This is a genomic window from Aminobacter sp. HY435 (assembly GCF_027568395.1).
In the GTDB taxonomy this organism is placed as follows: domain Bacteria; phylum Pseudomonadota; class Alphaproteobacteria; order Rhizobiales; family Rhizobiaceae; genus Aminobacter.
The window spans coordinates 165716-223386 of the sequence record NZ_JANKZL010000003.1 but is presented as its reverse complement, the minus strand read 5'-3'; the positions used below and the strand labels follow the sequence as shown (position 1 = coordinate 223386).

Here is a 57671-nt window from a genome sequence, read left to right as displayed (position 1 = left end):
ATACAGCCAACAAGCGGCCAGAACCGCTAGCAAGTTGATGGCGATGCCGTAGTGCTTTAACCCGTAGAGGTTCCTTCTGAAGCCGTAGCTGATGTTTTCATTGAGAAGGACGCGGAAGCGCTCGGTGTCGTAGGTGTTGTTCCGCAGGAAGTTGTAGCATTCCCCATAAAACTGCGAGGCGCCGACCGGGTCAGCGACTTCTGACTCGCGCGTCGGCGCGGCCTTGCCGATCTGTGTCGCGAGAAAGTTGCGGAACCGGTCCTTGGTGCCGGAATCCAAGCTCGTGTCGAGATAGCTCAATTCGGTGTTCGCCGGGAAGCCACCGGATCCCTTGAAAAGTTTTCGCTGCACACGCCGGCCGGCGCGACGGGCGAGGTCTGCCATCGCATAGAACAAGACTCCTATGCCCAAGGCCGTCATGACCTCTGGCAACCCCGGGTCTTTCCATGACCCCGCAAGAAGGAAAAGAACAAATGCGGGCAGAACGGCGATCAAGGCTGGGAATAGTCGGGCCTTTATTGAATATGTGTCCAAAAAATCCATGGTTCACCTCGAGTGATCGTGGACAATGCTGCAATATCCGCTAGGTGTCGCGATAAGTAGAACGGCAGGCGGAGATCGCTCGGCAGCGAGTTCCTTTGCTGTGCGCCAGTCTGTTGCCGACGGCCCCTGTTCGGCGAGATGGCTGTGCCACGTCCCGACGTCCAGCAGCCGCTTGCCGCTCCTGAGGTGACGTTCCATTATCGCGTCCTTGAGGCCCTGCTCGCCAAGGACGAACAGCGACCTGGTGCGCTGGCTGTCTGGCGGTGCCGGTAACAGGTCGACGACTGTGATCGTCTTGGTGCGGGCGCTGCACGCGCCAACCATCAAACCGCCGGTCTCAACGTCGGGATAGGCGGCAATTTCTTCCCTGATACGTCTGTCGACATCGGCGGAGATCTTGAGGGTCCAGTCGGCGCCGTCGACGGGAACCGCCATCATCGTAGGCACGATGATCGACCGCCACGTCGTCGTCGGCGCGTTGGCGGCCTGAGTGCCGACAGCGATCACGCCGCCGGCGGCGCCTTGTGTGATGAAATTGGTGAGCAGCTCGGTGGCGGCCGCCGACATCGCCGAGAGGCGTGCGTCGGTCATGGGCATCGTCAGCGACCCGCAGCCATCGCCTATCTGGATCTCGGTCAGCCCAAACTTTTCGTCAAACAGCAACACGCTTTCAACCTCGGTGGCCTTGGCGCTGAGTTCGACTTCCAGGTCGGCCAGCGTGGGATTTCTGTCCGGTCCCTCGTGCAGCACGAAAGCGCCTTTTCCCCTCCCAAACAGCGCGATCTCGGTTACCCGGGCGGGAAAATCGGCGGGTGCGACGACGGATAGGGCATCCCGCACAAGGAGCGACGCTGTCGTGTTCACAACTGAGTTCGTGCCCACGGGAGCGATTTTTGCGCAATTTGCCGCCTGCGCTAGCCCCCGTGCGGCATCGTCAAGGTAGACTTGCGGCTTTTGCCCGAGCTTCGACAGCTCGGACGCCAGTTCCGTTGCCTTGGCAAGCGGCAGGACATCCCTGACCAGCGCATGCCGCGCCATATTGTGCGGCTGCAAAATGCCCTTGTCGGCGAGTCCAGTAATCGTTGCACCGGAGCGCGCGAGATGCAGACCCACCTTCGAGCCTACACTGCCGCATCCAATCAAGGCGATCTTGCCGAGGTCCGCCGATGCCGACACTGTCCGCAGTAGCGTGGCCGACACCTTGTCTACCTGGCGCACGGCGACCGCGCGGCGGCCGCTTGGCCCGTCGTAGAGGGTCTTCCTTTTTTTCCGTGGTGACACGTCAAAGATGTAGGGCAGCAATTCGATGCTCGAATCCCGGCCAATCAGTTTGAACGGCCGCCGCGCACAAAAGATGACCCCGATCGGCAGGGATCCTTGGCTAGTCCATGTGGCGGATTCCCAGCGCTCTTCCAGTCGGCGCAAGAATGCGTCAAAAGCCGGGCCGAAACCGAAATCCTTAGCCCTAGCGGCGAGGTCCTCCAGCGTCTCGATGGTCTCCGGGAAGATCGTCTTGGCAATGACGTTTTCGGCGGCCCAGAACACCGCGGTTATCGTCGTCCCGTAGGGATGCCCGGCAGCCGATACGTTGATGTCGAAGGGGAAGATGCTAAGCCTGCCGACGGAGGCCGCCAATTCCTCATTGACGGTTAGATAAACCTCGTCGCCGCTGAGGCGACCCTGACCTGAACGATATCGGAAAAAATCCGATTTCAGCCAAACCGTGCCGGCGTCCCGCCCGACGCGGCCGCGGACGGCCGCAGGGTCGACCACCACCACGTCGTCAAGGTCGTGCCGCATGACCGGTTCCCAGCCGTGCTCGGGATCCATCAGCCCGTTGACGGCGGCTTTGGCCAGCCAGATCGCCATCTGCGAAAGTAGCTGAAGGATTCCAACCTCGACCAGCCCGAAGCTGCTGAAATACTCGTCGATCGAGCCGTCGACGAGGCAGGGCCGCGGCAGCGACTTTCCGCCACCAGCCGACAGGTGCGGCAGGTCACGGGGAAAATCCTCCCGGAGAAAGAACGAGGGACTCTTCCAAGGGTAGTCCGCACCGATGCGGATTTCGACACGTTCCTGCAACTGCACGCCGTTCGGGCTCAAACCCTTGGACGCATACGGCAGGGGCATCTCGACGCTCAGCACGACATAAACGCGGGCGTGATCCTCGCGCATGCCGATAATGCCCGCCTCCACGCACTGCCGATGATCGGAGGCGACACGCACAAACTGTTGTGCGTGCCGCTCGAATTGCTGGATGCTCATTTGTGGCCGTGGGCCCTTGCCGCCGTCGCGATGCCGCTGATACCGACCACCGCCGCCGTCTTCTTGGCGGTCATAGCGAGCTTTTTGGCCGTTCCAGCGTGGTAAATCTTGAATTCCAGCGCGCGGTCTTCGTCGGCCGAGTATTCGGTGGTGCAGATGAACCGGTCGCTTTCACCCACGACCATGGCGATATATTCCCTTTTTGCCCGCTCGTGCGGGGGGGTGGAATCGTCCTTCTTGATCGGCTTGCAACTGGCGACGATCACGGCGCCGTCGCGGATCTGCGAAAGCGCGCTGCGGGCCTCCTCGCAGACCTTGACCTTCTCGCCGAGCTCCGACCAGCGGTCGTAGCTGAGGGTGCGCCACGAACAGTGGTGCGGCGTCTCCATGACGTCATAGCTGAGCCAGTCGGTGTTGCCATCTTCGTCAAGGATGTTCCAGAGCCGCTCCCAAATTGCTACGCCGGCGTCGCCGCCAGTTAGGAACCGGCACATGTCCTTGTAGCCATCGCCGGCGATGGAAAAGCGGATGATGACCGAAGAGTTGTTCTTCTCAAACAGGTCGATCAGTTCCTCGTCATCGTCCTCGACCACCATCGGTGCCAGAAGTCGCCCCTCGAACTGGCCCTCTTCGCCCTGATTTGCGCGGGTGATGAGTTCGTATTGCTCGACGACGATGTCCATAATATCGTCAGTCTTGCCGTCCTTATCCTTGCCCATCAGTAGGATGCGATCGCCGTCGCCGACGCTGTCGCCGATCTCGCGGAAGAGCTTGACCCGGCGACGGGCCTCCTTCTTCCAAGCCTTCGCTTCCTCGCCGAGCTTGTGGTTGGCGCTGGCGCGCCGGAACACGATCGGGGACGACCACATCTCCCGGATGAGGATCAGATCGTCCTCATTGTCTTCGGGAAAGTCCTCCGGCGGGCCGAGATAAAAGTGCTTGCTGAGACCCGTGATGTGGTCACCATCCGGATGGGACAGCAGGAACGTGTCAACATAGAGCCTATCTTGGTCGTCACGCGGCAGCCGTTCCTTGAGGTCGGCAGCGACATCGTAGGTATCGTCGTCGGGGTTATCCGCGGCGCCGCGGATGTTGATGTCGATTAGGATATGCTGGCCGTTGTCGAGCTTGATCAGCGCCATATCCCCGTTGTCGACCGGGAAGAAAGTGAGCGAAGCAGTCATGAGAGCACTCCTGGCGTACAGTCGACCACTTGAATGGCGGCCGACGCGAAATTGCGGTTGACGACTCAGTTTCTGCGCTCTAGGTACACGAATAGTTATTAGATGGGAATAGTTTCAATGCCTAAAATTGTGGACACTCTGCGCTGGGGTGTCGAACAGCGGCTGGAATTCATAGAATTCCGGCTGTTCTGGGAGGGTGGTGTCAACCGCTCGGACATCATCGATACGTTCGGAGTGTCCGTCCCGCAGGCGTCGAAGGATCTGACTCTTTATCAGGAGCGTGCGCCAGGAAATGTGGTCTATGATAAGAGCGCAAAGCGCTACATCCCGGCTGCCGGCTTCAAACCAAAGTTCCTCAATCCCGATCCAGATGCATTTCTGTCCCGACTGCAGTCCGCCGTTGAAGATGCTGACTGGCAACGCGACTCATGGATATCAACGGCGCCGGATGCAGATGTCGCCCTGACACCAAAGCGCGATGTGGACAGTGTCGTGCTGAGGGCGGTTTTGAACGCCATCCGAAATCAGCGTTCAATCGAGGTCCTGTATCAATCGATGAACCCCAAGCGACCCGATCCCAAATGGCGGCGCATAACTCCACACGCCTTCGGCTATGACGGATTTCGGTGGCATGTCCGTGCCTTCTGTCATCTAGAGGAGGTGTTCAAGGACTTCCTCCTGCCGCGGATCCTGAAATCACGTTGCGAGGATGAACCCGGTGCGCCAGGTGAGGCCGACCACTTCTGGCACGAATACTATCCATTGGAGATCGCGCCCCATCCAGCGCTTACGAGCTCGCAGCAGGAAGTCGTGGCCAAGGATTACGGCATGAGAGGACGCAAATGTGTTCTTCGCGTCCGCATGGCGATGCTCTTTTACGTTATGAAAAGACTCGGGCTCTTGTATGACGCTGTCAACGAAGACCCAAGAAGGCAGCACATCGTCCTGTTGAACGAGGCCGATGCAAAGCGGGTTTTAGAGATCGCAGATTCTGGCCGTGTCGTTTCGGATGCGGTCACAGGACGAGGGGTGACGGGATGAGGCTTGAAGAGGCTCGCAGTGGCGCGCTTGTGCGCGGTATCGCGCCAAGTCGCGCCGTGCAGATCGTATCCGTGGACTGGATTGGCGATCAGGCCATCAATGTGGTGTTTCGCGATCCGGAGGGAACTGTCGCGGAGACCACACTCTACCGCGACGACGAGCACCGGCTGTCACTCGAGCAGCGAGGGAGAGCCTGGTCATTCGACGCTGACGGCGGCCTTTTGCGTCTGGCAACTGAGGCAAACCGCATAAAATTGGCCTACTGTTTCGATCCCTATCTCGCCATCCACACCAGCCTCGTCGATCCGCTCCCACACCAGATTTCGGCTGTCTATGGCGAGATGCTGCCGCGGCAGCCGCTGCGATTCCTGCTCGCCGACGATCCCGGTGCTGGCAAGACCATCATGGCCGGGCTGCTGATCAAGGAATTGATCGCCCGCAGCGACCTGGAGCGCTGCCTGGTCGTGGCTCCGGGCAGCCTTGTTGAGCAGTGGCAGGATGAACTCGGCGAGAAGTTCAATCTCGAGTTCGACATCCTGACCAGGGACATGATCGAGAATTCCCGCTCCGGGAATCCTTTCGAGGACCGCAGCCGGCTAATCGTCCGCCTCGACGTGCTCGCCCGGAACGAAGAGCTGCAGGACAAACTGGCGAAGTCGATGGAGTGGGATCTCATCATCTGTGATGAAGCCCATCGCATGTCGGCGACCTATTTCGGCGGGGAAGTCAAATACACGAAGCGGTACCAGATCGGGCAGAGGCTCGGAGAACTCTGCCGCCACCTTCTTCTGATGTCGGCGACGCCGCACAACGGCAAGGAGGAAGATTTCCAGCTGTTCATGGCACTGCTCGATGGCGATCGCTTCGAAGGCCGTTTCCGGGACGGTGTCCACTATGCCGACACAGGCGATATGATGCGACGGCTGACGAAAGAGGAACTCCTTCGGTTTGACGGTCGTCCGCTGTTTCCGGAACGGCGCGCTCGGACCGTCAAATATGAGCTGTCGGAAAGCGAGGCCGCTCTCTACTCCGCCGTGACGGAATACGTCCGGACGGAAATGAACCGGGTGCAGCGTTTTGCCGAGGGTGATGGTCGCAAGCGCAACAATGTCGGTTTCGCCCTGCAGATTCTCCAGCGTCGGCTCGCCTCATCGCCCGCGGCGATCTACCAGTCCCTGAAGCGCCGACGCGAGCGCCTGGAGAACGAACTCGCCGAAGCTCGTCTAAGTTCGAAAGGGCGTGCTGCAGGATTCGGTTCTATCGATGGCAATGGGGAAACCCTGCGCAGCCTGGAGGAATTGAGCCAGGAGGAGATCGACGAGTTTGAGGATCTGATATCGACTGGCGCGACCACTGCGGAAACCGTCGAGCAATTGGCCATAGAGGTCGATACGCTCCGGAGGCTGGAACAGATGGCTCTGTCCGTTGTCCAGTCCGGTGTCGATACCAAGTGGACCCAGCTCAATCGAATTCTTGACGACGACCTGATGACAGACGCCGCGGGCAACCGCCGCAAACTGATCATCTTCACCGAGCCCAAGGACACGCTCCACTATCTGGCCGACAAGGTTCGTGGGCGTCTGGGCAATCCTGACGCGGTCGAGGTCATCCATGGCGGTGTGACGCGCGAGGAGCGGCGGAAGGTCATCGAGCGCTTCATGCAGGACCGGGACCTGCTGGTCCTCGTTGCCAACGATGCCGCCGGCGAGGGCGTGAACCTCCAGCGCGGCCACCTCATGGTCAACTACGACCTGCCGTGGAACCCGAACAAGATCGAGCAGCGCTTCGGGCGCATCCATCGTATCGGCCAGACGGAGGTCTGCCACCTCTGGAACCTTGTCGCAGCGGACACCCGCGAGGGTGAGGTCTACGCGCGTCTTCTGGAGAAACTCGAGGCGGCGCGCGAGGCGCTTGGCGGCAGGGTTTACGACGTGCTGGGCGAGCTGTTCGAAGGCGTGGCGCTGAAGGACCTCCTGTTCGAGGCAATCCAGTATGGCGAGAAAGAAGAGGTGAAGGCCAAGCTTCTCCGCCAGGTGGACGGAGCGGTCGACCAGGCCCACCTACTCGACCTCCTGCAGCGTCGGGCGCTGACCAACGACACGATGCCGGAGGCTGCCGTCGAGGAGCTTCGGCTGGAGATGGAGCGCGCGGCCGCCCAGCGGCTGCAGCCGCACCATATCCAGAGCTTCTTCATCGAAGCCTTCCAGCGGCTCGGCGGGCAAATCAGGAAGCGCGAGGAAGGGCGTTTTGAGATCACCCATGTTCCGCTCAAGGTTCGGGAGCGCGATCGCCAGATCGGCATAGGTGCGCCCATCCAGAAGAAGTACGAGCGCATCTGTTTCGAGAAGAGCCGGATCAACCAGCAGCCAGTGGCGAGCTTCGTGTGCCCCGGTCATCCATTGCTGGAGGCGGTGATTTCGCTCATCCGTGAAGAATACGACCACGTCCTGAAACAGGGTGCGGTCCTCGTGGATGATACCGATGACGGTCAGGACCTCGCGGCGGTGTTCCTGCTTGAGCACAGTGTCCAGGATGGTCGCCAGACCAGCCTCGGCAAGCCGCATATCGTCTCGCAGAAGCTCCAGTTCACGGCCGTCCGCAAGAATGGTGAGGCGCATGACGCTGGCATCGCACCGCATTTGAACCTGCGCCCGGCCACACCGGAAGAACTCGAGCTGGTGAAGGTCGAGCTCCAACAGGACTGGCTGAACTCCGATCTCGAGAGGACCGCGCTGCGCTTCGCGACCGTGGACATGGCTCAGCGCCACGTCGCCGAGGTAAAGGCGCGCCGCTTGCCAGAGATCGCTAAGGTCGAGCAGGAGGTAAAGGCGCGGCTGACGAAGGAGATCAACTACTGGGACAACCGCGCGGCGGAACTGCGCGAGGAGGAACGCGCGGGCAAGAAGACGCGGCTCAATTGGCAGAACGCCCAGCGCCGCGCCGAGGACCTTGCCGAACGCCGCAAGCGGCGGGAAATGCTGATCGAGCAGGAGAGGTTCATCTCCTCGCAGCCGCCAAGGATCCGCGGCGGCATAGTGGTGGTCCCGCGCGGTTTCTTGGCGTCGCTACAGCCACAGATAGGGGCGGGCAGCGGTTTCTCGGAAGATCCGGCCGCCCGCCGCGAGATCGAGATCGCGGCGATGAATGCCGTCATGGCCGCCGAACGTGCGCTCGGCAACGCGCCGGAAGACGTGTCGGCGCAGAAGCTCGGCTACGACATTGCCTCACGCGGCGGCGAGCACATGCGCTTCCTCGAAGTGAAGGGCAGGATCGACGGCGCCGACAGCGTGATGGTGACGCGGCAGGAGGTGATCACCTCCCTGCATGAGCCGGAGAAATTCATCCTGGCCGTCGTGCAGGTCGAAGCAGGGTTCGCGCGCGAGCCGATCTACGTCCGCAGACCATTCAGCCAGGAGCCTGAATTCGGCGTCACCGCCATTCAGGTCGACCTGAGGAAATTGCTTGAGAAGGGGCGAAGACCATCGTGAATATCACAAAAGGGCTGATCATCGATGATCCGTGGATCGGCTACATCCTGGACGGCAGCAAGACGTGGGAGATGCGGTCGACGGGGGCGTCGCATCGCGGCTGGTTCGCATTGATCCGGAAGGGCACAGGCGCTGTCTGGGGCGTGGCCCGACTCGTGGATTCGGGCGCGCCACTGTCTCCACATGATATGATCGCCGCGTTCGAAAAACACCGTATTCCTGCCGAGATGATCTGCAGCGGACAGGTCGCGAAGTGGAACACGCCGTGGAAGCTGGCGGATGTCCGCAAGCTCTCCTCGCCTGTTGCCTATCGCCACAAGTCCGGGGCCGTGACGTGGGTTGAACTCGACGAGAGGGCATCGTCGGAAATCGTCCGCCAGCTCGGTTCGATCTCGTTAGAGGACAAGTCCGAGACGACAACGCCCGCGCCCGCGACGGGATTTCTTCAGAAGGTAAGGGATGTGTTTGCATCGAAGCCGACTGTTCCTTCGCCAGGCGCGCCGTCCGCGGCGCCCGCCGTCCAGGCAAAACCCGTCGCATCAAACGGCCATGGCCGCCTGATCGGCGAGGTGCCTGTCACGCGGGGCAACATAGACAACAATCACATCTATCTCCGTTCGATCTTCGACAAGTTCCCGGCCGATGCGAAGGGAGGCTCCAACAAGGCTTCGGCGGCGAAGAAGGAGATCATCGTCGACTGGGGCGATCCGGACACGGTACGGACCGACCTCGACGGCGAGAAGAAGTTCTTTCGGGCGCGGGGCTGGATCGGTCGCTTCTACAAGCTCAACCGGGCCAAAGCTGGTGACAAGGTGCGGATCGAGGAGATTGCGCCCTATCGATATCGAGTCAGCCTCGTAAGGTAGGCGTGGAAGGGGCGGCAGGTGATCGTAGCACCATTCTTCGAAGGCGACGATTCGATGGACGTGGCATGGCGACAGCACGATGTGTACGGCGACGCGCTACGCGTCATCGTCCGCACGTGCCACGGTTACGGCATGTTCGCCCGCCGGCTTCTCAATGACGAGCTTCACGAGGCGTGGGGCCAGATTCGCCGAGTCGATGATCATCGTACGCTTCAATGGACGCATGATCTACTTGCCGCGGTGTGGCGACACGACAACTTTCCGCAGCAAGCGAGTTTCGCCTTCGCAGCAAAAGCCGAAACTGGCGACCTCGAAGCCAAATGGCTTGCCTGGTTGAAGGCTGAAGTCGAAAGCTGGATCGATTATCCATGGCTGATCCGGTTGGTCATGACCATCCTGTCCAATCAGAACGTGTCGGCCGGCTACGTCGCGGAAAGCGAAATCGGCTTGGCGCTTCTGCGTCGGTTTGCGCGCGTTCCGTGGCGAAAAGACATAGGCGAAGCATTCAAGGCCGGCCTCGAGCGCGAAAGCGCGAAGGCATTGTCGAGGGATTCCGACCCTATCGAGATCGACGAAATCGAAGAGTTCCCGGAAGGTGGCCTTTGCGAATGCGCCAGCGTAGGCCGCGCTCCCTGCAGCCAGATTCCCTGCAAGACAACATGCGAGCGCGCGGCCCGAGAGGGCTGGGGTCCGCTTGAATAGAAAGAACTGCCGAATGACCTACAAGAAGAAACTCATCGAAGTCGCGATCCCGCTGGAGAAGATCAACGAGGCGTCGGCGCGGGAGAAGTCGATCCGGCACGGCCATCCATCGACGCTGCATCTGTGGTGGGCCAGGCGTCCGCTTGCGGCGTGCCGCGCGGTGTTGTTCGCCCAGCTCGTCGACGATCCATCGAGCCATCCGGAAACCTTCAAGACACCGGAGGCGGTGGAGGCCGAGCGCAAGCGCCTGTTCGATATCATCGAGGAGCTGGTGATCTGGGAGAATTCCACTAACGAGGAAGTGCTGGAGCGCGCGCGGGCGGAAATTCGCAGGAGTTGCGGCGGCGAACTGCCGCCTGTCTACGACCCGTTCTCTGGCGGCGGGTCGATCCCGCTTGAGGCGCAGCGGCTCGGACTCCCAGCCTATGGCAGCGACTTGAATCCTGTCGCCGTGATGATCGGCAAGGCGATGATCGAGATCCCGCCCAGGTTCAAGGACATGCCTCCGGTTCATCAAGGCGGCGGGGAGCGCAACCATTACCGCAATGCTGAGGGGCTGGCGGAAGATGTGCGCTATTACGGCGAATGGATGCGCGAGAGGGCATTCGAACGTATCGGCCACCTCTACCCGCAGGTCGACCTGCCGAAGGAGTATGGGAGCGGCAAGGCGACGATAATCGCCTGGATCTGGTCCCGGACGGTGCCGAGCCCGGACCCGGCGTTTTCAGATGTTCAGGTGCCGATTGCGGCGAGCTTCCTGCTCTCCAGCAAGAAGGGCAAGGAAGCCTGGATCGAGCCGATCGTAGATAAAGCAAAGAAGACGATCACTTACCGCATTCGCAGGGGCGGCACAAAGACCGAACTGGAAAAGGCGGCGACGGGCGCTAAGGCCGGGCGCGGCGCCAATTTCGTCTGCCTGCTGTCCGGCACGGCGGTCACACCAGATCACGTGAAAGCGAGTGGAAAGTCCGGCAGGATGGGCCAGACACTCATCGCAATTGTCGCGGAAGGGAGAGGCGGCCGCATTTATCTAGAGCCGGCACCGGAGCAGGAACCCTTAGCGAAGTCAGCAAAGCCAAATTGGGAACCAGAGACCTCCCTCCCTGACGACCCACGCAATTTTTGGACTGTAGACTACGGCCTCACAACCTTTGGCGATCTCTTCACCGATCGCCAACTCTTGGCGCTGAATAAGTTCAGCGAATTGGTACACGAGGCGCGGGAGAAGATCGAGAAGGAGGCGTTGGCGGCCTACCTCGCCAGTGACGATTTGCCTCTTCGTGACGGAGGCAAAGGAGCGAAGGCCTATGCGGAGGCGGTGAGCGTATATCTGGCATTTGCGATCTCGAAACTGACGAATCTCGGCTCTACGATCACTAGCTGGATGAGCGACAGGGGCGCATTGCGCGAAACATTCGCACGCCAAGCAATACCGATGGTGTGGGACTTCGCCGAAGTGAATTTCTTCTCCAACTCGGCAGGAAATTTCTCGACACCGATCGATAAGATAAGCCGATCAATCGAAGATTCTAGAGGACTGGCAGAGGGAGCTATAACGCAGCGGGAGGCATCTGAAGCACCGTATACTGCGAACATGGTGATTTCGACCGACCCTCCATATTACGATAACATAGGATATGCGGACCTTTCGGACTTCTTCTTCTGCTGGCTGAAGCCAGCGTTACGCCCGGTATATCCTGATCTGTTTAGCGTGCTGGCTACCCCCAAAGCCGAAGAGCTCGTTGCCACTCCGTATCGCCATGGAAGCAAAGACGCCGCCGAATTGTTCTTCTTGAACGGCATGCGAACGGCGCTTCGCAAGATGGCTTCCGAAACTTCGCCGGAATTTCCGGCGGCAATCTATTATGCGTTCAAGCAGAGCGAGGTCCGAGATGAAGGCATAGCATCGACGGGTTGGGCGACCTTCCTACAAGCTGTGATCGAGGCCGGGTACGCCGTCGTTGGCACATGGCCAGTCAGAACAGAAAGCCCAGGGCGCATCATTGCTCTGGGCACTAATGCCCTTGCCAATTCGGTGGTTCTGGTCTCCCGAAAGAGACCTTCCGATGCAGGTGTCATCTACAAGGACGAATTCATTCGAGCGCTGAGGCGCGAGCTACCGAAAGCGCTAGACGATCTGCTCGCCGCCAATATCGCGCCATCGGACATTCCGCAGGCATCGATCGGTCCCGGGATCGCGATCTACAGCCGCTATTCCGAGGTTCGCGAAGGCGCCGATGAGAAGATGAGTGTGAAGTCGGCCCTCCAACTCATCAACCGCGAGGTCGACGAATATTTGAACAACGTGGTCGGCGAGTTTGATGCCGATACGCGTCTTGCTATTACTTGGTTCGAGCAGTTCGGCATGGGTGCCGGTCCCTACGGCACAGCCGATAACATCGCCCGCGGTCGCGGAATTTCAGTGGAAAGCGCGAAACACGCAGAAATTATCGAAAGCTCGGCCGGGAAAGTTCGAATCTTACGCCGAGATGAACTTCCCGAAAAATGGGACCCCGCCGAGGACAGGCATCTCACCGTCTGGGAATGCTGTCAGCAGGTGGTGCGCGCGCTGGAAACAGGCGGCGAGTTCGAGGCCGCTGTACTGATCCGCGCGATCGGCCCGGCCATGGCGGAGAACGTCAAGGATCTCGCCTATTGCCTCTACAACATTTGCGAAAAGCGCAAGGACGCCAAGGAGGCGACTTCCTACAACGCGCTGATTGCCGTGTGGTCGGACCTGACACGGCTCGCCGCCAGTTCCGAAACCGCAAGCCGCGGCGGCCAGTTTTCACTGGCCGTCTGATTCCTCGGCAGGACTGGGCGGTCCTGCCGTAGCTTCGAAACGATGATCCCGAGGGGGCAAGAACGATGGCGAAAAGCGCAAGACAGCATGTTTTCGAGGGAATGGAGCTTCTTCCCGAAGCCCTGACCCCGTTCGTGGAGAAGCGGCTCGAATCCTCGCTGACGGGGCACTGGCCCGTCCAGGTGGTGGAGCGCATCAGCGGCCTGCGGGTCGTCCAGGGCGCCGTGGCCTGGGACCAGGCCGGCCTGCTCAAGACAATGATGGCCTACTGGAAGGAAGCCTTCGCGAACGTGCTCGGACACGCTGAGCGCTCGTTCGTCTCGGAACTGCTCGAAGTGCGCAACCGCTTTTCGCATAATGAGACCTTCACTTATGACGATGCGGAGCGGGCGCTGGACTCCATGCGCCGCCTGATGACCTCGATCAGCGCCGGTGAGACGGCCGAGAAGATCGGGGGCATGCGCGACACGATCCTGCGCATCAAATTTACCGAACTGCAGCGCAACGAGGAACGCCGCAAGACACAGCGCTCCGACATCTCGGTGGAGACGGTCGCAGGTCTGCTGCCGTGGCGGGAGGTGGTGGAGCCGCACCAGGATGTCGCCACCGGGGAGTTCACCCAGGCCGAGTTCGCCGCCGACCTCGGCAAGGTGCACAATGGCTCGGCGCCGTCGGAATATTCCAACCCGAAGGAATTCTTCGCCCGCACCTACCTGACCGACGGACTTTCCACGCTTCTGGTCGGCGCGGCCAAGCGGCTTTCCGGCACGGGCGGCGACCCGGTCGTCGAGTTGCAGACCAATTTCGGCGGTGGCAAGACGCACTCCATGCTGGCGCTCTACCATATGGCGGGCGGCACTCCGGCGCGTGATCTACCGGGCCTCGACCAACTCCTCCAGAAGGAAGGTCTGGGCGTTCCAGAGAAGATCAATCGCGCGGTGTTGGTCGGCACCTCGCGCGGACCACAGGATATCCTCAAGACAAAGGAGGGACTGGAGATTCGCACGACGTGGGGCGAGCTCGCTTATCAGCTTGGTCTCGCAGAAGGTTTCGCCATGGTGGCGGAGAACGACGCCAAGGGAATCGCGCCCGGCTCGAACTTGCTCGAATCCCTGTTCAAGACATTCGCGCCGTGCCTGATTTTGATCGACGAATGGGTCGCGTATCTGCGCCAGATCTACAAGGTCGAGGGGCTGCCGTCCGGCTCGTTCGACGCAAACCTGTCCTTCGTCCAGTCCCTGACGGAGGCGGTGAAGACCAGTCCCGGCACACTCCTCGTCGCCTCGCTTCCGGCGAGCCAGATCGAGGTCGGTGGCGAAGGCGGGCAGGAAGCGCTCGCGCGCCTGAAGCAGACCTTTTCGCGCGTCGAATCCTCGTGGCGGCCAGCCAGCCAGGAGGAGAGCTACGAGATCGTCCGGCGGCGCCTATTCAAGGAAATCCCCGGCGACCGCTTCCATCACCGCGGCAACACGCTGAAACAGTTCGCCAAGCTCTACCGCGAGAACGCGAACGACTTTCCGCAGGGGGTCGCCGATGAGGACTACCGCCGCAAGCTGGAGAAGGCCTATCCGATCCATCCCGAACTTTTCGACCAGCTCTATGTGAGTTGGGGCTCCTTGGAGAAATTTCAGCGTACGCGCGGCGTTCTGAGGCTAATGGCACAGGCGATCCACGAGCTATGGATGAACAATGATCCGTCCGTGATGATCATGCCGGGCAGCGTGGCGATCAGCTCGGCGCGCGTCGAGCCGGAGCTGCTTCACTATTTGGAACCTTCCTGGCAGGCGATCATCGCGGGCGATGTCGATGGCACCATGTCCACACCTTACAAGATCGACCAGTCCGCACCGAACCTGAACCGCTATTCGGCGACACGCCGTGTGGCGCGCACGATCTTCATGGGCTCCGCGCCCATGCATGGTCAGCAGAATAAGGGGCTCGACGACCGCCAGATCAATCTCGGCGTCGTGCAGCCCGGCGAGCGCCCTGCGATCTTCGGCGATGCACTGCGGCGGCTGACCAACCAGGCCAAGTTTATGCATTCCGACCTTGGCAAGCACTGGTACTCGATGTCGGCGAGCCTCAACCGCATAGCCGCCGACCGCGCCGGGCAGATTGAAGAAGCGTTGGTCCTGGTCACGATCGACAAGGAACTGACGAAGTACATCAACAGCATCGGCGATCGCGGCCATTTTGATGCGGTACAGGTACCCCCTCCATCAAATTCGGGCGAGGTTCCGGACGAAGCCGGCGGCGTGCGTTGTGTGGTGCTCGGCGTTGCCCACCCATATTCCGGACGCGACGGGTCTGAGGCGATGGTCGAGGCCAAGGACATCCTTATGCAGCGCGGCACCGCGCCGCGCGTCTATCGCAACACGCTGGTGTTCCTGGCCGCTGAAACGAAGCAGATCGACGGCTTGAAAGAATCCATGCGTTCGGCGCTCGCTTGGGGTGAGATCGTTCGCGACACCGATCGGCTAAATCTCACGCAGAGCGACGAAGCGCTCGCCAAGGCCAAGCTCGCTGAGGCGCAGGAGACCATGAAAACGCGCCTGCGCGAGACCTGGTGTTACCTCATCTACCCTATCCAGGAAGATGCGACGAAGGACATCGAATGGATGACCGGACGCATTCCTGCGCAGGACGGAGTCCTTTCCCGGGCGAGCAAGAAGCTTGTGAACGAGGAAGGACTGATGCCGGAGCTTGGACCCGGCCGGCTCGACCGCGACCTCCAGAAATACATCTGGAACGGTAAGCCGCATCTCTCGCTGAAGGACCTGTGGGAGTACCTGAACAGATACACCTACCTGCCGCGGGTAAAGAACCGGACGGTCCTGACCAATGCCGTGAGATCGGCGATCTCGAACATGTTGCCCGGGCCATTCGCTTATGCGGAACGGTATGACGAGGCGACGCAGTCGTACGTTGGGCTGGCAATCGAAAGTTCGTCGAGTGCGGCCGTGGTGATCGACAGCGACAGCGTCATCATCAAGCCGGACATCGCCGAAGCGAAGCGACCGAAGGCGAAGACCGAGATTGATACCACGACGGACGGTGCAACCAACGCGGGCGGAATGCAGGAGGCCGCTGGCACGATGGGGGCGGGTTCTGCATCGTCGACGACTAGCGAGGAGCGCAAGCCAACGCGTTTCGTTGGAACGGTGATGATCGCGTCCGGGCGCCCGGCCCACGAGTTCCGCCAGGTCGTCGAGGGCATTGTCGAGCAACTGACGACGCTGTCCGGAAGCGATGTCTCGCTGAAGCTCGAGATCGATGCCGAGGTTCCGTCTGGTCTCGATCGCGGCAAAATCCGGACGCTGCTGGAGAACGCCACAACGCTTGGATTCATCGACAAGAAGGTGGAGTGAGCCGATGAAACCATTGGCTGCCGCAGGCGATCCGGCTTGGGATTCCGAGCAGGCGGGAATCAAGGTTCGCTTGCGTGACAATCCAGGCCGTCAAGGACTCACGACAGGCCGGACAAGAACAGCAGGCACCTTCCTGATGGTCGAAGTGGACTTCGGCCCCAACGAAAAGCAGTTCAAGCGGTATCTGCAACTGGAACCGGTCATCGAGGATGTCGAACTGATCGACCTGCTGAGCACCGGCAGGTTCGGCTCCCCGGGTGATTTGAGGCGCGTGCTTACCTTCGAAAAAATAAAGGGCGATCTCACGAACGTCTTCTATTCGATGGAGGCAAGTAACACGGATTTCTATCCGCATCAGTTCAAGCCGGTGATGAGATTCATCGAGTCACCCGTTGGCCGGATGCTGATCGCCGATGAAGTCGGTTTGGGCAAGACCATCGAAGCCACTTACATCTGGAAGGAAATCCAGGCTCGGCATTCAGCTCGACGGCTGCTGATCGTCTGTCCGGCAATGTTGCGAGAAAAATGGCGCGGCGATCTCAGAAAGCGGTTCAACATTTCGGCGGAGATTGTCTCGGCAAAGGGCTTGCTGGACAAGGTCGAGGATATCGCCATCAGGCGCACGTCGGATGCCTTTGTCTGCATAACCAGTCTTGAGGGGTTGCGACCACCCTCGCGGTTCTTGGAAGAAAGCCAGCAAGGCGTGCGCGCCCGCTTCGCCAGGCTGCTGGACCAGAATACCGCCAGCGAGGATTTCGCTGTATTCGACCACGTCATTATTGACGAAGCCCATTACCTTCGCAATCCGTCGACCGCCAACAATCGCCTCGGCCGTTTGCTTCGTGAGGCATCGCGACATTTTTTGCTGCTCACTGCCACGCCGATCCAGATCGGCAGCGACAATCTCTACCAGTTGCTTCGCCTCGTCGACGAGGACGAGTTCTACGATTCAACTTTGTTCCAGGAGATGCTGTCCGCCAATTCCCACATCGTAAGAGCACAAAGGGCGTTGTGGCAGCAGCCGATCGACGTGAAGGGGGCGCGTTCGGCGATCGTGGATGCAGAACAATCCGATTACTTCAGAAAGGATGCCGTACTTCGCCGCGTCAAAACGGAAATCGATCATGCGGCCATCGATCCTGAAAAACGCATCGAACTGCTGAGCCTGCTCGAATCCCGATCCTTGCTTTCGCAATACATGACACGCAGCCGAAAGAGGGAGGTCCTACCTAATCGCGTCATCCGCGCTCCCCAAGTCCTGAATGTAACTTTCAGCCCGCAGGAGATGGCAATCTACGAGCACGTCACGAAGCGGCTGCGGGATCAGTCGGTGGGGAAGTCGGGCGTGTCGCTGTTCTCTTTGGTCGCCCGTCAGCGCCAGATGGCCAGTTCCATTGTCGGCGCTCTGGAGAGCTGGAAAGAGAAGCAACTCGTGGATGAGTTGCTGTGGGAAGACTTCGGGCTTACGCGTGGGTTGGTTCAGGATGGAGGAGGCCTCGGTGACGATCGAGATGACGATGAAGCCGACGACGCTGGTGTGGGGCCGATCGCTTACGGATACAGCTTCGACATAACGGAACTGGAGCGAAGCGACGTCAAGTACCGGGCCCTGAGCAGCTTCCTGGTCAGCGAACTGGCGAAGAATCCGAACGAGAAATTCGTCGTCTTTGCGTTTTATCGTGGGACGCTGAAATACCTGGCCAGGCGCCTGCGAAAGGACGGCATCCGGGCCGCAGTCATCATGGGCGCCATGGGCGAGGCAAAGGATGCCGCGATAGAGGAATTTGCCCGGCCCGAAGGCCCGTCGGTACTGCTTTCTTCCGAAGTCGGTAGTGAGGGCATCGACCTCCAGTTCTGCAGATTCGTCATCAACTATGATCTGCCCTGGAATCCGATGCGCGTTGAGCAGCGCATCGGGCGCCTCGACCGCCTTGGCCAGAAGGCAGAGCGGATCTCGATCATCAACCTTGCTGTTACCAACACGATTGAAGATCGCATTCTGATGCGCCTGTACGAACGGATAAACGTATTCCGAGAAAGCATCGGAGATATGGAAGAGATACTCGGGGATGTTACGGAAAAGCTCATCCTTGATCTTCTCAATCCAGGCCTTTCGGACGACGAGCGGGACAGAAATGCAAAGGTTGCCGAACTGGCGCTGCACAACACGCAGAAGCAGCAGGTGGAGTTGGAGCAGCAGGCTGTCAACCTGATCGGGTTTTCCGACTACGTCCTCGAGCACATTTCCGACAGCAGAAGCAAAGGGAGATGGTTGAGCGCGCTTGAGCTGCAGCTGCTCGTGGAGGATTTCTTCGGCAGGAAATATCCCGGGACGAAAATCGAGCCCCATGCATCCATCGCTGACTCTGCACGTATTGCGCTTTCGGAGGAGGCGCGCCGGGATCTGGGATACTTTATTGCGGACACCCGGCCTGCAACGCGAACGAAGCTGCATCAGACAAACAGGTCGGTTCTTTGTGTATTCGACCCACGTGAGACGGAAGCCGTCGGCTCCGACATCGAATTCGTCGAACCTAGCCATCCCTTGATCCAGTGGATTCGAAGCGCTTACGAGAACGATCAGACACAACTTCATCGTATCGCCGCCATGAAACTTGCCGGGCGCGGGGCCGGCTTCCCGCCTGGTGACTACGTCTTCTGCGCACACCGATGGTCGTTTGCAGGCGTCAGAACCAATGAAACGTTGGCTTTCAGTGCGATCCGTCTTGGTGACGCAGAACCACTCGGCGGCTCGAGTTCCGAGGAACTCATCGCTTTTGCTACCCGATCCGCAGTGCCGCTGCCCAACGCTCAGAATGTAGTCGGCGATCTGCAGCTAGTCTCGGAGGCCGCGCAAACCTGCGACCAATCCTTGGCTGACGCCTTTGCTGAACGTCTTGCGACCTTCGAAGCCGAGAACATGGTGCGCTGCGAGCAGCAGGAGACCAGCGCCAATAAATTCGCTCAACGCAGGGTGGATGAACTTCGGGGTCGCGTTCAGCGCTTCCGGCAAGCGGACAATCTCAGGCTGATTCCCATGACGGAAGGACTGATCCGCAAGGAGGAAGAGCAGCTCAAGACAAAGCTGGAAAGGATAGCCAGGCGGCGCCACGTCGAGGAGACGATGGTTCCTTTAGCGATGGGGATAATCAGGGTGGAATGATGGCCAGTGAATGGGGAAAGGGGATACGCGCTTTCTGGGGGCGGCTGTTCGGTACAAACAACGGACAGAAAGAGGCAAGTCGAACATCGGTAGAAGACAGTCGAAAAACACGATCTGCAATCGCGGAGGTGGCGGCGCGTACGCCGCCATCAGTTCTTCCTGATATCGCACCAGATCCCGAGAAAGGTGATGAGCCGACTCGCAGACACCGGCATGAAGCTTCGGCAGATCAAATCGCTGACAGCAACATTCGAACGCCGGAGAAGAATATTCATGCACAGTCGAGCCCAGCGCGGGCAACGAAGAAGGCCGTTGCTCCTGACGTAACACCAGCTGCTCAGCTACGCGCCAAGCGCGGTGCTGCGGAACGTCCACAAGCATCTCTGTCGGCCGTACGTCCGGGCCGTCGTCAGGCCGACAACAGAGATCGTGCGAACGCGCGTCCCATTCAGCTCGAGCAGGTGTTCATAAACCTCGGCGTGGATTTCGGGACGAGCTTTACCAAGGTCTGTTTCCGCGACACCGGAACTGAAAATTCGTTCGTGGTGACATTCGACGCGGAAACGTCGGACGATGCATTGCAACCGTCAGTAGTAGCGATTGACAAGAAGGGGAGACTGTATGCCGCTGATGAAGCTCCGCGCGGAGCAGCGCTGATACCTTACCTCAAGATGAGGCTGGCAGGAGTTCCGATAGGTGACTCCCTCCCCATTGTCGGTGGGGTCGATCTTGGGAGCGACGGAGCCACGCGAGCGTTGGCCAGCTGGTTCTTGGCCAAGGTTCTGGTGAGAAGCCGGGAGTGGATCACCTTTAACGCATCCGACCGACTAAAGAACAGAACTGTTGTCTGGTCAGCCAATGTCGGCGTTCCCGTAGAGCATTTCGATTCTCCTGTGATCGAGACGTTCCGGCAGGTGCTGGGTGTCTCTTGGCTCTGGGTTACAGACCGGAGCTTGCCCACCAACATCATGGATGCAGTGAGCGCATATGAGCAATGCGTTGTTCGACTGGAGCAAGAGATTGCAGATTTTCACGCAATTCCTGAAATCGCCGCTGCGGTCCAATCCTTCGTGATGTCCCGCCAAGCAGTTCCCGGAATCTATGTCTACTTTGACATCGGTGGCGGAACAGTCGACGGCGTTGCATTCAAGTTCCTGAACCAAAAGGGCGAGCGTCGGGTCAACTTCTATTCCGGAAAAGTATCGCCGCTCGGAATTTCGGCTTTGGCTTCAACGCTTGGATCGAGCTCACCGCGCACCATAGATGAGAAGGCGCTGAAACGGTTGATCAGCTATGGAAATGTTGAAGTTCTTGCAAAGTTCGAACATCGCGTGAGGCAGCTGGTTGGGGAAGTAGTCGTGACAGCCAAACGAAAGGACGGCCGAAACTGGCAAGAAGACGCCATCCAAGCGGATGACACACGAAAAACTATCCGACACCTGAGTGGTCTCGATAGAACAAAAATGAGACCACTCGTCGTTTTCCTGGGCGGCGGAGGCGCTCCCTCTACGTGGTATCAGACCGCGATCAGTTCGACCTATGACAAGTTCCAGCATTTCGCGAACCAAATCCCGCCGTATCAACTGCTGGAAGTCGCCGTTCCCGCAGATCTCGACATGAATGGGTTGGCGCCCAACGACTTCCGAAGATTTGCAATCAGTTACGGCTTGTCGATTCCATTTGGCGAGGGACCCGAGATCGGTCTCCCGAGCCAGTTCGCAGAAGCGGAGGCGCTGCAGACTCGTCCGCTGCGAGTTGCCAGCTACCTAGACAGCAAAGACGCATATGATTGAGATGGATGGTCATACTCGGCTCGCAGTCGTCTAACGGAAATGACACTTGGCCCCGCGTTGGGGCGGAGCTGGGGGAGAAGGGGGGAGTCGATGATCCATGGCGCGCGTAAGCTGCCGACCATGCATGTCTCCGTGCGGGTTCCATGGCATGATTCAGCATGGTCCGGCAGGGTCTGTCGGAGTCCTATTGGAAACACATCCTGTCTCGCGCTGGCGCGAATTTGCGATACACGCGACGACGCGTGGGAGACGGTTCAAGCCGATAAGGCATTCGACGGCGAAGGTGGGCGCCTGCCGCCTTGTGCGGACGAGCGTGGAGCGTTCATGGCTGATTCAGGCTATAGCCGTCGCGTCAGCCACCCCTACAGTCACAACGAGCTGTACGCACATTTCCGGCCAACCACTTTCCAGCACAGTCCCTGGTCGGCTGCCGCCGTGCCATTCGCCTGGATGATGAAAGAGGGCGAGACACCGCCCGAACCCGCTGCCCGATACGGAATCGAGTTCCGGCCCGATTGGGAGCCGGCACTGGGATTTAATACGATCTGGGTCCAGGAGCGGCGTAACCAACTGGCCATGCTCGACACCTTCTTCGGTGCCATCACTCCGGACGAGTCCCTGGTTTTCTTCTACGCTAAGCGTACGCCCCTGACGGACGATCCCCGCCGAGTGATCGTGGGCATCGGCCGCGTCAAGAGTGTCGCCAAGCCGGTCGAATATGCTTACGAGCCCGGTACCCCCGAAAGCGCATTGCGCTGCATGCTGTGGGAGCGAACACTCCACCATAGTATTCGCCCCGAGATCGGCGATGGATTTCTTCTACCCTATCACCGACTGATCGAGCTGGCCGATGCCGGTTCGGACTTCGACCCGTCGCCTTACGTTCTGCATGCGCCGGAAGAGCACTGGAGCGCCTTTTCCATGGGTGCGGAGCATGTCAGTCACGATCAGGCGATCTCTGCCCTGTTGTCGGCCACCGCGGTTTTGACAAGATATGCTGAGGTTGTGCCTGGCGATTGGGAGGCGGCTCGCCGCTGGGTGGACGAGCAGCTGAACCGGCTCTGGCGGTTTCGCGGAGCCTTTCCTGGCTTGGGTTCGGCCCTGTCCGCCCTAGGCGTCGAAAGCGGAACCCTGATCGCGCATGCCGTCGAGGCGCTACTGCATGTCGATGGATCGGCGGATGTGCGCGATCCCTGGCCACTGATCGATGACGTGTTCAAGAATCCTGCGCGCTTGCCGCCGGAACTCGCACGAGGAGTCGGCCCGACCGTAGCTCGTCTTTGGGTGGGGCTGCCGGATGAGAGACGCGCTTTGCTGAAGCTTCTTGCCCGTTTCGAGCTGACAGCGGACCAGGCAAGGCGATGGTTTGTCCTTGAGGAGCGGCGCGCGGCAGGCATCGATGTTCCCGACAAGGCCATTCTGCAAAACCCTTACGTCTTGTTCGAAGGCGACCGCGGGCGACTCGATTCGATCTCCCTGAAAGTGATCGACCGGGGCATCTTCCCCGATGCGCAGATCGCGGCAGCCGTTCCCATGCCTGCGCCATCGAACTGTCCCGAAGCTATCGACCCGCGCAGGGGCCGGGCGTTTCTTGTTCAGGCGCTCGAGCGCGCCAGCGGCGAAGGGCATACCTTGCTGCCCCAGGATTGGCTCATTCAGCGCGTGCGCGCGGAGGACGTATCGCCGCCCTGCGCCATCGGCGGCGACTGGATCGACGCTTTCAAGACTGATTTCCCGCCCGAACTCGAAGCGGTGACCATGGCCGACGGGTCGCCGGCCTGGCAGCTCTTCCGCCACCAAACCACCAAAGCTGTCATCTCCACCCGTGTGCTTCGGCGCCTGTCCGGAGCGAGGCACCTCGCCCAGCACGATTGGCGCGCGCGAATCGATGAAAAACTGCCCAGCTTCGAAAGCGTGCCGGATGCCGAGGTCGAAGAGCTTGCTCGCCAGGAGAAGGCGCTCGCTCTCGAAGAGTTGTTTTCGTCCCGCGTCTCGGTTCTGATCGGGCCCGCGGGTACCGGCAAGACTAGTCTTCTTGAAGCTCTCATTTCGTTTGATGAGATCAAGCGCGACGGCATCCTGCTGCTTGCCCCCACAGGCAAGGCCCGCGTGCAGATGCAGAGGCGCGCCGCCACTGCTCAGGCTTACACCCTTGCCCAATTCCTGCTTGCAAGCGGGCGTTACGACGGTTCGACCGGGGCCTATTTGGTGACGAATGAAGCTGACCGCGAAAACGGCTTTGGGACCGTGATCATCGACGAAGCGTCGATGCTCACCGAGGATCAGCTCGCCGCGACCATCGACGCCCTCGACCCCGGCAGCGTGAAGCGGTTGATCCTCGTCGGCGATCCTCGCCAGCTACCTCCGATCGGCGCAGGCAGGCCCTTCGTGGACATCATCCGCTTGCTTCGCGAGCGGGGTGGCGATGGAAACGTCCAGGGATACGCTGAACTCAAGATCGTTCGCCGGCAGGCCCAGGGCGCAGGCAGTGATTTGATACGACGCGACGACCTGCTCCTGTCTCGTTGGTTCGGCGGTGATTCGCCCGATCCGGGAGCGGACGAGATCTGGCAACGCCTATCGGACGGGACCGCCCAGGGCATCCGCGTCGTCCGCTGGGAAAATGATCGCGACCTCTCGACCGCCCTGCTCAGGGAGATTCAGTCCCATGTCTTGGCTTTGCCGGATGCGCAGGGCCTGTCGCTGGAACAGGCCTTCGAAGTCAGTTTGGGCGGGCGTCCATATGGCGGGCACATCTACTTCAACCCAACGAGGGATCCGGTGACGGGAAGCGATGGGGCCGGCAAGCACGCTGAAGACTGGCAGATTCTGTCGCCTGTCCGAGGCGGGGAAACAGGCATCGACGGACTGAACCGGCGGATTCAACGGATTTTCCGAACCAGCGTCCGGAGCTTGGCCGAGCCGGAGCAGCCGCGCTATCGCAAGGTACCAAAGCCGATGGGAAGCCAGGGCATCTTGTATGGTGACAAGGTGATCAATCTGGCGAACGGGCGACGAAAAGACGTCTATCCGGAGTTGAACCGGGCCTATCTAGCTAATGGCGAAATCGGCGTTGTCGTTGGCCAGTTCAAGGGCAAGAAGGCCACGTACAAGGGTTTGCCGTGGAAGCTCGAAGTCGAATTTTCGACCCAGCCAGGATTCAAATTCGGTTTCTCGGGGCGGGACTTCGGGCAGGACGGCGATGAACGGCTTGAGCTGGCCTACGCGCTGACCATACACAAGTCACAGGGCAGCGAGTTCGGTGTCACGTTCGTTGTCGTTCCCAATCCCTGCCGGCCCCTGTCACGCGAGCTGCTCTACACGGCGCTCACACGACAGCGTCACAGCGTCGTCTTGTTCCATCAGGGTGATCTGCGTGACCTGATTAAATATTCCCAAACCGAGAAATCTGACACAGCACGACGCCTGACCAATCTGTTTAGCCAACCCGATCTGATCGAGCATGCAGCGGTTTTCATGGAGAAGGGCCTGATCCACCGCACCGCCCGAGGCGAACTGGTGAGGTCGAAATCCGAGGTGATCGTTGCGGATCTCCTGCACGGTCTGGGGTTGCCGTACTCCTACGAGCAGCCATTTGTCGGCGGCGACGGCTCGGTTAGATACCCGGACTTCACGGTTGACGACGCAGAAACCGGACGTTTGGTCCTGGTGGAGCATCTGGGGATGCTCGACGCCCCGGCATACCTTCGCCGATGGCACAACAAGCTGGAATGGTATCGGAAAGAAGACGTGCTGCCATTCGAGATCGGTGGCGGGAAACGCGGTGTGTTGGTGACGACCACCGAGGAACGAGGCATAGACGCGGCGGCAATTAAGACAAAGCTGAATAGTGTTTTTGGGATATAGCCGGATGTCCCGGGCAGAGGGATCGAGGCAAAGAATCGAGACGGACAGCGGGTGGTTACCTCAGGGGCTGAGAGCAATTGATGGGAAGTTCGCCTTCAAGGAACAAGCCTGACAATCCTGGGTGGTTGCTACCGAACGGCGGCGAAGCGACGCTTTGGGTGGCAGAAACACCTCCACCGTGCACGATCACAAAACGAGAATCGGAGAAGCTGAGGAGTGCGTCGGAAATACGGGAACGAGATGCTTGTCGAAACCGTCTGCAACAACTTGAATGGTCATCTCTACCACATGACAGACGAGGCGCATCTGGCATCGATCGAGGAGCACGGCTTGCTTTCCGCCCGTGGCGCACGGAATCTCGGTATCGTGAAGGCTTATCCCGTTCGCTCAGGTACCACTACATATTGCGGTTAGTGCTTCTCCCTTTTACTCATGTTCTCCCCACAGGTGGTAGCTCTTCGTTGTTACAGCCGCGCTCATGCCGAGTGCCAGGCTTGGCGATTGACAATTTTTGCCAATCCCCTATCTTTGAACCGTTGGAGGTCTGTGATGGCGACAATGAACGTAAGCTTACCCAACCCGATGGTGGAATTCGTGGAGGAGATGGTTGCGAGCGGGGGCTACAGTTCCTCTAGCGAGGTGGTGCGCGAGGCTCTTCGTCTCCTGCGTGACGAGCGCGCCGTAGAGCATGAGAAGGCCGTGATTCTGCGGCGCGAGGTCGGCATCGGTCTCGAACAGGCACGCGCGGAGCGCTTCTCCAATCGAACGGTCGCGGAAATCGCGGAGAGCGTGATGCGGAAGGCGGCTGGGCATTGAGCTTTCGGCTAACCGAAGCAGCCGACCATGACATTGAGCGCATTCTCCAGGATACCTTGGAGCTTTTCGGGCCGCACCAGTTGCAGGCCTATTCGGACCTGATCGACCAAGCTCTCCAACGAGTCGGCACCGATCCTCAAGGACTGGGTACATCGAAGCGGGAGGACATCGGACCCGGCGTTCGCGCGCTTCGACTAGACACTGTCGCACGGCGCAGAGGTTCGGCATCTCACAGCATCTACTACCTTCCGCCGGAGGACGGACGAGGGTCCGTTATCATAGTTCTGCGCGTGCTACATGACCGGATGGAACCAAAACACCGGGTGGCTTCGGAACTTCTCGATGACGTTGATACCGAGGTTGATGTCTCGTCCGGCCCAAAGAGATAGTGCGGTGCATCAGTGTGTGTCAAAGACGAGCGCCGTCTGCCGCTTCGCTAGCACAGGCCGCCGCGGCTTGCGCTAGATGTAGACTTCAGGTTCGGGCGGATAGTCCGGGTCGAGGAGACGCTTGGCATAGACATGGTCGACCCCGGCATCCCGGGCCTCCTCGTAGGCCCACTGGCGATCCTCCGGCCCCTTGTCGCGGACGAACCTCTTCAACTCCCGGAACACGGGCCTTTTCCCGGTTATGTCCCAGTAGCTCCTGATGCCAACCGCCGCCGCCACTATCGGTCGGCCTTTGATCGCCTCCTCGGCATTGGCATGCAGATCGGCCTAGCACGACAGGGGAGGCGGCGCGATTCAAACCACTAGATATGGTTAGACCGGAGCGAACGGGACCTTGTATCGTGCCGGTATTTCCCGGAGGAAGCGGACTTACGCAGCAGCTTGATGCTGACCGCGGGCTCGATGACATGGTTTTTCTGAGCTTTTTCAACCTAGGGGTAATGCCCAAGCACAACGATGCATGGCGCCGTCGACCTGTTCTTCTGAAGATTGATGCACGCGTCCTCTTTCTACGAGGCGTGCAGGTGGCTCTTGGACGGGCCAACCGCCGAAGCACAAGGATCTACTCCGCGGCGATGGCCTATTACGAAATGGATTGGAATGTTATCTTTGGCAAAGTGGATGAAACGGACATTCACGAGCGCTGGCGCTTTTTCGAGGTTTGCGACTACGAGGCGCTCGTCCCCAATCGGGTGCCGCTAGACTAGAATATATCATTGGCATTGCTTGAGCGGACTCGGAACCTGATTGTGTCGCAAACCAGTTTGGTGGGGTGTTGCCGGATGGCGGGGAAATTCCAGCCTGGTCGCATGGCGTGCTGTGGTGTATCATGGTGATCGCTGACGTTGCCCGCGCAGTTTCAACTTCAAGGATTCCTGGAGCACGTTCAGAGGATTCAAAAGTTGAAACTTTCCTTGTAAAGGCAGAATGATCCACTGGCCTGTCACGCCGGAGGTCGCGGGTTCGAGCCCCGTCACTCGCGCCATTCTTTCAAAGGCTTGAGCCTTTGTCTTAATTTTCTTTACAAGCGACTGAGATCAAGGTTTTGGCCCCGAGGCATCTCGCGGGCTTGGGAATCCTGGCAGTCTATCACTCGTCCGTGCCGCAAGATCAGAAGCATTCGAGCTGGCGTGCCCAGCTTCGCCGCAAGCCCGGCAAACAGCCCGGCATTCGATTCTGGCAGGAATTTCCCGGGCCGGACGATCGGCGAAATGGCCGCGATTTTCTGGCAATCGCAAAGAGCAGTTGGGAGGCGGAATCGCCATTTGACACTCGCCTCAGAACCTCGTAATGCAGCCCCAACGACGCGGCGCCCAGCGCCAACGTCCAGAGCGCGGGTGTAGCTCAGTCGGTTAGAGTGCCGGCCTGTCACGCCGGAGGTCGCGGGTTCGAGCCCCGTCACTCGCGCCATTCTTTCAAGGGCTTGCGCCTAATTCTCCGAATCAACGACTGATGGACATAGCGGTTCCCCGCAGGGGAAGCCGCAGTCGAACGATGGCGTCAGGTGGGGTGCTTGGCGCGGCGGATCGCCTCTTCATGCGGAGCCAAGCTCAGGGACTGCATCTGGGCTGGCGGCTTTGACGAAGCATCGTCGATTCGCCTGCGGCAAGGATCAGGAGTTGGCGATCAGAGATACTGGCCGAGTTTTTTCCCGGCCTTGATGAAGCGCAGGGGATCCACTGCGTCGCCTTTGCGCCGCACCTCGTAGTGCAGGTGTGGGCCGGTCGAACGTCCGCTGCTGCCGACCTCGCCGATGGCGTCGCCGGCGGCGATCTTCTGGTCGGGCGCGACCAGTATCTTGCTGAGATGCGCGTACCGGGTGGCGAAGCCCCCGCCGTGGTCTATTTCGACCATCCGGCCATAGCCGCCGTTCCAGCCTGCCTTGGTCACCACTCCGGCAGCGGTCGCACGCGCTGTCGATCCGTAGGGCGCACGAAAGTCCATTCCCGAATGCAGGGCGGGGGTGCCGATCAGGGGGTCCTTGCGCACGCCGAAGTTGCTGGAGATGGCGCGGCCCGCGGCAGGATTTGCCAGCGGCAGCTTGCGCGCCTGATTCTTGAGCTTGTCCAACGCCTCCAGCGCCTGGTCGAGTTCCTTGACCTTGCTGTCGAACATCGTCGCCCTGTCGAGCGCGACAAGCGGCCCGCCGACGTCGGACTTGCCATAGTCCTCGGCGAGAGGAAGGCCAGCGCTCTCGAGCGTGTCGCTGATCGCATCCGCTGTCTGATAGGCGTTGTCGGTCAGCGCGCCGATATGCTCGACCTGTTCATCCTCGATGCTGCGCAGAGACTTGTTGATCGCGACGAACAGCTTGTCTGCCCGATCGGCGCGGCTGTCCTTGTCTTCGGTGCTTGATCGGGTCGACCAGAATGAGAATGGACGGCTCGCCGCGGCCGAGGCAAAGGCCAGAGGCTGCGGTGCCTCGGAAGGCGTGATCGTGATCTGCGCCCGCTCGTCTGCCGGTTTTGGCTCGGGCGAGGGCGCGGCAACACGCTGTGCCTCATCCAGGACAGGGCCGAGCCTGCCGTTACGCTCGCTCAACTGGGATTGCCGGGCCAGCAACTCGCTGACCTTGGTCTCCATCAGTTGCTGGTCGAGCAACTGGCGGCTGGTGATACGGTCGACCTGGGCGCGAAGTGCCGAGATGCGGTCCTCGTAAGCGTGCTGGATGCGGGCCTGGCGCGCCGTCGCAGCGCCGATCAGGTCGTCGCGCAGCACGAGATAGGATGTGGCAAGCAGGTAGCCAACGGCGACTGCGGCAGCCACGGTACCGGCTGTCGCGGCGAGCCATGGGCGCACGGTGAAATGCCGGATCTCGTTGCCGCGTGCGATGATGACGGTATGGGGTTCTTTGCGCTTGCCGAAAACGGCCGTCTGACCTGTTGCGTTCACCGGACCAAACTCTCACCCGCGAGCTAACCACCATGTGATTACACATTATTAGGGTTAACAAAGCTTTGCGGATGTTCCAGGCAGCAGGCGGCGACGGGATACGAAAACCCCGCCGCACATCATGCTGCGGCGAGGTTTTTTGTTTTTATCCTGCCGGAGTCCAAGAAATGCAGAAATGCATTCTTGAATGAAACGGCATGTTATTTCAGTTCAGCGAAAAAAAGGCCAAAGCTAGAGCGCCTGCACCGCTTCCAGCACTTCCTGCGCGTGCCCGGGTACCTTCACCTTTCGCCAGATTCGCACGATCTTGCCGTCGCCGCCGATCAGGAACGTGGTGCGTTCCACGCCCATATATTTGCGGCCATACATCGATTTTTCCGCCCATACGCCATAGGCCTGCAGCGTCTTGAGTTCCTCATCGGCGGCAAGCGCGATGCCAATATTGTGCTTGGCCTTGAATTTGTCGTGTTTCTTGGTGCTGTCGGGCGAAACGCCGATGACCGTAGCCCCGGCCTTTTCGAACTGTGGCTTGAGCTGGGTGAAGTCGATCGCTTCGGCGGTGCAGCCGGACGTGTCGTCCTTGGGATAGAAATAGAGGACTACCGGTTTGCCGGCGAAGTCGGAAAGCGTCAGAATATCGCCGCCGTCGCGCGGCAGCTCGAATTGCGGGGCGGGTTGGCCAGTCTCGAGATCAGACACATCGAAGCCCTTGTTGGAAGTTACGGGTGAGCTCGCAAGGATATCAGGTTAGATAATGCCGGACTTGGATTCGTCCACGACCGAAACGAGTACGGGACCCAACGTGGATCAGGAAGTGCCTCGGCACGAAAAAATCCGGTTCAGGCGCGACGAGATCACCAATCTCGGGGCGATGCCTTCTGCTGCCGGCCTGGAGCTGAACCGGCCGCGTACTTCCATGCGGCGCAAGCTCGGTCATTGCATTTTGGCGGCGGTGGCGATCGCAGGCTCGCTGCTGCTGCTCCTCGTCATAGCCATCGAGGCGCTCAGCTATTCTGGCATTGGCCAGGACAGGATGCGCCACGAGGCGGAGCGCGCCATGGAGGAGCTCGCAGGCGTCGATGTCGACGTGTCGATGGGGCAAGCGCGGCTGGCGCTCGATGGTGTCAGGCTGATCGCCGTCGAGGTGCCCGACGTCAGGCTGACTCGCGCCGATGGCACGGCGATGGCCGAAGTCGGCATGATGCGGTTCGGCATCCGGATGCTGCCGCTGCTGACCGGCGAGGTGAAGCTCGGCAACGCCAGGATTTCCGACGCCCGCATTGTCGTCGACGCCATGCCGGAAAGCGGCAGCAACGACTGGAGCGCGGCCCTGCGCAACGACATTGGCCTGGTCGAGCCGCAAAAGCTGCTGAACGAAACGTTCCGGGGCATCCACCGCGGATTTGACGCGGTCCGCTATGATGGCATGCGTGAAATCGCGCTGTCCAATGTCGAGTTCGTGCTGCCCTCGGGTGGTGAGGTCAAGGTGGTCGGCGTGGTCGGGGCATCGCTTGCCAAGGCCCGTTCGGGCGAGTTGCACATCGCAGCTACCTTCGATGTCGACGGCCGCGAAGTCGACCTGTCGGCGACGGCCGTTCGGGATCCCTCCGTCAACCGTATTGCGGCACTCGATGCCGCGGTATCGATGACCGATCCGTTTGCCGGCCAAACAGATGTTGCTGCGGCCAAGGCGAGCCGCATCGGTTCGGCCGACCTGGTGATCACCGGCAGCGAAGGCCTCGGTGGCAATGGCTCCGAGCTGGTCGCCAAGGGCTCCATCGGCAAGTCGACGCTCGACCTTGGGCTGCGCGGACAACTTGTCGGCGACATCGCCGTCGATCTGCGCCTCGCCGACGGGCTCGACAAGATCGATGTGCGCCAGCTGCTCGTCAGCACGGGGCGCTCGACGTTCGACTTCAATGGCGCGGCCGGGCCGCGGCCGGCGACCGGCCTTGCCACAGACAATCCTGCCTACCGCTTCGCGTTGGTCAGTCGCGAGTCGCGACTTTCGCCCGGCGAGTCGCCGGAGCCGGCGCTGGCTTTCCTCGCCCGTGTGGCCGGAGCCTATGACACTGTCACCAGGACACTCTCCGCCGACGAGATCGGGGTCAAGTCCGGTCCGGGCGGCGAAGCGCTCGGCAAGGCGGCGGTCCAGTTCGTCGAGGGCAAGGCGCCCGGCATCTTCCTGGCGTTCAACGTCCACGACATGTCGGTCGCCCATGTGAAGCAGCTGTGGCCTTGGTTCTCGGCAAGGAATGCGCGGATCTGGGTGCTGCAAAACCTGTTTGGCGGCCGCGTCGTCGACGGCAACGTCCAGTTCGACGTCAGGCCGGATCGTCTCGGTAATGGCGTGCCGCTGACCTCGCAGGAAGTGTTCGGCCGTTTCGAACTGGACGGCTCGCGCTTCGACACGGCCGGGCTCATCCCGCCGATCCGCGATGCCAAGGGCGTCGTCGAGTTTTATGGCAACAATGTCGATGTGTCGCTGTCTTCAGGCACAGTGTTCATGCCGAGCGGACGCACCGTGGCTGCGAGCAACGGCACGCTGAAAGTCGCCAAGGCCAACATTCTGCCGGTCATTGGCGCACTCGATATCGACGTCGCGGGCAGCGCGGACGCCGTGGCCGAGCTCGCCTCCTACGAGCCGATCAATGCGATGCGCCATGTCGGCATCCTGCCTGAAGAGCTTACCGGCGATGTCACCGGCAACGTCAGGGCCGACATTCCTCTGACCAAGGGCATCGACACCTCGAAGCTCGATTGGACCGTGGCGCTCGACTATGAGGGGCTGTCGGTCGCCAGGTCTTTCGACGGCCAGAAGCTTTCCGACGCCAAGGGCACCATCACGGTGACGCCCGAAAAGGCGGTCATCGCGGCCGACGGCAAGCTCAATGGCGTTCCCGCCGAACTCGATCTTGTCGAGCCGTTGCGCGCAGGCAGCCTTGCCAAGGAGCGCAATGTCCGGTTCGTGCTCGACGACAAGGCACGCAACGCACTGGTGCCCGGCCTTTCGGACATGCTGTCCGGCACCATCAAGGTCGATGTCGAGCAACTCGACGAAGGCAAGCGCAACATCATTGCGGATCTTACCTCGGCAAAGCTCGATTTCCCCTGGATCGGCTGGAGCAAGGGACCCGGTATCGCCGCCAAGGCGTCCTTCACCATGACGACCGACGGCGAACGCTCGATGCTTTCCGACTTCCGTCTCGACGGTAAGACCTTCAGCCTCAGGGGCGACGTCAATGTCGCCAACGGCAGCCTGTCGTCGGCGCGGTTCGATAAGGTCCAGCTCAATCGCGGCGACGACGTGTCGGTGAACATCAAGCGGGCCGGCAAGGGCTTCGCCGTGCAGGTGAGGGGCAATGCGCTCGACGCGCGCGCCATGATCAAGCAGGTGATGGCGGATGTTGACGGCGCCGCCGCCAAGACCGGCTCGAATTCGGTTTCGGTCGATCTGGCGGTCAAAAGCCTGATCGGTTTCGGCGACGAGAAGCTGTCTGGCGTGACGTTGCAATATTCGGGCTCCGGATCGAAGGTCGGCGGGCTCAGCGTCAAGGCGACGTCCAGCTCGGGTGGGCAGATCACCGTCAGCAATGTCGCCAAGGGCGGGGGTCGCCGCCTCGACGTGCGCTCGGCCGACGCCGGCGCGATCTTGCGCTTCCTCGACGTCTATGGCCGCATGCAGGGCGGCTCGCTGGCGCTGGCGCTGGAATCTGTTGGCGACGGCCCGCTCAAGGGCCAGGTCGACGTGCGCGAGTTCTGGGTCGTCAACGAGCCGCGCCTTGCCTCCATCGTCGCCAGCAAGCCGGCGGGCGACGATCGCAGCCTCAATCAGGCGGTGCGCAAGGATATCGACGTGTCGCGCGTCAAGTTCGAACGCGGGTTCGCCCAGATCGACAAGCGGGAGAAATACCTCGCACTGGAAAACGGCGTCCTGCGCGGCCCGCTGATCGGCACCACCTTCCAGGGAACGCTGTACGACCAACAGGGCCAGATGAACATGACCGGCACCTTCATGCCGGCCTATGGCCTCAATCGCATCTTCGGTGAATTGCCGCTTGTCGGCGTCATCCTGGGCAATGGCCGCGACCGCGGGTTGATCGGCGTCACCTACAAGCTGTCGGGTGACGCCAATGCGCCCAAGCTGCACGTCAATCCGCTGTCGGTCATCGCTCCCGGCATCTTCCGGGCGATTTTCGAATACTGAGACGCGGTCAGCGATACCCTCCCCCTTGTGGGGAGGGTCGGCGCGCAGCGCCGGGGTGGGGGTGAAGAACCTTGAACTGTACCCCCACCCCGTCACGCTCGCATTGCTGCGCAAAGCTCGTTCGCCGACCCTCCCCACAAGGGGAGGGTAAGCCAGCCCCCTCAGGCCGGGCGCACCAGGATGTGCTTCTTCTTGCCGAGCGACAGCTTGACCACGCCTTCCGGCGTGAGATCCGCTGACGTCACGGCGCGGCGTTCGTCATTGACCGACTGGTCGTTGATGCGTACCGCACCGCCCTGGACATGACGGCGTGCTTCGCCGTTGGACGCCGCAAGGCCGGCGCGAACGACCAGCGAGAGCAGGCCGATGCCGGCGCTCAGTTCATCGCCGGCGACTTCCACCGTCGGCAGCGACTCGGCAAGCGCACCTTCCTCGAAGGTCTTGCGCGCGGTTTCAGCCGATTGCTCGGCGGCAGCGCGGCCGTGCAGCATTGCGGTCACCTCGGTCGCCAGCACCTTCTTGGCATCGTTGATCTCGGAGCCGCCTAGGGCCGCCAGGCGCGCGATCTCGTCGAGCGGCATCGCCGTGTAGAGCTTGAGGAAGCGCTCGACGTCGGCGTCCTCCGTGTTGCGCCAGTACTGCCAGAAATCATAGGGCGACAGCATGTCGGCGTTGAGCCAGACAGCCCCGTTCATCGACTTGCCCATCTTGGCGCCCGACGACGTGGTCAAAAGCGGCGAGGTCAAGGCGTAGAGCTGTGGCGTGCCGAGGCGATGGCCGAGGTCGATGCCGTTGACGATGTTGCCCCACTGGTCGGAGCCGCCCATCTGCAGGCGCAGGCCGTAGCGCTTGTTGAGCTCGACGAAGTCGTAGGCCTGCAGGATCATGTAGTTGAATTCGAGGAACGACAGCGACTGCTCACGGTCGAGGCGCTGCTTGACGGAATCGAAGCTCAGCATGCGGTTGACCGAGAAATGCTGGCCAACGTCGCGCAGGAATTCGAGATAGTTGAGCGGCAGGAGCCACTCGGCATTGTTGACCATCATCGCGTCCTGGGGGCCGTCGCCGAAGGTCAGGTAGTTGGAAAACACCTGCTTGATGCCATCGATGTTCGACTGGATGATCTCGGGCGTCATCAGCTTGCGCGCCTCGTCCTTGAAGGACGGGTCGCCGACCATGCCCGTGCCTCCGCCCATCAGCGGGACGGGGCGATGGCCGGTCTTCTGCATCCAGTACAGCATCATGATCTGGATCAGGCCGCCGGCATGCAGGCTCGAAGCCGTTGGGTCGAAGCCGATATAGGCCGACACGGTTTCCTTGCAGAACAGGTTGTCGAGGCCGGCATCATCCGAAGTCTGGTGGATGAAGCCGCGCTCGGAAAGGGTGCGCAGGAAATCGGATTTGAAGCCGGACATGGTTCTTTCTCTTGGCGGACGAGTTGTTCGGTCGATCCGGCATTGGATCGGCGAAGCTGGGGCTTTAGCATCTGAAGGCTTGGAATCACAAGGACGGCGGACTTCATGGCGCTTCTGACAGCCATTGGATTGATGAGTGGTACCTCGATGGACGGCATCGATCTTGCCATTCTACGCAGCGACGGCGCCAATAGCCTCGAATTCGGCCCGTCCATGGCGGTTGCCTACGATGCCGCATTTCGCCGCCGCATCGAAGCTTCGCTGGAAACAGCCAAGGCGATCGTGCGCCGCGAGGAGCGGCCTGGCGATCTTGCCGGTCTCGAACGTGAAATCACGCTGCGCCATGCTGCCGCCGTCCGGGATTTCGTCGAAGGCCTGCCGGCGGAATGGCAAAACCCCGCTCTGATCGGCTTCCACGGCCAGACCGTGCTGCACCGGCCACATCTCGGCGTGACGGTTCAGCTTGGCGACGGCGCGCTGCTGGCGCGCGAGACCGGCATTCCGGTCGTCTACGACATGCGTGCCAACGACATGGCGCATGGCGGGCAGGGTGCGCCGCTGGTGCCGGCCTATCATGCCGCGCTCGCCCGTTCGCTCCCCCAACCCTTTGCGGCGATGAAGCCCGCCGTCTTCGTCAACATCGGCGGCATCTCCAACATCACCTATGTGGCTGCTGCCGGCGATCCGGTCGCCTTCGACACCGGCCCCGGCAATACGCTGATCGACCAGTGGGTCAGCCGCGAGGGCGGCGTGCCCTACGATGCCGGCGGCGCCATCGCCAGCGAAGGCTCCGTGGTGACGGATGTCGTCGTCCGCTATCTCGACAATCCGTTCTTCGAAAAGACCGGACCGAAATCGCTCGATCGCAACGATTTCACGCTCGCGCTTGCCGAGGGACTCGAACTGTCTGATGGCGCACGCACACTCGCCAGCGTTTCCGCCGAGGCGATCCTGAAATCCGTCGAGCACCTGCCTGAGCCGCCAAAACTCTGGATCGTCTGCGGCGGCGGCCGCAAGAACCCGCATATCGTCGGCGATCTCAAGGCGGGGGCGGAAAGGGCTGGAGCGCAGGTGATCGTGGCGGAGGACGCCGGGCTGAACGGCGATGCCACCGAGGCCGAGGCCTGGGCCTATCTTGCAGTGCGTTCGGCGCTTGGCTTGCCGCTGACATTCCCGACCACGACAGGTTGCCACGAACCTGCAACCGGCGGCTTGCGCATCGAACCTTGATGGATCGGGGGACTTCATCAAAGTTTCATCGAGGTGTCACCCGCCCGACATGGCGTGGACCTAGCTGGAGGGCGTTCCTTCAACCAATCGGGGTCCATCATGCGACGCTCTCTCTACCTGGCTGCGGCCGTTCTCGCGCTGTCCACTGCTTCCGCCTTCGCCGACGAGGCGGAATTCAAGGCAACGCTCGCCGGTCACGCCATCCTGCCGGCAAATACCATCATTCCAGCGCCGGAGAACGCGCCCGAGCACCTGCGCACGTCGGGCAAGTTCACGACCCTGGATCGTATGCGCGCCGAAGGCCTTGGCACCGTTCCGGGCAAGGACGGCGTCCGCCTGACCGGACTGTCCCTGCCTTTCGACGGCCAGCCCGTGCAGGGTTTCTCCGGCATCAAGGCTGTCGGCGACGGCACCTTCTGGTCGCTGTCGGACAACGGCTTCGGCAACAAGCTGAATTCGACCGACGCGGCGCTGATGCTGCATCACGTCTCGTTCGACTGGGACAAGGGCACGATGAACCGCATCAAGACGCTGTTCCTGACCGATCCCGACCGCAAGGCGCCGTTCCCGATCGTGCTCGAAGGTTCCGACACGCGCTTCCTCACCGGCGGTGATTTCGACGTCGAATCGATCCAGCCGGTCGCCGACGGCTTCTGGGTTGGCGAGGAGTTTGGCCCGTACCTGCTCAAGTTCGATCTCGACGGCAAGCTGAGCGAGGTCGTCGGAACCGTGGTCGATGGCAAGCCGGTCAAATCGCCCGACCATCCGACGCTGACGCTGCAGGCCAATCCATCGCTGCCGATGCCGGCGTTCAACCTCAAGCGTTCCGGCGGTTACGAGGGGCTCGCCCAGTCGAAGGACGGCTCAAAGCTCTACGGGCTGCTCGAAGGCGCGCTGTTCAAGGAAGACGGCACGATGGAGCAGGCGGAAGGCAACCGCGCCTTTCGCGTCATCGAGTTCGACGCCGCCAGGAAGGAGTGGACCGGCCGCTCCTGGCTCTACCCGCTGTCAGCCGGCGGCGACGCCATCGGCGATTTCAACATGATCGACGACGAAACCGCGCTCGTCATCGAGCGCGACCAGGGTGTCGGCGTTGCCGCCAAGGCTTGCGCTGATGCCAAGAACCCAAAGCCGGACTGCTTCGCCAACCCGGCTCTGTTCAAGCGCATCTACAAGATCGAGATGAACGACGCCAATGCCGGCGGCGCAGTGCGCAAGATCGGCTACATCGACCTGATGAACATCGCCGATCCTGACAACAAGAAGCGCCAGGGCGGCGGCGAGGGCTTCTACGACATGCCCTTCAACACCATCGAAAACGTCGATGTGGTCGACGCCAGCCACATCATTGTCGGCGACGACAACAATCTGCCGTTCTCGGCCGGCCGTTCGCTCGACAAGGCCGACGACAACGAGTTCGTATTGCTCGAAGTCGGCGAATTCCTGAAGGCCAGGTAAAAGGCCTGTTGCGATGTTATCCGGGCCGCGCCAGCGGCCCGGAGTCGTTCAGGCTACTTGTGGGGGCGGGCGTCGAAATCAGCTCGAGGTCGCCATCTGCGCCATGTGCAGCAGCGGGAACGCCTTGCCCGTGCCGTCAAGTTCCGAGCGGCCAACCTGGCTGAAGCCACATTTGAGGTAGAAGGCGAGCCCGCCGGAATTCTGCTCGTTCACATCGACCGAAAGCGGTCCCTTCAGGCGAGCGACATGATCGATCAGTTGCCTGCCCATTCCCTTGCCGTGCCGGACAGGGTCGACAAACAGCATTTCGATTTTTTCGCCATCGAGGCCGATGAAGCCGCGCTGTGTGCCGTGATCGTCTTCGGCAACCAGCACTTCGAGCGCTGGCAGGTATTCACCCACCAGCGGACGGAAGAACAAGATGTCCGCTTCCGTGAGGAAATGGTGGGTGGCGCGCACGGCGCGTTCCCAGATGTCCACAAGGACGGCATCGTCCTCCGTGCGTCGCGGCCGGATGTTCATGACCAATTCCCGTGTCGGATAGGGACTACTCGCTCAGGCCGCCATACTGCCGAACCAGATGCGCCATCTCGGCCGCGCCGGCTGGCGCGTGGTCGACTTCCAGTCCCTCGGCCACGCCCAAGCGGTCAGCGACGGGGCGGTTCTGGCTGACCTTCCATTTGCCGTCGATGGCGCTGATGTCGATTTCGATGCCGACGATGCCCTTGATCTGCGACGCGATGTAGCTGTCGGGAGCGTCGCTCACCTGCCATGGTTGCGGCCGCTTGCCTTCGTGGGCGGCGGTCAGTTCGGCGATCTGGCCTGCCAGCCAGTCCATGTCGTCGATGACCCTGACCCTGCCGCGCACCTGCACGATGGCGTAGTTCCAGGTCGGCACGACCTTGCCGGTTTCGCGCTTGGTCTCGTACCAAGACGGCGTCACATAGCTGTCGGCGCCCTGGAACACGACGAGCGCGTTTGCGTCGGGCTTTTCGGCGAGGCTGCGCCACTGCGGATTTGCCTTGGCGAGATGGGCGCGAAGCCTGCCGTGAGGCAAAGGCTCCGCATCCATCAGGAACGGCAAGGCGTTGGCGATCGGGCCATTAGGCCCGTTCGAGATCAGTAGCCCGAGCGGATGCGCCCGGATCAGGCCGTGCAGGATGTCCAGCCGCGTTTCAACGAAGTGAGGTGGCTGGTACATCGCTACTCCGTATCGGTGCTTACTTCAGCCGCTTCGGCCGTGCATCGGAAAGCTCGCCGGCGAGACGCCGGTCGAGATAGTCTGCGCATTCCTCGATCACCAACTCCGGATCGTTGCCGAAGAAATGGTTGGCGCCGGGCAGGGTCTTCTGGGTGATGGTGATGCCCTTTTGCGTGTGCAGCTTGTCGACCAGGCCCTGGACGTCCTTGGGCGGGGCCACCTTGTCGGCGTCGCCATGGATGATCAGGCCGGATGACGGGCAGGGCGCCAGGAACGAGAAGTCGTAGGTGTTGGGCTGCGGCGCAACGGAGATGAAGCCCTCGATCTCCGGGCGGCGCATCAGGAGCTGCATGCCGATCCACGAACCGAAGGAATAGCCGGCGACCCAGCAGCTCTTCGAATCCGGATGCAGCGACTGCACCCAGTCAAGCGCCGCCGCCGCATCGGACAGCTCGCCCGTGCCGTGGTCGAACTCGCCCTGGCTGCGGCCGATACCGCGGAAATTGAAGCGCAGCGTGGTGAAGTTCCGCTTCTGGAACATGTAGAAGAGGTCGTACACGATCTTGTTGTTCATCGTGCCGCCGAACTGCGGGTGCGGGTGCAGGATGATGGCGATGGGCGCGTTCTTTTCCTTGGATGGCTGATAGCGACCTTCCAGGCGACCGGCCGGACCCGCAAAAATGACCTCTGGCATAAATTACTCCACTTGACGCAAGCGCCGATAAACAATCCTGTGCCCAGCCTTGACGCAAGGGGCGCGTCTTCTTAGAAGCTAGTTTAGAACTGTTCAAAACTGGGCGGCGAGACCGCCGGTTTGGCAAAGCGGGTAGATAGGACGGCTCGCCTTGGAATTTCAAGGAAATTGCGCGTCGCGACACCCAAACGTGATTTGACAGGGCAATCTGAACGGAAATGGCCACTTCTCGCGCCTATCTCGACCACAATGCCAGTGCGCCGCTGCTGCCTGCAGCGCGTGCGGCGGTGGTCGCTGCGCTCGATATCGCTGCCAATCCGTCGTCGGTGCACAATGAGGGGCGGGCCGCCCGCAGGCTGATCGAGGACGCCAGGCGCGATGTCGCAGCCCTTGTCGGCGCGAAAGCCGAGCACGTCGTGTTCACCTCAGGCGCGACCGAAGCGGCCACGACGCTGCTTTCCCCCGACTGGCGCATGGGCCGCGGCGCGATCCGCATGTCCAGGCTCTATGTCACCGAGGCCGATCATCCTTGCGTGCTCAACGGTGGGCGCTTCCCCGTCGACCGGGTCACGCGGCTCGGCGTCGACAGCAATGGCATCGTCGATCTGGCTGCGCTTGAGGCCGCGCTTGCTGGCCATGACAAGTCCGAGGGCTTGCCTCTGGTGGCGATGCATGCCGCCAACAACGAGACAGGCGTCATCCAGCCCTTCCGTGCAATCTCCGAGCTGGTGAAGGCCGCGGGCGGTGTTCTGGTGCTCGATGCGGTTCAGGCTGCCGGGCGCATTCCTCTCGACATGTCAGAGGGTTATGCCGATTATTTGATTCTCTCTTCGCACAAGATCGGCGGCCCCAAGGGGGCGGGTGCAATCGTCGCCACCGCCGATCTGATGATGCCGGCGCCGCTGGTATCAGGTGGCGGCCAGGAAAAGGGCCATCGCGGCGGCACCGAGAACCTTCCGGCTATTGCCGGCTTCGGCGCTGCCGCGCGGGCCGCTTTGGCCGGGCTGGCCGAGATCAATGAAGTCCGCGCCATGCGCGATCGCCTCGAGGAGACGGTTCTGCGGCTTGTTTCCGATGCGGAAATCTTCGGAAAGGGCGCGGAGCGCCTTGCCAACACGACATTCTTCGCTATTCCGGGCGTCAAGGCCGAGACTGCGCAGATCGCCTTCGATCTCGCGGGGGTCGCGCTCTCAGCCGGTTCCGCGTGCTCGTCGGGCAAGGTAGGCCCCAGCCATGTGCTGAAGGCGATGGGCTACGCCAATCTTGGCGCGCTGCGCGTCTCGATCGGACGGCAGACGACGGACAACGAAATTGCGCAGTTTGAGGAGGCGCTGGCCAAGATGCTGGCGCGCCGCAACGGTGCAACTCAGGCTGCTTGAGCAGCCGAATTTGGCCCAAGGGCCGTTGAATGGGTGTGTCAGGGTCGCCGAACGGCGGCTTCCGGGTGAATTCCCGGATCAGATGCACTATATGGAACTTACGCCGCTCCTGCGGTGCCATAGTTTGAAAACTGTCGGGCCTTGACCCCGGCGTGGATGGAGAACGCTTATGCCTGCTGTGCAGGAAACGATCGAGCAGGTCCGCAAGATCGATGTCGACCAGTATAAGTACGGATTCGAGACGGTCATCGAGATGGACAAGGCCCCCAAGGGCCTGAGCGAAGACACGATTCGCTTTATCTCGGCCAAGAAGGGTGAGCCTGAGTGGATGCTCGAATGGCGGCTCGGCGCCTATCGCCGCTGGCTGACGCTTGAAGAGCCGAACTGGGCGCGCGTCGACTATCCCAAGATCGACTTCCAGGACATCTATTATTACGCCGCTCCCAAGAGCACGCCCGGACCGACGTCGCTCGACGAAGTCGATCCCGAGATCCTGAAGGTCTACGAGAAGCTCGGTATTCCGCTGCGCGAGCAGGAAATCCTCGCCGGCGTCGAAAAGACCGTCGACCCGGACCTCGAAGAGGTCGGCGACAACGTCTACAAGTCGGGTCGCGTCGCCGTCGACGCCGTGTTCGATTCGGTGTCCGTCGTCACCACCTTCAAGGAAGAGCTGGCCAAGGCCGGCGTCATCTTCTGCTCGATCTCGGAAGCCATCCGTGAGCATCCGGAACTGGTGAAGCAGTATCTCGGTTCGGTCGTGCCGACCTCCGACAACTACTATGCGACGTTGAATTCGGCCGTCTTCACCGACGGTTCGTTCGTCTTCGTGCCAAAGGGCGTCCGTTGCCCGATGGAGCTGTCGACCTATTTCCGCATCAATGAGAAGAACACCGGCCAGTTCGAGCGCACGCTGATCATCTGCGAGGAAAAGGCCTACGTCTCCTACCTTGAGGGCTGCACCGCTCCCCAGCGCGACGAGAACCAGCTTCATGCCGCGGTCGTCGAACTGGTCGCGCTCGAAGATGCCGAGATCAAGTATTCGACCGTCCAGAACTGGTACCCGGGCGACGCCCAGGGCAAGGGCGGCATCTACAACTTCGTCACCAAGCGCGGCGACTGCCGTGGCGACCGTTCGAAGATCTCGTGGACGCAGGTCGAAACCGGCTCGGCCATCACCTGGAAGTACCCGTCCTGCATCCTGCGCGGCGACGATTCTCGCGGCGAGTTCTATTCGATCGCCGTTTCCAACGGCTACCAGCAGGTCGACTCCGGCACCAAGATGATCCACCTCGGCAAGAACACGTCGAGCCGCATCATCTCCAAGGGCATCGCCGCAGGCTTCTCGCAGAACACCTATCGCGGCCAGGTCTCGGCCCACCGCAAGGCGACCAATGCGCGCAACTTCACCCAGTGCGACTCCTTGCTGATCGGCAACCAGTGCGGGGCGCATACCGTGCCCTACATCGAGGCCAAGAACGCAACGGCCCAGTTCGAGCACGAGGCGACGACGTCGAAGATTTCCGACGACCAGAAGTTCTACGTCATGCAGCGCGGCATTCCCGAGGAGGAAGCGATCGCGCTCATCGTCAACGGCTTCGTCAAGGAAGTCATCCAGGAACTGCCGATGGAATTCGCCGTCGAGGCGCAGAAGCTCATCGGCATCAGCCTCGAAGGCTCGGTCGGCTGACAATTATCAACGGTTCGCCAAGGGGTTGGGCCAAAATGAACAAGAGTGAGGAGAAGGCCGGCAAACACATCTACCTGCGCGATAGAATGGAGAAATGGAATGACAGGCTCTGGGCCTTCGTTGATTTGTCCTACCTCGCCACGGCAGGTGCCGGATTTCTCTTCGCCAAGCTGGCGCTGCTCGCAAAGCTGCTGCCAGCCACGAAACTGAAGGACGACAGGAAGAACGATGCTTGAGATCAAGAACCTGCATGCCCGTATCGCCGAAAGCGGCACCGAGATCATCCGTGGCCTGAACCTGACGGTGAAGGCCGGCGAAGTCGCAGCCATCATGGGCCCGAACGGCTCGGGCAAGTCGACGCTGTCCTATATCCTCGCCGGCCGCGAGGACTACGAGGTCACCGAGGGCGACATCCTCTACAACGGCGAGTCGATCCTCGAGATGGATCCCGCCGAACGCGCCGCCAAGGGCATCTTCCTGGCGTTCCAGTATCCGATGGAGATACCTGGCGTCGCCACCATGGAGTTCCTCAAGGTCGCGATGAACTCGCAGCGCAAGGCGCGTGGCGAAGAGCCGCTCAAGATCCCGGATTTCCTCAAGCGCGTGAAGGAAGCGGCCGCATCGCTCGACATGGATATCGCCATGCTCAAGCGCCCGGTCAATGTCGGCTTCTCCGGCGGTGAGAAGAAGCGTGCCGAGATCCTGCAGATGAAGCTGCTCGAGCCCAAGCTCTGCGTGCTCGACGAAACCGATTCCGGCCTCGACATCGATGCGCTCAAGATCGTCTCGGACGGCGTCAACGCGTTGCGTTCGCCCGACCGCGCGGTCGTCGTCATCACCCACTACCAGCGCCTGCTCGACCACATCGTGCCTGATACCGTCCACGTCCTCTATAAGGGCCAGGTCATCAAGTCGGGCGACAAGTCGCTGGCGCTCGAGCTCGAAGAGAACGGCTACGCCGGGATCATCGAAGAGGCAGCGTGAGGTGTCGACCATGAACATGCGTGCTGAAATACAGCGAACCCCGGCGGAGGCGGCGCTTGTCGATGCCTTCGGCGAGCGGCTGTCGCTGCTGCCGGGCGACGGCGCCGTCATGGTCAAGCGTGACGATGCCATCGAACAGGTCAAGGCCGGCCTGCCGACGCGCCGCGTCGAGACCTGGCACTACACCGACCTGCGCCGCCTGCTTGCCGCCGTTCCCGATTTCGACGCCAGCGCCAAGGCCAAGCCGGTTGCGCCGCTGCTCGAAGGCTCAAGCGTGCTGTCGCTCGCCAATGGCGTCTCTTCTGCGTCCGCCGACATCGGGGGCGTGACCTTTCAGCGCCTCTCCGACAAGCTCACCGATGGCAGCTATGCGCCGGCGCTTGTCACCTACGGCAAGGATGATGCCATCGGCGCCATCAACACCGCTTTCGTCGCCGACGGCTACTTCGTCGACATCGAGGCCGGCGCCCAGTTGGACAAGCCGATCGAACTGCAGAACATCCAGGCCGGCGGCCAGTCCCATGTCCGCCTGCCGGTGCGTGTCGGTGCTGGCGCCAAGGCAACCATCGTCGAACGCCAGACCGGCGAGGGTGCGGGCCTTGTCAGTTCCGTCAGCCAGCTTCTGCTCGGTGACGACGCAGAAGTGCTGTGGCTGATCGTCCAGGATCAGCCTGAGACAGCAACCCACCTCGCCCAGTTCAAGGCCGAGCTCGGCAAGAACGCCAGGCTGACGCTGTTTGTGATGAATGCCGGCGGCAAGCTCGTCCGCCAGGAGATCATCGTCAAGGCTTCAGGCGAAGGCGCCGACTTCAAGCTGCGCGGTGTCAACCTGCTGGCCGGCGACAGCCATGTCGACGTTACCATGGTGCTCGATCACACGGTGCCGCATACCTCTTCGACCGAGGTTGTGCGCAACGTCGTCACCGGCCGCGCCAAGGGCGTGTTCCAGGGCCGTATCAACGTGCACCAGATCGCCCAGAAGACCGACGCCCGCATGGCCTGCAACACGCTGCTTCTGTCGGATGACGGCGAGTTCTCGACCAAGCCGGAGCTGGAAATCTTCGCCGACGACGTGGCTTGCGGCCATGGCGCGACCGTCACCGAGATCGACCACAACCATCTGTTCTACCTGATGGCGCGTGGCATCGACGAGAAGTCGGCCCGTGGCCTCCTGATCCGCGCCTTCCTGGCCGAGGTCATCGAGGAACTTGAGGACGAGACGGTCGTCGATCCGCTGGAAGAGCTGCTGAGCAACTGGTTTGCGACGCATGGGTAAGTAACGGCGATTGGCCCCCTCATCCGGCCGCTTGCGCGGCCACCTTCTCCCCGGTGGGGAGAAGAGGGTGCCAGGACCTCGGAAGTGCCGCCTTTGACTGGCGCGAACGTCTCCAATCTCCTCTCCCCTCGGGGAGAGGTCGGCCAAGCGAAGCGGAGGCCGGGTGAGGGGGCGTCGAAACGAGAAGACGCGATGGACAAGAAAGTCGAATCCAGCACCTACGACGTCGAGGCGATCCGCAGCGATTTCCCGATCCTGTCGCGCGAGGTCTATGGCAAGCCGCTCGTCTATCTCGACAATGGCGCCTCGGCCCAGAAGCCGCAGGTGGTGATCGACACCATCGCCAACGCCTATTCCAACGAATACGCCAACGTTCATCGCGGCCTGCATTTCTTGTCCAATGCCGCGACCGACGCCTATGAGAAGGCGCGCGAAAGCGTGCGCCGCTTCCTCAATGCGCCTGATGTCAACCAGATCGTCTTCACCTCCAACGCCACTTCGGCGATCAACACCGTCGCCTATGGCTATGGCATGCCCAACATCGGCGAGGGTGACGAGATCGTGCTCTCGATCATGGAGCATCACTCCAACATCGTGCCGTGGCATTTCATCAGGGAGCGCCAGGGCGCAAAGCTGGTGTGGGTGCCGGTCGACGATCTTGGCGCCTTCCACATCGAGGACTTCGAAAAGCGCCTGACCGACCGCACAAAGCTGGTCGCGATCACCCATATGTCGAACGCGCTCGGCACCGTCACGCCGATCAAGGAGATCTGCCGCATTGCGCATGCGCGCGGCATCCCGGTGCTGGTCGATGGAAGCCAGAGTGCTGTCCACATGCCCATCGACGTGCAGGACCTCGACTGCGACTTCTTCGTCATGACCGGTCACAAGCTCTACGGCCCGTCCGGCATCGGCGTGCTCTATGGCAAGCGCGAGTTGCTCGAGCGCATGCGCCCGTTCCACGGCGGCGGCGAGATGATCGTCGAGGTGACCGAGGACATCGTCACCTACAACGAGCCGCCGCACCGCTTCGAGGCCGGCACGCCGCCGATCGTCCAGGCGATCGGACTTGGCGCGGCACTCGACTACATGGACAGCATCGGCCGCGAGCGCATCGCAGCCCATGAGGCAATGTTGCGCGACTACGCCCATGAGCGCCTGCGCGCCGTCAATTCGCTGCGCATCTTCGGCGACGCGCCCGGCAAGGGCGCCATCGTCTCGTTCGAGCTGCAGGGCATCCACGCCCACGACGTGTCGATGGTCATCGACCGCCAGGGTGTCGCCGTGCGCGCCGGCACCCACTGCGCCCAGCCGCTGTTGAAACGCTTCGGCGTCACCTCCACATGCAGGGCATCGTTTGGCATGTACAACACGAAGGCCGAGATCGACGTTTTGGCCGAGGCGCTTGAAAAAGCACGGAAATTCTTCGGATGAGCACCATGGAAGACGTTATCGCAGCGACCACCGACGAGACCGCTCCCGAAACCGGCGGCAACGGCGTCATGTCGGCCTCGGCCATCCCGGCGGACGAACTGGCGCGCCTGACCGACGACATCGTCTCGGCGCTGAAGACGGTCTACGACCCGGAAATCCCGGCCGATATCTACGAGCTCGGCCTCGTCTACAAGATCGACATCGAAGACGACCGCACCGTCAAGATCGACATGACGCTGACAGCACCTGGCTGCCCTGTCGCGGGCGAAATGCCGGGCTGGGTGCAGAACGCCGTCGGCGCCGTCGAAGGCGTATCGGGCGTCGAGGTCGCCATGACCTTCGACCCGCCATGGACGCCTGACCGCATGTCGGAAGAAGCGCAGGTCGCGGTGGGCTGGTATTGAGCCATCGACGGTGGCGCTTGCATGGACATGCAATCTTCACCATCTTAGTTTGGAATGAGTCATTCCGCGGGCCTTGAACCCGGCGACGAATGGAGACTGGAATGGGACGCTTCGCCGTCATTTCAATGACCGACAGGGCCGCCGATCGCGTGCGCGAGATCATGGCCACCCGCGACAATGCCCTGGGTATCCGCCTCGGCATCAAGAAGGGCGGTTGTGCCGGCATGGAATACACGGTCGATCTGGTGACCGAGCCGAACCCCAAGGACGACCACATCGAGCGCGACGGCGCCCATGTCTATGTCGCCCCGGAGGCGGCTTTGTTCCTGTTCGGCACCGAGATGGATTTCGAGACCACGACGCTGCGCACCGGCTTCACCTTCTCCAACCCGAACCAGAGCTCGGCCTGCGGCTGCGGCGAGTCGGTCGAACTCCAGCCCGCTGACCTCAAGGCGCTCGCCGAAGCGCGCGCGCAGGCCTGATCCCAGAGCGACAGATGAGCGACGACGCCATCCGCGAAGTCTTCGCCGGGCTTGGCGAAGTGACGATCCGGAAAATGTTCGGCGGCAAGGGCATCTACCGCGACGGCCAGATTGTCGGCGTCGAGGTGCGCGGCGAGATCCTGCTCAAGGCCGATGCGGTGAGTGCCCCCGATTTCGAGGCGGCGGGTGCCAAGCGCTGGACCGATGCCGGCGGCAGGCCGGTGAACATGCCCTACTGGACCATTCCCGAAAGCGCCGTCGACGACCCGGACGAACTCGCCTTGTGGACACGCAAGGCTTATGAGGCGGCACTGCGCAGCAGGAAGTAGTGCTACATGGCGTCCGGCGGCACAAAGAAGCAGTGTGGAAACTCCTCGGTCGGATGCAGGCAGATGTGATAGTCGCTGTCGCCCGAGGGTATTTCCGAGCCGTAGGGTACGAAATAGCGGTTGCGGTGCGTTATGTTGCGGTGATCGCCGGGTTCCAGCACGATCACCCAGCCGCCACCATGCTCCTTCACCGCGCTTCCGGGGATGGCCTGGCAATCGCCGCTTTCCCCATCGCCCTGGCAGCATGCAGGCGGATATTTCCAGCTGGAAACGGGCTGGTGCGCCAGCCCGGGGGACGACGCCAAAGCCGCAAAGGCAAGACATGCGACGCCACGACAGCACAGCGACGGTCGCGCCAATTTAGCGTATCGGCGAGTCTCTCCAGCGCCGGGCATCGTATCCGCTCCGATGCAGCCGCCGGGGGTCAACCCGGGCGGCAGGCCAGCCGCATTGCAGGCTCAGCCTGTGGCTGGAGATATATTATGACTGCCTAATATGAATGTGCCAACAGGGCCGGCTTCAGGCCTCTGCCGGTGACGCCAACAGCCCGAGCCGCTCGCCGGTTGGGCGGGCGGCCAAGGATGCGTCAGGCAGCCTCAGAGCGCAGCGGCGATCTTCGCCGCCAGCCGTGCGTTGTTTTCGACCAGCGCGATGTTGGTCTTGAGGCTTGCGCCGCTGGTGAGTTCGAGGATTTTCGCCAGGAGGAACGGCGTGACCGCCTTGCCGGAGATGTTTTGGGCCTCGGCTGCCTTCTGCGCCGCCGCGATGTATGCGGCCATTGTTTCTGTCGGGATCTCGTCGCTCTCGGGAACCGGATTGGCGACCAGAAGACCACCGTCGAGGCCGAGCGCTGCGCGCGTGGCATGGAGGCGGGCGATCTTTTCGGCCGTGTCGAGGCGCAACGGCGCCGCATAAGGCGACTTGCGCGACCAGAAGGCCGGCACGATGTCGGAGCCGTAGGCGACGACCGGCACGCCACGCGTTTCCAGTACTTCCAGCGTCTTTTCGATGTCGAGGATCGCCTTGGCGCCGGCCGACACCACGATGACGGGCGTGCGTGCCAGTTCGTCGAGGTCTGCCGAGATGTCAAAGCTCTTTTCGGCGCCCTTGTGCACGCCGCCGATGCCGCCGGTGGCAAAAACCTTGATGCCGGCGAGGTGGGCGGCGATCATGGTCGCGGCGACCGTCGTGCCGCCGGTGCGGCCTTCGGCGACCGCATAGGCGATGTCGGCGCGCGACAGCTTCATGGCGCCGCCGGTCATTGCCAGCGACTCGCGCTCTCCGTCCGAAAGGCCGATCTTGATGCGGCCGTTGATGACGGCGATGGTTGCGGGCACCGCACCTTCATCCGAAATGATCTTTTCGACATTGGCCGCCATGGCGGAGTTGTCGGGATAGGGCATGCCATGCGTGATGATGGTGCTTTCGAGCGCCACGACCGGCTTGCCGGCGGCGAGGGCCGCGGCGACGGGCGCATGGACGTCGATGAAGGGGCGGGCGGTTTCTGGCGTCATTTTGATCTCCATGAGCGGCGTCATGCCATTTCCTGGGCTGGCGGCACAAGGGCCAGCATGTCGGCGAAGGCCGGTTGGTCGAGTTCGGCGACGGCGGATGCCGTCTCGATGGTGAGGACTGCGGCGGCGATGCCCTCCCGCAGCGCCGCCTGCAGCGACAGGCCGCGCATCAGTGCTGCGGTCGTGGCGCCGGCCAGCGCATCGCCCGCGCCGGTGACGTCGGCGATCTGGCGTGGCGGCGGCGGCGTGACGACGATGATGCCATTGCTGTCATAGGCGAACACCGCGTTGCCGCCGGCGGTGACGACGCCGCGGCGCAATCCGGCTGCCCGCAGGCCGTGAACGATGGTTTCAAGGCCGGTCTCCGCCGATACCCCGGCCAGCACCGCCGCCTCGCGGCGGTTCATGAAGACGCAATAGAGCTGGTTCAGGATGGGCGCCAGCCGCACAGCCTTGGCCGGAGATATGGCGATGGCGAAGACCGGCTTGTCGGCCATGTCGACAAGCTTGGCCAGCGCCGCCTCGGGCAGGTTTGCGTCGCACAGCACCGCTTCCGCCGCTGCCATCGCCTCCCTGACCTTGGAGCGCCTGAGTTGCTTGGCAAAGGCGAGTTCGTAGAGCCCCATGTCGGCCAGCGCTGCCACCACGTCGCCGGCGCTGTCGAGCAGCGCGGTGTAGCTCGGCGTGGCACGGTCGAGGAAGACGGCCGACAGGTCCTCGATGCCGTTGGCGGCGATCGCCGTGGCCACCGCGTCTCCGGCGGAATCTCCACCGCGCACCGAAATCAGCACACCTTGCGCGCCACGCCGCACCGCGCCGCGCAGGGCGTTGAACACGCCGCCGCCGACCTCTTCGCTCATCGAGCCGGGGATCGAGGCGCCCGGAACGAAGGGCGCCGTCATCCGACCGCGGCGGTCGACATGGGCGCCACCGATGGCGAGAATTCTGGGTGAGGTCATGCGGTCAATGTCCATAAGCATAAGGGCAGGAACTTAGTGTTCCCGGCGACAGGCGGCAACCCGCGGCGAATCGCAGCTTTGGCCGAAACCGCGGCGTGGCTTGGAGGCCCGCCTGCGGCATGGCATCGCGCGCTGTAGGAAACGAAACTGGAACATGGCAAGAGTTATCTCGAAATATCAATATGATGGCTGCCCTTGCCAAATGAGAACAAAACAGATACAAATTTGCATCGACAGTTAATCGAGCGGCCTTCTTTGATGACCCGGGGGTGATGTATCATGGCTCAGAATTCGTTGCGGCTTGTAGAGGACAATTCGGTGGATAAATCAAAGGCTCTGGACGCGGCGCTGTCGCAGATCGAACGCGCCTTCGGCAAGGGCTCGATCATGCGGCTCGGCGCGAACGAGCAGGTCGTCGAGATCGGTACGGTCTCCACCGGTTCGTTGGGGCTCGACATCGCGCTTGGCGTCGGTGGCCTGCCGCGCGGCCGCATCATCGAGATCTACGGGCCCGAAAGCTCGGGCAAGACGACGCTTGCGCTGCACACCATCGCCGAAGCGCAGAAGAAGGGTGGCATCTGTGCCTTCGTCGACGCCGAACACGCGCTCGACCCGGTCTATGCCCGCAAGCTCGGCGTCGATCTGGAAAACCTGCTGATCTCGCAGCCCGACACAGGCGAGCAGGCGCTGGAAATCTGCGACACGCTGGTGCGTTCCGGCGCCATCGACGTTCTGGTCGTCGACTCGGTCGCAGCGCTCACGCCGCGCGCCGAAATCGAAGGCGAGATGGGCGAGTCGCTGCCCGGCCTGCAGGCCCGCCTGATGAGCCAGGCGCTGCGCAAGCTGACGGCCTCGATTTCGCGCTCCAACACCATGGTCATCTTCATCAACCAGATCCGCATGAAGATCGGCGTCATGTATGGCTCGCCCGAGACCACGACGGGCGGCAACGCGCTCAAGTTCTACGCCTCGGTGCGTCTCGACATCCGCCGCATCGGCTCGGTCAAGGACCGCGACGAGGTCGTCGGCAACCAGACCCGCGTCAAGGTGGTCAAGAACAAGCTGGCCCCGCCCTTCAAGCAGGTCGAATTCGACATCATGTATGGCGAGGGCGTGTCCAAGACCGGCGAGCTCGTCGATCTCGGCGTCAAGGCCGGCGTGGTCGAGAAGTCCGGCGCCTGGTTCTCCTACAATTCGCAGCGTCTGGGGCAGGGGCGCGAGAACGCCAAGCTGTTCTTGCGCAACAATCCGGAGGCGGCGCGTGAAATCGAGACGGTGCTCAGGCAGAACGCCGGCCTGATCGCCGAAAAGTTCCTGGAAAACGGCTCTCGCGAGGAAGACGACGGCGACGAAGCCAGCGCGATGTAAGCCGCATCGCGGTCGCCCGGCCAAGGGCGGCATCCGTCATCAAAGACAACTTGCAGCCGCCGGCCCTCGTGCCGGCGGTTTGCGTTTTGGAAGCGCTGCCTGAAAGGCTGAATTCCGGGCTTTTGCCGCTCCGGTGTTTCTGGACAGGGTCAAGGTGGACCGCTAAAAGGCCAGTTCCAATTTCCGCCTGGCAAGGGTGGAGTGCATCTGTTCAGGGCGGCGATCAAAGGCGGCAATATGAGTGGCGTGAACGAGATCCGGTCGACATTTCTCGACTACTTCAAGAAGAACGGCCACGAGGTCGTGGCCTCCAGTCCGCTGGTGCCGCGCAACGATCCGACCTTGATGTTTACCAACGCCGGCATGGTGCAGTTCAAGAACGTCTTCACCGGCCTCGAGTCTCGTTCCTATTCGCGCGCCACGACCGCGCAGAAGAGCGTGCGCGCCGGCGGCAAGCATAACGATCTCGACAATGTCGGCTACACCGCCCGCCATCTCACTTTCTTCGAGATGCTCGGCAACTTCTCTTTCGGCGACTATTTCAAGGAACAGGCCATCGAGCTGGCCTGGAACCTGATCACCAGGGAATACGGACTGAAGAAGGACAAGCTGCTCGTCACCGTCTACCACACCGACGATGAGGCGGCTGACTACTGGAAGAAGATCGCCGGCTTCAGCGATGACCGCATCATCCGCATCCCGACTTCGGATAATTTCTGGGCGATGGGCGACACGGGGCCTTGCGGTCCATGCTCGGAGATCTTCATCGATCGCGGCGATCACATCTGGGGTGGCCCTCCCGGTAGTGCGGAGGAGGACGGCGACCGCTTCCTTGAATTCTGGAACCTCGTCTTCATGCAGTATGAGCAGGTGACGAAGGAGGAGCGGATCGACCTGCCGCGTCCGTCCATCGACACCGGCATGGGCCTCGAGCGCATGGCCTCGATCCTGCAGGGCGTCGAGACCGTTTTCGAGACCGATCTGTTCCGCCATCTCATCGATGCGGCGTCGTCGGCGATCGGCCGTGGTCCGGACGCAAGCAATGTCGGGTCCTATCGCGTCATCGCCGACCATCTGCGGTCGTCCTGCTTCCTGGTGGCCGACGGCGTGTTGCCGTCGAACGAAGGCCGTGGCTATGTGCTGCGCCGCATCATGCGCCGCGCCATGCGTCACGCGCAGTTGTTGGGCGCCGGCGAGCCGCTGATGTGGAAGCTGGTTCCGGCGCTGGTGCGCGAGATGGGACAGGCCTATCCCGAGCTCGGCCGCGGCGAGGCGCTGATCACCGAGACGCTGAAGCTCGAAGAGACCCGTTTCCGCAAGACGCTGGCGCGCGGCCTCGGCCTGTTGGCCGACGCCACCGAGACGCTCGGCGCCGGCGACATGCTCGACGGCGAGACCGCCTTCAAGCTCTACGACACCTTCGGCTTCCCGCTCGACCTGACGCAGGACGCGCTGCGCCAGCGCAACATTTCCGTCGATCTCGCCGGTTTCACCGACGCGATGGAACGGCAGAAGGCCGAGGCGCGCGCCAACTGGGCCGGGTCCGGCGAGGCGGCCACCGAGGCCGTCTGGTTTGCGGTCCGCGAGAAGGCGGGTGCGACGGAATTCCTCGGTTATGAGACCGAGCAGGCCGAGGGAGTGGTCCTGACGCTGATCAAGGACGGCGCGGTCGTCGACGCCGCAAGCGAAGGTGAGGACGTCGCCATCGTCGTCAACCAGACCCCGTTCTACGGCGAGTCGGGCGGTCAGATGGGGGACACGGGCACGATCTCAGGCGAAGGTTTCACCATCGAGGTCGCCGACACCCAAAAGAAGGCCGACGGTCTGTTCGTCCACTTCGGCAAGGTGACCAAGGGCAAGCTCAAGACCGGCGCCGCAGTCGAGCTCAAGGTCGATCACGCGCGCCGCACGCGCCTGCGCTCCAACCACTCCGCCACCCACCTCATCCACGAGGCGCTGCGCGAGGTGCTCGGCACCCATGTCGCGCAGAAGGGTTCGCTGGTCGCGCCCGAGCGCCTGCGTTTCGACATCTCGCACAACAAGCCGATCTCGGCCGAGGAGCTCGAGGAAGTCGAGCGCATGTCGAACGAGATCGTGGTCCAGAACAGCCCCGTCACCACGCGCCTGATGAGCGTCGACGACGCCATCGCCGAGGGCGCCATGGCGCTGTTTGGCGAGAAGTACGGCGATGAGGTTCGCGTTGTCTCCATGGGCACCGGCCTGCATGGCGCCAAGGCCAACCGTCCCTATTCGGTCGAGCTCTGCGGTGGCACCCATGTGCGTTCCACCGGCGACATCGGCCTTGTGCGCATCGTTTCCGACAGCGCTGTCGCTGCCGGCGTTCGCCGTATCGAGGCGCTGACCGGCGAGGCGGCTCGCCGTCACCTCGACGAGCAGGACCGCCGCCTGAAGACGATAGCGGCCGCCCTCAAGGTTGCCCCGGGCGACGTTCTGGCGCGTGTCGAGGCGCTGGTCGACGAACGCAAGAAGCTGGAACGCGAACTTTCCGATGCCCGCAAGAAACTCGCCATGGGTGGCGGGCACGGCGGCGCGGCCGATCCGGCGCGTGAGATCGCGGGTGTGAAGTATCTCGGCAAGGTGGTTTCGGGCGTCGACCCCAAGGACCTCAAGGGGCTGGCCGACGAAGCCAAGTCTGGCTTGGGTTCGGGCGTTGTCGCGCTGATCGGCGTGTCCGATGACGGCAAGGCCAGCGCGGTCGTCGCCGTCACTGCGGATCTGGTCGGCCGGTTCAGCGCTGTCGATCTGGTACGCGTCGCGTCCGCAGCTCTGGGCGGCAAGGGCGGCGGCGGCCGTCCCGACATGGCCCAGGCCGGCGGCCCCGACGCCACCAAGGCTGACGAAGCCGTCGAGGCGGTAGCGCAGGCGATGGCCGGCTGACCCTGACCGCCTGCAGCAATTGAAGGGCGGGTGCTTCGGCACCCGCCCTTTTCTTTTCCGCGGTGCCGGGTCGTCCTGCTTCGCGCAACAGCCGATCCGGCGCTTTGAATTGACGTCCCGTGAAGTCAGCAGGATTTGTCAAACCGGGCTATGGTTGTGTCCGGCCGATCGATTTGCATGAGGCTTGGCATGAATGGCGAAACGGCATGGGCGGTCTATGAAGCCCGCCTGAGAAGGGTTTCGGCCCATATTCATGAGCACCTCGACGAGGAGCTGGATATGGATCGCCTGGCCGACATCGCCTGCCTGTCGAGCTATCACTGGCACAGGATCTACCGCGCCATCTACGGCGAGACGCTTGCCGCCACTGTCAAGCGTCTCAGGCTGCACCGCGCCGCCGGAGACATCGTGGGCACGGATCTGGGCATCGGTGAGATTGCGAAACGGTCTGGCTATCCCAATGTCCAGTCGTTCAACCGCATCTTCAAGGCTGTCTACGGCATGCCGCCGGCGCGTTACCGGAGGGAGGGAAGCCACAAGCTGTTTGAAACCCACAGAGGAAAGGCTTCCCACATGTTCGACGTTCAGATCCGAAACATCCCCGACACCAGCCTCGTCGGCGTTGCCCATCAAGGCTCCTACATGCAGATCGGCAAGGCTTTCGAACAACTGTTCGGCACGCTCTATGCTCGCGGCCAGGCGCGGCCCGACATGCGCATGATCGGCGTCTATCTCGACGATCCCGATCTCGTATCCGAAGAAAAGCTGCGCTCCGTTGCCTGCGTCAGCGCCGATGCGACCACGCCCGCCGCAGCGCCGCTCGAAAGGCGCGAAATCCCGGGCGGAGAGTACGCCGTTCTTCGCCACAAGGGTCCCTATGCCGAAATGCACATGGCCTATAAGTGGCTCTATGCGGAATGGCTGCCGAAATCGGGCCGCCAGCTGCGTGATGCTCTGATGTTCGAGGAATACCTCAACAATCCGCGCGACGTGGCCCCGGCGGAACTCCTGACCGACATCCATATGCCACTGGTCTAGACAGCAACTCCAGGCGCGACTGATCGTGGGGGGCAACTGTGCCCGACGGTTGGTCGCCGTCGGGCGCTTGACAGCAGCCCGCCCCGGCCATAGGGCTCGCTGGCCGAAAAGAATGAGCCGGTTGGTTATTCCGGTGCCCGACAAGTCGGGACGACGTCGCGACTGCGAACCCACGGCAGCAAACCTCATCAGGGGTGGTGCTGCGATGGGCGTTCGCTTTTCCATCCTTCTCCGCCCCGACACCGGAGAACCACATGCACAGTCCCAAGACGCTCCTGATCGCCCAGGCGATCATCTCCTTTTCCATGGCCCTGATGATGACGGGCTTTTTCGCGCTCCTTGAACTGGGCGTCACCACAGAATGGCTGCACGCCTGGGCGCGTCACTTCGTCGTCGCCTGGCCGCTGGCGTTCTGCCTGTCGCTGGTCGTGGGCAAGATGGCGTTTTCGCTGGCCGTCGGCCTGACCGCCAGGAGATAGAGCTGAAAAACAAAAAAAGCCCCGGAGCAATGATCCGGGGCTTTTGCGTTTGGTCGGCGCGAGGCTTATGCCATCGCCTTCTGCAGGTTCTCGTCGATCTTGTCGAGGAAGCCGGTGGTCGACAGCCAGGGCTGGTCCGGACCGATCAGCAGCGACAGGTCCTTGGTCATGTAGCCGGACTCGACGGTCTGGATGCAGACGCGTTCGAGCGTGTCGGCGAAGCGCTTCAGCTCGGCATTGTCGTCGAGCTTGGCGCGGTGCGCGAGACCGCGGGTCCAGGCGAAGATCGAGGCGATCGAGTTGGTCGAGGTTTCCTCGCCCTTCTGGTGCTGGCGGTAGTGGCGCGTCACGGTGCCATGCGCAGCTTCCGCTTCCACCGTCTTGCCATCAGGCGTCATCAGCACCGAGGTCATCAGGCCGAGCGAGCCGAAGCCCTGGGCAACCGTGTCGGACTGGACGTCGCCGTCATAGTTCTTGCAGGCCCAGACATAACCGCCCGACCATTTCAGGCTCGAGGCCACCATGTCGTCGATCAGGCGGTGTTCGTACCAGAGCTTGCGCGCCTTGAACTCTGCCTCGAATTCCTTCTCGTAGACTTCCTGGAAGAGGTCCTTGAAGCGTCCGTCATAGGCCTTGAGGATTGTGTTCTTGGTCGACAGGTAGACCGGGTAGTTGCGCAGCAGGCCGTAGTTCAGCGAAGCGCGGGCGAATTCGCGGATCGACTCGTCGAGATTGTACATGGCCATCGCCACGCCGGCGCCCGGCGCGTCGAACACGTCGTGCTCGATCACCTGGCCGTCCTCGCCGACAAACTTGATCGTCAGCTTGCCCTTGCCGGGGAAGCGGAAGTCGGTGGCCTTGTACTGGTCGCCGAAGGCGTGACGGCCGACGATGATCGGCTTGGTCCAGCCTGGAACGAGGCGCGGCACGTTCTTCATGATGATCGGTTCACGGAAGATAGTGCCGCCCAGGATGTTGCGGATGGTGCCGTTGGGCGACTTCCACATCTTCTTGAGCTTGAATTCCTCGACGCGCTGCTCGTCAGGGGTGATGGTGGCGCACTTCACGCCTACGCCGAATTCCTTGATCGCGTTGGCCGAATCGATGGTCACCTGGTCGTCGGTGGCATCGCGGTTTTCGACGCTGAGGTCGTAGTAGCGCAGGTCGATGTCGAGATAAGGGTGGATCAGCTTGTCTTTGATGAACTGCCAGATGATGCGGGTCATCTCATCGCCGTCGAGCTCGACGACGGGGTTGGCCACCTTGATCTTCGCCATGGAAAGTGCCTCTTTCTGCTTGAAACCCGTGGGGTTTCGGAGGGTTCGTAATAGGGAGTGCGGCCCCTATATCAAAGCCCGTCGGGCCGCGCAAACGATTGCCGCTGCCATCCTCGGCGCGGCTGCTGACGATGTATGAAGCGCCTGCGGGCGGGGCCTCGCGGTTGTCAGATCTGCGAGGTTGCCGGCATGGCTGTTCGTTACCGGAACTTCATTTTCCGCGCCGAATATGTCAGGGACGCGCAAAAGTCGCAATTTGTGGTTCAATCGCCTCCATGACCGAAACGTCCCAGCCCTCCGCAATGCCTGTCATCATCCTCGTCGAGCCGCAGCTTGGCGAAAACATCGGCATGGTGGCGCGCGCCATGGCCAATTTCGGCCTCGCCGAACTCAGGCTGGTCAATCCGCGCGACGGCTGGCCGAACGAGAAGGCGCGTGCGGCCGCAAGCCGCGCCGACCATGTCATCGATGCCGTGGCGGTCTTCCCCGATCTTGCTTCGGCTCTCGCCGACCTCAACTTTGTCTTCGCCACCACGGCAAGGGAACGCGACGGCTTCAAGGAAGTCCGCGGCCCGGTCGAAGCGGGCAGGGCGCTCAGGGCGCGCAGCCGCGGTGGCCAGCGTACCGGCATCATGTTCGGGCGCGAGCGCTTCGGGCTTTACAATGAGGAAGTCGGCCTCGCCGACGAGATTGTCACCTTCCCGGTCGATCCCGGCTT

The 57671-nt window shown here is 61.7% G+C and carries 43 protein-coding genes and 1 tRNA gene (2 of these 44 running past the window's edge); 30 read left to right on the top strand and 14 right to left on the bottom strand.

What is annotated here, in order from left to right; translation table 11 throughout:
• The 3 genes in view from PCJ21_RS04490 to PCJ21_RS04480 are tightly spaced (at most 3 nt apart) and all read right to left on the bottom strand, a layout consistent with a single transcriptional unit that may run on beyond the window.
• Window positions 1-543, bottom strand: partial view of a hypothetical protein gene (locus PCJ21_RS04490; RefSeq protein WP_269930182.1) — the 5' portion only. 186 nt of this gene lie to the left of the window's left edge; 543 of the gene's 729 nt are visible here — the first part of the coding sequence; it begins with the start codon at window positions 541-543; the stop codon falls past the left edge of the window.
• Between the two features lie 3 nt (window positions 544-546).
• On the bottom strand, window positions 547-2808 hold the full coding sequence (locus PCJ21_RS04485) for a Mov34/MPN/PAD-1 family protein (RefSeq protein WP_269930181.1): 2262 nt from the start codon (window positions 2806-2808) through the stop codon (window positions 547-549).
• Window positions 2805-3992, bottom strand: a complete 1188-nt coding sequence (locus PCJ21_RS04480) for a metallohydrolase (protein WP_269930180.1) — start codon at window positions 3990-3992, stop codon at window positions 2805-2807. The genes PCJ21_RS04485 and PCJ21_RS04480 overlap by 4 nt, the downstream gene beginning before the upstream one ends.
• 117 nt (window positions 3993-4109) lie before the next feature.
• On the opposite strand from PCJ21_RS04480, the gene PCJ21_RS04475 reads away from it, so the two are divergent.
• From PCJ21_RS04475 to PCJ21_RS22105, 11 genes are all read left to right on the top strand, one after another.
• Window positions 4110-5033, top strand: coding sequence for a WYL domain-containing protein (locus PCJ21_RS04475; protein WP_269930179.1), 924 nt, complete (start codon window positions 4110-4112; stop codon window positions 5031-5033).
• Entirely contained in the window at window positions 5030-8521 is a 3492-nt protein-coding gene (locus tag PCJ21_RS04470; protein ID WP_269930178.1) for a helicase-related protein, read from the top strand. Before PCJ21_RS04475 ends, PCJ21_RS04470 begins: the two co-directional genes overlap by 4 nt.
• The gene (locus PCJ21_RS04465) at window positions 8518-9387 is read left to right on the top strand and encodes a hypothetical protein (RefSeq protein ID WP_269930177.1); all 870 of its coding nucleotides are present in this window, start codon (window positions 8518-8520) and stop codon (window positions 9385-9387) included. Before PCJ21_RS04470 ends, PCJ21_RS04465 begins: the two co-directional genes overlap by 4 nt.
• Before the next feature lie 54 nt (window positions 9388-9441).
• The gene (locus PCJ21_RS04460; RefSeq protein WP_269930176.1) at window positions 9442-10089 is read left to right on the top strand and encodes a hypothetical protein; all 648 of its coding nucleotides are present in this window, start codon (window positions 9442-9444) and stop codon (window positions 10087-10089) included.
• Between the two features lie 13 nt (window positions 10090-10102).
• The gene (locus PCJ21_RS04455; RefSeq protein ID WP_269930175.1) at window positions 10103-12892 is read left to right on the top strand and encodes a DUF1156 domain-containing protein; all 2790 of its coding nucleotides are present in this window, start codon (window positions 10103-10105) and stop codon (window positions 12890-12892) included.
• Between the two features lie 65 nt (window positions 12893-12957).
• A complete protein-coding gene (locus tag PCJ21_RS04450) occupies window positions 12958-16260 on the top strand; it encodes a DUF499 domain-containing protein (protein WP_269930174.1) in 3303 nt (1100 codons plus the stop codon).
• A 4-nt stretch (window positions 16261-16264) separates the two neighbouring features.
• The gene (locus tag PCJ21_RS04445; protein ID WP_269930173.1) at window positions 16265-19423 is read left to right on the top strand and encodes an SNF2-related protein; all 3159 of its coding nucleotides are present in this window, start codon (window positions 16265-16267) and stop codon (window positions 19421-19423) included.
• Window positions 19420-21216, top strand: a complete 1797-nt coding sequence (locus PCJ21_RS04440; RefSeq protein ID WP_269930172.1) for a hypothetical protein — start codon at window positions 19420-19422, stop codon at window positions 21214-21216. The genes PCJ21_RS04445 and PCJ21_RS04440 overlap by 4 nt, the downstream gene beginning before the upstream one ends.
• A 324-nt stretch (window positions 21217-21540) precedes the next feature.
• The gene (locus PCJ21_RS04435) at window positions 21541-25083 is read left to right on the top strand and encodes an AAA family ATPase (RefSeq protein ID WP_269930171.1); all 3543 of its coding nucleotides are present in this window, start codon (window positions 21541-21543) and stop codon (window positions 25081-25083) included.
• A 549-nt stretch (window positions 25084-25632) separates the two neighbouring features.
• The gene (locus tag PCJ21_RS04430) at window positions 25633-25899 is read left to right on the top strand and encodes a type II toxin-antitoxin system ParD family antitoxin (RefSeq protein WP_269930170.1); all 267 of its coding nucleotides are present in this window, start codon (window positions 25633-25635) and stop codon (window positions 25897-25899) included.
• On the top strand, window positions 25896-26288 hold the full coding sequence (locus PCJ21_RS22105) for a type II toxin-antitoxin system RelE/ParE family toxin (RefSeq protein ID WP_442865959.1): 393 nt from the start codon (window positions 25896-25898) through the stop codon (window positions 26286-26288). Before PCJ21_RS04430 ends, PCJ21_RS22105 begins: the two co-directional genes overlap by 4 nt.
• 72 nt (window positions 26289-26360) lie before the next feature.
• Here the strand turns inward: PCJ21_RS22105 and PCJ21_RS04425 are convergent, their stop codons facing one another.
• Window positions 26361-26513 (bottom strand): hypothetical protein, encoded by a 153-nt coding sequence (locus PCJ21_RS04425; RefSeq protein WP_269930169.1) that lies wholly within the window; start codon window positions 26511-26513, stop codon window positions 26361-26363.
• Window positions 26514-26689: 176 nt separating this feature from the next.
• On the opposite strand from PCJ21_RS04425, the gene PCJ21_RS04420 reads away from it, so the two are divergent.
• Window positions 26690-27055: a hypothetical protein gene (locus PCJ21_RS04420; protein ID WP_269930168.1), complete on the top strand. Its 366-nt coding sequence runs from the start codon at window positions 26690-26692 to the stop codon at window positions 27053-27055.
• Window positions 27056-27681: 626 nt separating this feature from the next.
• A tRNA-Asp gene (locus PCJ21_RS04415) sits at window positions 27682-27758 on the top strand.
• Window positions 27759-27974: 216 nt separating this feature from the next.
• Here PCJ21_RS04415 and PCJ21_RS04410 read toward each other — a convergent pair.
• Complete coding sequence (locus PCJ21_RS04410; protein WP_269930167.1) at window positions 27975-29240, bottom strand: M23 family metallopeptidase; 1266 nt, start codon at window positions 29238-29240, stop codon at window positions 27975-27977.
• Window positions 29241-29471: 231 nt separating this feature from the next.
• The gene (locus PCJ21_RS04405) at window positions 29472-29939 is read right to left on the bottom strand and encodes a peroxiredoxin (RefSeq protein WP_269930166.1); all 468 of its coding nucleotides are present in this window, start codon (window positions 29937-29939) and stop codon (window positions 29472-29474) included.
• A 103-nt stretch (window positions 29940-30042) separates the two neighbouring features.
• Between PCJ21_RS04405 and PCJ21_RS04400 the strand changes: the two genes are divergently transcribed.
• Window positions 30043-33447 (top strand): hypothetical protein, encoded by a 3405-nt coding sequence (locus PCJ21_RS04400; RefSeq protein WP_442865958.1) that lies wholly within the window; start codon window positions 30043-30045, stop codon window positions 33445-33447.
• 161 nt (window positions 33448-33608) lie between these two features.
• On the opposite strand, the gene tyrS is transcribed toward PCJ21_RS04400, so the two are convergent.
• Complete coding sequence (gene tyrS, locus PCJ21_RS04395; RefSeq protein ID WP_269930164.1) at window positions 33609-34862, bottom strand: tyrosine--tRNA ligase; 1254 nt, start codon at window positions 34860-34862, stop codon at window positions 33609-33611.
• A 105-nt stretch (window positions 34863-34967) separates the two neighbouring features.
• On the opposite strand from tyrS, the gene PCJ21_RS04390 reads away from it, so the two are divergent.
• On the top strand, window positions 34968-36092 hold the full coding sequence (locus PCJ21_RS04390; RefSeq protein WP_269930163.1) for an anhydro-N-acetylmuramic acid kinase: 1125 nt from the start codon (window positions 34968-34970) through the stop codon (window positions 36090-36092).
• Between the two features lie 99 nt (window positions 36093-36191).
• Window positions 36192-37550 carry an esterase-like activity of phytase family protein gene (locus tag PCJ21_RS04385; protein ID WP_269930162.1) on the top strand — a complete coding sequence of 453 codons (1359 nt, stop codon included), beginning with the start codon at window positions 36192-36194 and terminating at the stop codon, window positions 37548-37550.
• A 78-nt stretch (window positions 37551-37628) separates the two neighbouring features.
• Here the strand turns inward: PCJ21_RS04385 and PCJ21_RS04380 are convergent, their stop codons facing one another.
• From PCJ21_RS04380 to PCJ21_RS04370, 3 genes are read right to left on the bottom strand one after another with little or no spacing between them, the layout of a single operon-like run.
• Window positions 37629-38072, bottom strand: a complete 444-nt coding sequence (locus PCJ21_RS04380; protein ID WP_269930161.1) for an acetyltransferase — start codon at window positions 38070-38072, stop codon at window positions 37629-37631.
• A 25-nt stretch (window positions 38073-38097) separates the two neighbouring features.
• Window positions 38098-38751 carry an FMN-binding negative transcriptional regulator gene (locus PCJ21_RS04375; RefSeq protein ID WP_269930160.1) on the bottom strand — a complete coding sequence of 218 codons (654 nt, stop codon included), beginning with the start codon at window positions 38749-38751 and terminating at the stop codon, window positions 38098-38100.
• A 19-nt stretch (window positions 38752-38770) separates the two neighbouring features.
• Window positions 38771-39445 (bottom strand): alpha/beta hydrolase, encoded by a 675-nt coding sequence (locus PCJ21_RS04370; RefSeq protein ID WP_269930159.1) that lies wholly within the window; start codon window positions 39443-39445, stop codon window positions 38771-38773.
• Window positions 39446-39663: 218 nt separating this feature from the next.
• Between PCJ21_RS04370 and PCJ21_RS04365 the strand changes: the two genes are divergently transcribed.
• From PCJ21_RS04365 to PCJ21_RS04325, 9 genes are all read left to right on the top strand, one after another.
• Complete coding sequence (locus PCJ21_RS04365) at window positions 39664-40824, top strand: cysteine desulfurase family protein (protein ID WP_269930158.1); 1161 nt, start codon at window positions 39664-39666, stop codon at window positions 40822-40824.
• 169 nt (window positions 40825-40993) lie between these two features.
• Window positions 40994-42511, top strand: coding sequence for a Fe-S cluster assembly protein SufB (gene sufB / locus PCJ21_RS04360; RefSeq protein ID WP_269930157.1), 1518 nt, complete (start codon window positions 40994-40996; stop codon window positions 42509-42511).
• Between the two features lie 35 nt (window positions 42512-42546).
• Window positions 42547-42747 carry a hypothetical protein gene (locus PCJ21_RS04355; RefSeq protein WP_269930156.1) on the top strand — a complete coding sequence of 67 codons (201 nt, stop codon included), beginning with the start codon at window positions 42547-42549 and terminating at the stop codon, window positions 42745-42747.
• Window positions 42740-43495 (top strand): Fe-S cluster assembly ATPase SufC, encoded by a 756-nt coding sequence (gene sufC / locus PCJ21_RS04350; RefSeq protein WP_269930155.1) that lies wholly within the window; start codon window positions 42740-42742, stop codon window positions 43493-43495. The genes PCJ21_RS04355 and sufC overlap by 8 nt, the downstream gene beginning before the upstream one ends.
• A 10-nt stretch (window positions 43496-43505) precedes the next feature.
• Window positions 43506-44771 carry a Fe-S cluster assembly protein SufD gene (sufD, locus tag PCJ21_RS04345; RefSeq protein ID WP_269930154.1) on the top strand — a complete coding sequence of 422 codons (1266 nt, stop codon included), beginning with the start codon at window positions 43506-43508 and terminating at the stop codon, window positions 44769-44771.
• A gap of 192 nt (window positions 44772-44963) precedes the next feature.
• Window positions 44964-46205, top strand: a complete 1242-nt coding sequence (locus tag PCJ21_RS04340) for a cysteine desulfurase (protein ID WP_269930153.1) — start codon at window positions 44964-44966, stop codon at window positions 46203-46205.
• A 5-nt stretch (window positions 46206-46210) separates the two neighbouring features.
• Window positions 46211-46609: an SUF system Fe-S cluster assembly protein gene (locus PCJ21_RS04335; RefSeq protein ID WP_269930277.1), complete on the top strand. Its 399-nt coding sequence runs from the start codon at window positions 46211-46213 to the stop codon at window positions 46607-46609.
• A 101-nt stretch (window positions 46610-46710) separates the two neighbouring features.
• A complete protein-coding gene (sufA, locus tag PCJ21_RS04330) occupies window positions 46711-47091 on the top strand; it encodes a Fe-S cluster assembly scaffold SufA (protein ID WP_269930152.1) in 381 nt (126 codons plus the stop codon).
• A gap of 14 nt (window positions 47092-47105) precedes the next feature.
• A complete protein-coding gene (locus PCJ21_RS04325; protein ID WP_269930151.1) occupies window positions 47106-47420 on the top strand; it encodes a TfoX/Sxy family protein in 315 nt (104 codons plus the stop codon).
• A gap of 2 nt (window positions 47421-47422) precedes the next feature.
• Here the strand turns inward: PCJ21_RS04325 and PCJ21_RS04320 are convergent, their stop codons facing one another.
• The 3 genes from PCJ21_RS04320 to PCJ21_RS04310 form a co-directional block, all read right to left on the bottom strand.
• Window positions 47423-47611, bottom strand: coding sequence for a hypothetical protein (locus PCJ21_RS04320; protein ID WP_269930150.1), 189 nt, complete (start codon window positions 47609-47611; stop codon window positions 47423-47425).
• Between the two features lie 405 nt (window positions 47612-48016).
• Window positions 48017-48934 (bottom strand): pseudouridine-5'-phosphate glycosidase, encoded by a 918-nt coding sequence (locus tag PCJ21_RS04315; protein ID WP_269930149.1) that lies wholly within the window; start codon window positions 48932-48934, stop codon window positions 48017-48019.
• A 20-nt stretch (window positions 48935-48954) separates the two neighbouring features.
• A complete protein-coding gene (locus PCJ21_RS04310) occupies window positions 48955-49893 on the bottom strand; it encodes a carbohydrate kinase family protein (protein WP_269930148.1) in 939 nt (312 codons plus the stop codon).
• A 279-nt stretch (window positions 49894-50172) separates the two neighbouring features.
• Between PCJ21_RS04310 and recA the strand changes: the two genes are divergently transcribed.
• The 4 genes from recA (at window position 50173) to PCJ21_RS04290 (ending at window position 55676) form a co-directional block, all read left to right on the top strand.
• Window positions 50173-51261, top strand: coding sequence for a recombinase RecA (recA, locus tag PCJ21_RS04305; protein WP_269930147.1), 1089 nt, complete (start codon window positions 50173-50175; stop codon window positions 51259-51261).
• 237 nt (window positions 51262-51498) lie between these two features.
• The gene (alaS, locus tag PCJ21_RS04300; RefSeq protein ID WP_269930146.1) at window positions 51499-54159 is read left to right on the top strand and encodes an alanine--tRNA ligase; all 2661 of its coding nucleotides are present in this window, start codon (window positions 51499-51501) and stop codon (window positions 54157-54159) included.
• A 189-nt stretch (window positions 54160-54348) separates the two neighbouring features.
• Window positions 54349-55197, top strand: coding sequence for an AraC family transcriptional regulator (locus PCJ21_RS04295; RefSeq protein ID WP_269930145.1), 849 nt, complete (start codon window positions 54349-54351; stop codon window positions 55195-55197).
• Window positions 55198-55451: 254 nt separating this feature from the next.
• A complete protein-coding gene (locus PCJ21_RS04290) occupies window positions 55452-55676 on the top strand; it encodes a DUF2798 domain-containing protein (protein WP_269930144.1) in 225 nt (74 codons plus the stop codon).
• Between the two features lie 65 nt (window positions 55677-55741).
• Here the strand turns inward: PCJ21_RS04290 and PCJ21_RS04285 are convergent, their stop codons facing one another.
• The gene (locus PCJ21_RS04285; RefSeq protein WP_269930143.1) at window positions 55742-56953 is read right to left on the bottom strand and encodes an NADP-dependent isocitrate dehydrogenase; all 1212 of its coding nucleotides are present in this window, start codon (window positions 56951-56953) and stop codon (window positions 55742-55744) included.
• Between the two features lie 275 nt (window positions 56954-57228).
• Here PCJ21_RS04285 and PCJ21_RS04280 point away from each other — a divergent pair, with 275 nt between their 5' ends.
• Window positions 57229-57671, top strand: the 5' portion of a protein-coding gene (locus PCJ21_RS04280; protein ID WP_269930142.1) for an RNA methyltransferase. The gene runs 433 nt beyond the window's last position; only the first 443 of its 876 coding nucleotides appear in the window; the start codon lies at window positions 57229-57231; its stop codon lies beyond the right edge, outside the window.

What these genes read in the sequence shown, in the direction of transcription:
- PCJ21_RS04485 (WP_269930181.1), bottom strand. Translation starts at nt 2,808, where the DNA reads ATGAGCATCCAGCAATTCGAGCGGCACGCACAACAGTTTGTGCGTGTC.
- PCJ21_RS04480 (WP_269930180.1), bottom strand. Translation starts at nt 3,992, where the DNA reads ATGACTGCTTCGCTCACTTTCTTCCCGGTCGACAACGGGGATATGGCG.
- PCJ21_RS04475 (WP_269930179.1), top strand. Translation starts at nt 4,110, where the DNA reads ATGCCTAAAATTGTGGACACTCTGCGCTGGGGTGTCGAACAGCGGCTG.
- PCJ21_RS04470 (WP_269930178.1), top strand. Translation starts at nt 5,030, where the DNA reads ATGAGGCTTGAAGAGGCTCGCAGTGGCGCGCTTGTGCGCGGTATCGCG.
- PCJ21_RS04460 (WP_269930176.1), top strand. Translation starts at nt 9,442, where the DNA reads ATGGACGTGGCATGGCGACAGCACGATGTGTACGGCGACGCGCTACGC.
- PCJ21_RS04455 (WP_269930175.1), top strand. Translation starts at nt 10,103, where the DNA reads ATGACCTACAAGAAGAAACTCATCGAAGTCGCGATCCCGCTGGAGAAG.
- PCJ21_RS04450 (WP_269930174.1), top strand. Translation starts at nt 12,958, where the DNA reads ATGGCGAAAAGCGCAAGACAGCATGTTTTCGAGGGAATGGAGCTTCTT.
- PCJ21_RS04445 (WP_269930173.1), top strand. Translation starts at nt 16,265, where the DNA reads ATGAAACCATTGGCTGCCGCAGGCGATCCGGCTTGGGATTCCGAGCAG.
- PCJ21_RS04440 (WP_269930172.1), top strand. Translation starts at nt 19,420, where the DNA reads ATGATGGCCAGTGAATGGGGAAAGGGGATACGCGCTTTCTGGGGGCGG.
- PCJ21_RS04435 (WP_269930171.1), top strand. Translation starts at nt 21,541, where the DNA reads ATGGCTGATTCAGGCTATAGCCGTCGCGTCAGCCACCCCTACAGTCAC.
- PCJ21_RS04430 (WP_269930170.1), top strand. Translation starts at nt 25,633, where the DNA reads ATGGCGACAATGAACGTAAGCTTACCCAACCCGATGGTGGAATTCGTG.
- tyrS (WP_269930164.1), bottom strand. Translation starts at nt 34,862, where the DNA reads ATGTCCGGCTTCAAATCCGATTTCCTGCGCACCCTTTCCGAGCGCGGC.
- PCJ21_RS04390 (WP_269930163.1), top strand. Translation starts at nt 34,968, where the DNA reads ATGGCGCTTCTGACAGCCATTGGATTGATGAGTGGTACCTCGATGGAC.
- PCJ21_RS04385 (WP_269930162.1), top strand. Translation starts at nt 36,192, where the DNA reads ATGCGACGCTCTCTCTACCTGGCTGCGGCCGTTCTCGCGCTGTCCACT.
- PCJ21_RS04380 (WP_269930161.1), bottom strand. Translation starts at nt 38,072, where the DNA reads ATGAACATCCGGCCGCGACGCACGGAGGACGATGCCGTCCTTGTGGAC.
- PCJ21_RS04375 (WP_269930160.1), bottom strand. Translation starts at nt 38,751, where the DNA reads ATGTACCAGCCACCTCACTTCGTTGAAACGCGGCTGGACATCCTGCAC.
- PCJ21_RS04370 (WP_269930159.1), bottom strand. Translation starts at nt 39,445, where the DNA reads ATGCCAGAGGTCATTTTTGCGGGTCCGGCCGGTCGCCTGGAAGGTCGC.
- PCJ21_RS04365 (WP_269930158.1), top strand. Translation starts at nt 39,664, where the DNA reads ATGGCCACTTCTCGCGCCTATCTCGACCACAATGCCAGTGCGCCGCTG.
- sufB (WP_269930157.1), top strand. Translation starts at nt 40,994, where the DNA reads ATGCCTGCTGTGCAGGAAACGATCGAGCAGGTCCGCAAGATCGATGTC.
- PCJ21_RS04355 (WP_269930156.1), top strand. Translation starts at nt 42,547, where the DNA reads ATGAACAAGAGTGAGGAGAAGGCCGGCAAACACATCTACCTGCGCGAT.
- sufC (WP_269930155.1), top strand. Translation starts at nt 42,740, where the DNA reads ATGCTTGAGATCAAGAACCTGCATGCCCGTATCGCCGAAAGCGGCACC.
- sufD (WP_269930154.1), top strand. Translation starts at nt 43,506, where the DNA reads ATGAACATGCGTGCTGAAATACAGCGAACCCCGGCGGAGGCGGCGCTT.
- PCJ21_RS04340 (WP_269930153.1), top strand. Translation starts at nt 44,964, where the DNA reads ATGGACAAGAAAGTCGAATCCAGCACCTACGACGTCGAGGCGATCCGC.
- PCJ21_RS04335 (WP_269930277.1), top strand. Translation starts at nt 46,211, where the DNA reads ATGGAAGACGTTATCGCAGCGACCACCGACGAGACCGCTCCCGAAACC.
- sufA (WP_269930152.1), top strand. Translation starts at nt 46,711, where the DNA reads ATGGGACGCTTCGCCGTCATTTCAATGACCGACAGGGCCGCCGATCGC.
- PCJ21_RS04325 (WP_269930151.1), top strand. Translation starts at nt 47,106, where the DNA reads ATGAGCGACGACGCCATCCGCGAAGTCTTCGCCGGGCTTGGCGAAGTG.
- PCJ21_RS04315 (WP_269930149.1), bottom strand. Translation starts at nt 48,934, where the DNA reads ATGACGCCAGAAACCGCCCGCCCCTTCATCGACGTCCATGCGCCCGTC.
- PCJ21_RS04310 (WP_269930148.1), bottom strand. Translation starts at nt 49,893, where the DNA reads ATGACCTCACCCAGAATTCTCGCCATCGGTGGCGCCCATGTCGACCGC.
- recA (WP_269930147.1), top strand. Translation starts at nt 50,173, where the DNA reads ATGGCTCAGAATTCGTTGCGGCTTGTAGAGGACAATTCGGTGGATAAA.
- alaS (WP_269930146.1), top strand. Translation starts at nt 51,499, where the DNA reads ATGAGTGGCGTGAACGAGATCCGGTCGACATTTCTCGACTACTTCAAG.
- PCJ21_RS04295 (WP_269930145.1), top strand. Translation starts at nt 54,349, where the DNA reads ATGAATGGCGAAACGGCATGGGCGGTCTATGAAGCCCGCCTGAGAAGG.
- PCJ21_RS04290 (WP_269930144.1), top strand. Translation starts at nt 55,452, where the DNA reads ATGCACAGTCCCAAGACGCTCCTGATCGCCCAGGCGATCATCTCCTTT.
- PCJ21_RS04285 (WP_269930143.1), bottom strand. Translation starts at nt 56,953, where the DNA reads ATGGCGAAGATCAAGGTGGCCAACCCCGTCGTCGAGCTCGACGGCGAT.